Genomic DNA, 56,753 nt, shown 5'->3' on the forward strand with positions numbered 1-56,753 from the left:
CTCGAACAGATCGCCGCCGCCGCGGCCACCGGCCTTCCAACAGCACAAAGCTAAACAAAATCAAGAAACTGTCTCAGTTGACTTGACAGGTTCCGCGCCGGTGTCGACCTGCAGATCGTCGCCCGCAACGCCGACGTGAAAGGCTTCCAGGTGCTACCCCGACGGTGGGTGGTGGAACGAACCTTCGCCTGGTTGGGACGGTGCAGACGGTTGGCCCGCGACTACGAACGCAAACCCGCGCACGCCGAAGCGATGATCAAAGTCGCCATGATCCGGCTCATGGCCGCCCGCCTCGCCGGCGAGGACATCGAACCGCAAGGCCCCATCGAGACCGAAGCAGCCCGACGCCTCGACGACGAACTCAACCACAAGTAGTCACCGGGTAACCCAACACTTTCTGAGGCCACCGGCCACTGGCCAGGCGTCGACGCCAGCGTGCGGCCGTTCCCGTCCACGGTTACGGCGGAATGACGAACGACCTGCGGCAGCGCCCATCCGCGTCCGGCCGGTGACAGCCCGGTGACAAGCCTGGGGATCGGGGAGCAGGTTGGGAGCAACCGGCTGTTCTGAACGGCTCCGAACGGCATCCAACCGCACTGAACAGCACACCCCGCACCCACCCTGAGCTGCGGGGTGTGCGTCCAACCCTGGCGGGCTCTGCCCGCCGCCACCCGCGCCGCCGTCGTCGACCAGGCCGAACGCCTCGCCGCCCACCGGGCGGTCACCCTCGCCGGCGTCGAGTTCACCGACTGACGGCCGGCTTCGCCGCCCTCCGGCACCTGACCGGCCCGGGGACGGCGAGACTGTCACCGGGACCCGGCAGTGGCCACCGCGGCTCGGCCCGTCCCGGACCGGGTCCGGCAGGAGAGGAAACATGACCTTCAGCGACGACGTCCGCGCGGCCTTTCGGCGCGGGGAGACCGACGCCGTGGTGCGGATGAGCGAGGCCGAGATCGAACGGGCGCGGGCGGCCGGCGATCCGGCCGGCGAGGTGGAGGCCCGCTACAGCCTGGCCCGGGTGGCCATCCGCTCGGGTGACCTGGCTCTGGGGGAGGTCCGCGCCCGAGAGGCCCTCGACGTCGCGGTGCGCGCCGGTGACCGTGGCCTCGAGGAGCGGCCACGGCACGTGTTGGCCGCCGTGGCGCGGATGTCCGGTCAGCTGCTCCGCGCCCGGGACCTCTACCGGGAGAGCATCGCGCTCAATGAGGCGCTGGACCAACCCGCGACGGTCAACTCGGAGACGCACAACCTCGCCTTCTGCGAGCTGCGGCTGGGTAACGTCGAGGAGGCCCGGCGACTGTTCGCGGAGAGCCGCGAGCGGGTGTTCCGCAACGACTGGGCCGACTTCGTCCCGTACGTCTGCCTGGCGGGCGCGGCGCTCGGCGTGGCTGAGGGCGACCATGCGCGGGCGGCGCGGATGATCGGCGTGGCGGACGCCGCGTTCGCGGCGCTCGGCCAGGTGCCGGACCCCGACGACGCGGCCGACCTCGCTACGGCCCGCGTCGCCGCCACCGCGGCGCTGGGCGCGGCGACCTTCGACGTGGAGTACGCGGCGGGCCGGCGCCTCGACCCTCGGACCGCCTTCGCCGATCGACGGTGACCCGCGGGACGTCGCTCCCCACGCGGGCGGGCGCGGCCCGTCCCCGCCGCACCCGCCCGGCACCGCGGTGAGCGTCACCCGACGTCGATCACGACCTTGCCGGTTGCGGTGCCGCTCTCGACGAGGGTGTGGGCGTCGGCGACGGTGGCCAGGGTGAACCGTCGGTCGTCCAGGATCGGCGTCAGGCCTGCGGCGTCGGCCAGGGCGCTCGCCGCGCGCAGGATCTCCCCGTGGTGCTCGCGGCCCCGACCGCTGAGCATCGGCAGCAGCGTGAAGACGCCGGAGTAGGTGGCGCCGCGGAACGACAGGGGAGCGAGGCTGTGGGTGCCCCAGCCGAGGGCGCTGACGACGTGTCCGGTGTAGGTGCGCACGGCGGCGAACGAGGCGTCGAGGGTGGCGCCGCCGACGGTGTCGAAGACGATGTCGAAGCCCTCGCCGCCGGTGTGCCGGGCGACGTAGTCCTCGACCGACGTGGTGGTGTAGTCGATCGGGGTCGCGCCGAGCCGCCTGATGGTGTCCGTGCTCCGGGCGGACCCGGTGGCGAAGACCTCGGCGCCCCGGGCGCGGGCGATCTGGACGGCGGCCTGCCCGACGCCGCCGGCGCCCCCGTGGACCAGGACGCGGTGGTCGGCGCTCACCCCTGCCCGGTCCACGAGCGCTTCCCAGGAGGTGATGACGGCCAGCGGCAACGCCGCCGCCGCGCGCATGCTGAGCGACGTCGGTTTGCGGGCGAGCAGGCGGGCGTCCACGGCCGCGTAGTCGGCGAGCGATCCCTGGAGGTCGCCGACTCCGCCGGTCAGGCCGTACACCTCGTCGCCGGGTGCGAAGTCACTGACGTCGGGCCCCACCGCCGCCACGACGCCGGCTAGGTCCATGCCGAGTACGGCCGGTGGGTGGGTCCGGGCGTGGGCCGCCTTACCGGCCCGGATCTTGGTGTCGAGTGGGTTGACGCCGCTGGCTGCGACCCGGACCAGTACCTGGCCGGGCCCGGCCACCGGTTCTTCGATCTCGGTCAGCGTCAGCGGTCCGCCGAATTCGTTGAGCACTACCGCGCGCATCGTGTCGTCGCCTCGTCTTTCGATGCCTGGAGGTGGTGGAGTTGATGATGTGGGAGAGGGGTTACCGGTCAGGCCGTGTGCTGGGCCACGAGGGCCCGGGCGGCGGCCTTCGCCTCGTCCACCACGGCCCGGTTCTGCAGCAGCCGGCCCGAGGCCAGTGCGCCGTCGATCAGGAGCCCGACCTGGCGGGCCAGCGCGGCCGGGTCGCCCGCGCCGGCCTCCGTGGCCAGCGTGGTGAGCCATCCGTTGCGGCGGTCGGTGTGCCGCACCGTGATGGCGCGGGCCTCCGAGTCCAGCGGCGCCTCGACGGCCGCGCTGACGAAGGGGCAGCCGAAGAAGCCGTGCCGGTCGAACGCGTCCAGCAGCGCGTCGAAGAGCCCGACGATCTGGTCGCCGGGCCGGTCACCGGCGCGTGCCGCAGCGTTCTGCAGTTGGGCCATCCAGGAGTCGTCGGTACGCCGCAGGTAGGCGGCGATCAGTTCGTCCTTGGTGCGGAAGTGGACGTACAGCGTCGACTTGGCCACCCCGGACTCGGCGATGACCTGGTCGATGCCGACACCGCGCAGGCCGTGGGTGTAGAACAGCTCCGCCGCCGTGCGGAGGATCCGCTCCTCTGCGGTGGTCCTGCGTGTCTTCGTGGCCATGGCGCCTCCCTTAATCGAACAGACTAGTCCGTTCGATTAAGGGTGCGCACGTGATTGCCGTCACGGAGAGTGAACACCATCGGGGTCGCTGGCCCGGACGGCGCGAAGGTCGCCAGGACGGCGGTACGCCTCTCTTGCGCTCGCGGTCGACACTGTGAGGCGATCATCCGCACCCCTTGGAGGACGCCATGGACCAGCCGCCCACCCCACCACCCCCGTCAGCGGCGGGTCCCACGCCTGGTCACCCGCTGTTCCCGCCGTACCCGTACTCCCCGCCGATGAACGTGTACGCCATCCTCAGCCTGGTCTTCGGCGTGATGGTGTTCCCGCCGTTGGGCATCTACTTCGGCGGCAAGGCCAAGCAACAGATCGCCCAGACCGGTGAACGGGGCATCGAACTCGCCACCGCCGGCGTCGTCGTCGGCTGGATCTTCACCGTGATGTACGGGCTCTTCTTCCTCCTGTGGTGCGGCGTGGTGGGCGCGATGATTGTCGGCACGGGGCTCTCGGTCTGACGGACGCGGCCGGCGGGATGTCGGCGAGGCCGTCGCTCGACAGAACGCTGACTCAGCGGCCTATCTGTGCTGCTGAGAGTCATCGGCCTCTCGGGGCATCCGCCTCGGCCGGACACCGGCTCCGCGCACAATCGGACGATTTTCGTCCGATTGTTGTATGCTGGGGCGATGGCTGATCTCGACACGGTGCCCGCTGCCCGGGCGGACGCGCGGCGCAACCGACGCCAGCTGATCGTCGCGACGCGGAACGCCATCGCCGCGCGCGGTCTCGAGGTGTCGGCCCTCGACATCGCCAAGGCGGCGGGCGTGGGCGTGGGCACGTTGTATCGGCGCTTCGGCACCAAGGAGGCGCTCTTCGACCACGTCGTGCTCGGCCTCTACGACGAGCTGCTGGAGACCGCGCGGGTCTGTCTGGAACGCGCCGACCCGTGGGACGGCCTGTCGGAGTTCATCATGGACCTGGCCGGGGCGCACCGCGACAGCCGAGGGCTGGCCGAGGTCACCGCGGCGTGCGAGCGGCCACCGACACCCGAGCTCGCCCAGCGGACCACCGCCCTGCAGGAGGCCGTCGCCCGGTTGACCGAGCGGGCACACGCGGCCGGTGTCCTGCGCGAGGACGTCACCTGGCAGGACGTCCTGCTCTTCTCCCGGGCGCCCCTGGACAGCGATCACTGCCTCGGCGTGGACGCCGGTCCGGACGGCTGGCGTCGCCTCGTCACGGTCCTGCTCGACGGGATGCGCGCCCCCGGGCACACCGTTCTCGCCACCTGACGCTGTCGGGCATGGACGGCTTCGGGTGCATCCGGCAGGGCCCCGCGCCGCACCTTCGCCCGGCCGGCTGACCTGAGCGCCGGTCAGCCGGCGCGCACGGGTCGTGAAATCTGCCAGGCCCGAGATGGTCGGGCGGTCACACGGCGGTGAGCAGCGCGTCGAGCGGTCGTGGCAGGGTGTCCCGGGCGACCGCGGCCTCGACGAGCAGCCGCGCGTAGCGCAGGTTGCGGCGCGAGCTGCTGCGGAGGAAGCGCCACAGCTGTGCCTCGGGCGCCCGGTCACGCCAGGCCGGCTGGCTCTGGAACGACCGGTACAGCCGCAGGTCGCCGTGTGCGTCCAGGAGCGCCTCGACCCGCACGGTGCCGAGGGCCCGGATCAGCTCGTCCTCCAGGTCGTCGACGCAGACTTCGAACCCGAAGCGCGCCATCTCGGCGCGGGTGCGCGGGGCGCCGAGACCGGACCGCTCGAGGCCGCGGCGGAAGACCTCCTCCTCGCGTACGTCGCAGAGGCCGACGAGTCGTGGCCGGGGGGTCAGGGGCGTCAACCTGGTGAGGAAGCGTCCGATCGCGTGTGCCCCGCCGATCGGCAGGATCACGACCCGCTCGGCCACCAGGTCGCGGCCGCGGCACCGGGCGGCCGTCTCCAGCGCGATCTGGTCGCTGATGCCCTCGACCAGCAGCACGGCCGCGGCGGAGTCGACCCGAGCCAGGGCGTGCGCCGTGGCCCGGACCGAGGCGGCGTTGCCGCCGCGAAGACCGTCGACCGCCTCGGTGGCGAAGGGGTCGGCTGGTGGGGTGGTCGGCATGGCCGTCATCCTCGGCGATCCGCCGCCGGACCACCAGGGATTAACGGAGGTCAGTTCCGGTCGGCGAGGGCGTCGACCAGGCGGCGGGTGGAGCCGGCCAGGTTCCAGCGCTGGGCCAGCTCCAGCAGGGCGTCCGGGTCGGCGGGGGCGGTGGGCAGCGTGGTCGCCAGCTCCGGCAGGGGCACGTCGAGCGCGACTCGGACCACCTTGGGCGCCACCGCCAGGTAGTCCCGGGCGGCGGCGAGCTTCGCCCGCAGACCCGGGGCGAACCCGGAGCCCGGGTCGTCGAGGGCGGCGAGGATGCCGTCGAGGTCGCCGTAGCGGGTGATCAGCCGCGCCGCGGTCTTCTCGCCGACCCCCGGCACGCCCGGCAGCCCGTCGCTGGGGTCGCCACGGAGCGCGGCGAAGTCGGCGTAGCACGCGGCGGGCACACCGTAACGGGCCTGGACCGCGGCGTCGTCGCAGTCCTCCAGCTTGGCGACGCCGCGCCCGACGTAGAGCAGCCGGACCGGCCGGGCGTCGTCGACCAGTTGGAACAGGTCGCGGTCGCCGGAGACCACCTCGACCGGTGCCGGCTGGGTGACCGAGAGGGTGCCGAGCACGTCGTCGGCCTCGTAGCCGGCGGCCCCGACGGTGGTGATGCCGATCGCGGCGAGCACGTCGAGGATGACCGGCACCTGCGGGGTGAGGGTGTCGGGCACGACCTCGCCGCCCTCCGGTGCCAGCCGGTGCGCCTTGTAGGACGGCAGCAGCGCCACCCGCCAGTCGGGCCGCCAGTCGTGGTCCATCGCGCAGACCATCCGGTCGGGCCGGCGGGTGCGGATCAGCGTCGCGAGCATGTCGAGGAACCCGCGGACCGCGTTGACCGGGGTGCCGTCCTCGGCCCGGGCGGCGGACTCGGGAACCCCGAAGTAGGCCCGGAAGTAGAGGCTCGGTGAGTCGATCAGCAGGATCGGAGGTCGGTGTGCCACGCCGGACAGCCTGGCACAGCCCACCGACGAAGGACAGCACGCCCCGCGCGCCGGCCACCCCCCTTCCCGACCTCGGCCTCGGCCTCGGCGGGTGCCCCGCTCGGTGGTGACCGCCGCCTGCCGACGTGTCGGTCCCCGCCGGGCCGCTACGGCGCCGACGGGGACCGGGGGGTACGCGCGGGATCAGGCGGGCAGCGTCCAGCGCTGGTTGGCGCCGGCGAAGCAGTCCCAGATCTGCAGCCGCGTGCCGTCGGCCGAGCTGTTGTCGGTCGCGTCGAGGCACTTGTTCGACGCGGGGTTGCGCAGCGTGCCGTTGGACTGGGCCTGCCAGACCTGGGCGCCGCTGCCGTTGCAGTCCCACAGCTGGATCTTGGTGCCGTTGGCGGTGCCGGCGCTGGTCACGTCCATGCACTTGCCCAGGGCCCGCAGGGTGCTGTCGCTGGACACGGTCCAGCGCTGGGCGGCGGTGCCGTTGCACGTGTACAGCTGGATGGCGGTGCCGTTGGCGGTGCCGGCCGCGGCGACGTCGACGCACTTGCCGCCGATGCCGGTGATCTGGCCGGTCCGCCCGGTCGGCGGTGGGGTGCCGCCGCCCATGACGGTGTCGTAGATCGCGCTGACCAGCGAGGTGGAGTCGTTGCGGTCCTGGGACAGCTCCCAGTTCATCATGCCGCCGGCGTTGGCCAGCGCCCACTGCGTCTTGCGTTTGACGGTCGGGACGCCGTTGTAGCACTGTTGCACGCCGCCGACGGTGTAGCAGTCCCGGTTGGCGTTGGCCGGGTCCATGCCGACGAGCTGGGTGTAGGTGTAGTAGCCGGGCCGGCTGTAGAACGGCACGCCGAGCACCGCCTTGCCGGCCGGCAGGCCGCGGGCCTTCCAGCCGTTCACACTGTTGATCGACCAGTCGTAGTTGGCGTGTGGGCTGCCGCCGTCGTACGCCATGATGTTGAGCCAGTCGACGTAGCCGAAGACCGAGGTGGGCACGCCCTGGACGTAGTAGCCCTCGGCGACCACGGCGGCGGTGAGCAACTTGCCCTGGGGGCGCAGCGCGTTGCTGAGCTGCTGCATCAGCAGGGCGTAGTTGTTGGCCGAGGTGCCCGGGTCCGGGTACTCCCAGTCCATGTCGACGCCGTCGAGGCCGTACTGGTTGACGAAGCTGACCACGCTGTTGACGAACGTGGTGCGGCTGCCGGAGTTGGCGGCGAGGGCCTCGAAGGCGGAGTCGTCGCCGTCGTTCCAGCCACCGATGGCGATCGAGACCTTCACGTTGTTGGCGTGGCCGAGGGACACCAGCGAGGAGAGCTTGCTGGGGTTCTCCACCGCGCGCAGGGTGCCGTTGCTGTTGGGCAGGACGAACGCGTAGTTGATGTGGGTCAGCTTGTTGTACTGCACCGAGTTGACGCTGCCCGCCCAGGACGGCATGTAGCCGACGCTCTTGAAGTTGTTGGGCAGCACGACGGCCTCGGCGGCGGTCGGGGTGAGTGCGAGGCTGGCCGCGGCCGTGGTCAGCGCGAGCAGACCGGCGGCCAGGGCCGAACGGCGGCGGGGACGTGGTGAGGACATCGAGGGCCTTCCCGTGGGCGGTTGCGGCGCGTACCGCCTGGTCCGGCGGCTGCGTGGGTCGACCGCCGGGCCGGGCGTACGGGTGGAGTACAGGGCTGTTTCCTCGAGGTGGCCAAATCTTAAAGAGTGTTAACTGACGTCGTCAACGATGACTCTCGATGAATCGGAGAGCGTTTCCCGACGCGCCGACGCGCTAGGTCACGGCCCAAACGACCGTTAAGCTGACGGCGTGGACCTCGAGGCGCTCTACCCGCCGGATCGGCTGCTCGACGCCCGCCGCGCCACCGCCGCGGCCGGCCTCGACGCGCTGCTGCTCACCCCCGGCTCCGACCTGCGCTACCTGACCGGCTACGACGCGCGCGTGGGGGAACGGCTGACCTGCCTGGTGCTGCCCGCCGAGGGGGAGCCGACCCTGATCGTACCGACGCTGGAGCGGCCCGCCGCGGAGGCGTCGCCCGCGCCGGCCACCGGCGTCCAGATCGTCGACCACGCCGACGGCACCGACCCGTACCCGCTGGTGCGCAAGGCCCTCGGCGGGCCGGTCGGCGCGGTCGGGCTCGCCGACCGGATGTGGGCCGAGCAGGTGCTCGCGCTGCGCCACGCGCTTCCCGGCGCCGACCAGCGGTTGGCCGGCGAGGTGCTGCGCGAGCTGCGGATCCGCAAGTCCCCGGCGGAGGTCGCGGCGCTCGCCGAGGCCGGCGCGGCGATCGACGCCGTGCACCGCCGGATGGGGCAGTGGCTGCGGCCGGGTCGGACGGAGGCCGAGGTGGCCGCCGACATCGCCGCCGCGATCCGGTCGGCCGGGCACGTGACCGTCGACTTCGTCATCGTCGCCGCCGGGCCCAACGGCGCGAGCCCGCACCACGGCACGTCGGACCGGCTGATCGGCGTCGGTGAGCCGGTGGTGGTGGACATCGGCGGCACCATGCCGTCGGGCTACCGCTCCGACTGCACCCGCACCTACGTGGCGGGCGGCCCGGCGCCGGCCGAGTTCGTCGACTACTACACGGTGCTGCGCGACGCGCAGGCCGCGTCCGTCGCGGCGGTGCGTCCGGGGGTGCGCGCGGAGGCGGTCGACGCGGCCGCCCGCACACCGATCGCCGAGGCCGGCTTCGGTGCCGCATTCCTGCACCGCACCGGGCACGGGATCGGCCTGGACGGCCACGAGGAGCCGTACGTGGTGGCGGGCAACGACCGGGCGCTGGAGCCGGGGATGGCGTTCTCCGTCGAACCGGGCATCTATCTGGCGGGCCGGCACGGCGCCCGCATCGAGGACATCGTCGTCTGCACGACGGACGGCGTGGTACGGCTCAACACCACCCCCACGGAGCTCATCGCACTATGACTGTCGACCGCATCCTTCCCACCGACGAGGCCCACGACCTGCTGGACCTCGCCACCGAGATCGCCGACCGGGAGCTGGCGCCGAAGGCCGCCGAGTTCGAGGAGCGCGCCGAGTTCCCCCGCGAGGTGCTGCGCACGCTGGGTCGGGCCGGGCTGCTCGGCCTGCCCTACCCGGAGGAGCACGGCGGGGCGGCCCAACCGTACGAGGTCTACCTGCAGGTGCTGGAGATCCTGGCCAGCCGGTGGCTCGCGGTCGCCGAGGCGGTCAGCGTCCACACGCTCTCCTGCTACCCGGTGGCCACGTTCGGCTCGGACGCGCAACGCAAGCTGCTGCCCGACATGATCGGCGGGGAGCAGCTCGGCGCGTACTGCCTCACCGAGCCGCAGGGCGGTTCCGACGCGGCGGCGCTGACCACGAAGGCGGTCCGTGACGGCGACGCGTACGTCGTCACCGGCACCAAGGCGTGGATCACCCACGCGCGGGTGGCGGACTTCTACAACGTCTTCTGCCGCACCGGCGGGCCCGGGCCGAAGGGCATCTCCTGCCTGCTCGCCGACCGGGCCACGCCGGGCATCACCCCGCAGCCGGCGGAGCGCACCATGGGTCTGCACGCGTCGCCGGTCGCGCAGATCGCGTTCGACGGGGCTCGGGTGCCGGCCGACCGGCTGGTCGGCGGCGAGGGGATGGGCTTCCACATCGCGCTGTCCGCCCTGGACTCGGGGCGGCTGGGCATCGCGGCGTGCGCGGTGGGGCTGGCGCAGGCGGCGCTGGACTACGCGGTCGGCTACGCCCGCGACCGCCGGCAGTTCGGTCAGGCGATCATCGACTTCCAGGGGCTGGGCTTCCTGCTCGCCGACGCGGCCACGCAGATCGCCGCGGCGCGGGCGCTGACCCTGGCGGCGGCGCGGCTGCGCGACGCCGGCCGGCCCTACTCGACCGAGGCCGCCAAGGCGAAGCTGTTCGCCACCGACGTGGCGATGCGGGTGACCACGGACGCCGTGCAGGTGCTCGGCGGCGCGGGCTACGTGGCCGACCACCCGGTCGAGCGGTACATGCGGGAGGCCAAGGTGCTCCAGATCGTCGAGGGCACCAACCAGATCCAGCGGATGGTCATCTCCCGCGCGCTGGCGAGGGGCTGACCTGCGGGCTCCACCGAGCGTCGCCGGGCCGGTGCGGTGCGTCGCGGCGGCCGCGCCGCCCCGGCCGTCGGGGCGGCGCGTCGTCGCCGTGGCGCGTTTTTCCCGGTAGGTTGCACGCCGTGGAGGAGACCGACCGTGCCATCGTCGCCGCGCTGACCGCTGACGGCCGACTGTCGTACACGGATCTGGCGGAGAAGGTGGGGCTGTCGGTGTCCGCCGTGCACCAGCGGGTGCGGCGGCTGGAGCAGCGCGGGGTCATCAAGGGGTACGCGGCGCGGGTCTCCTTCGAGGCGTTGGACCTGCCGCTGACCGCGTTCGTGGCGATCCGGCCCTTCGACCCGTCCCAGCCGGACGACGCGCCGGAGCGCCTGGCGCACCTGCCCGAGATCGACTCCTGCTACTCGGTGGCAGGGGAGGACTTCTACCTGCTGTTGGTGCGGGTGGCCGGCCCGGCCGACCTGGAGCGCGTGTTGCAGGAGATCCGGACGGCAGCGAACGTCACCACCCGCACGACGGTGGTGCTGTCGACCCCGTACGAGGGCCGGCCGCCGAAGGTCAGTGCCGAGGGGTCGGCTCGGGGGCGGTCCCGGGGGCCGGAGGAGCGGGCTGGTTCCACCGCAGGATGACCTGCCGCCCGTGCTCGTGACCGAGCACGCTGACGGTCGCGGTGTCCAGGCGCAGCCGGCCGCCGGCGGAGGGTGGCAGGCCGATCCACCGGGCGCCGAGCACGCGCAGGCTGTGGGCGTGCCCGACGAGACCGACGGTGCCGCGGTCGAGCAGGGGAGCGACGCGGGTGAGGACCCGGTCCATCCGTTCCCCGACCTGGCCGGGTGACTCGCCGCCGGGGCAGCCGTCGGTCCAGATGTTCCAGTGCGGGTCGTCCTCGTGGATGTCCACGGTGGTGCGCCCCTCGTAGTCGCCGTAGCTCCACTCGGCGAGGTCGTCGTCGACGCCGTCCACGGTGAGGCCGGCGAGTTGGGCCGTGCGCAGCGCCCGGGCGCGGGGGCTGGCCAGCACGGTGACGAACCGGCGGCCGGCGAGGAAGGCGGCGAGGGTCCGGGCCTGCCGTTCGCCGTCGGGGGTGAGCTCCAGGTCGGTGTACGAGGTGTGGCGGTGGCTGGCGCTCCAGGTGGTCTCGCCGTGTCGGATCAGCAGGAGCTCTCCCATGGGCCCAGTTAACCATCGGTGCGGGGCCATGCACCCGGCACCGGCCTGCATGGCTCCACTCGACTGATCCTATCTTCCTAGGACGCCCTAGCGGGCGTGCAGCCCCGCACACCAGACCAACCAGACGCCGGGGGCACGGTTTGGCGTTCGGGGGACCGGGCAAGCGACCTGGACACTCGCCAACGACGGAGGAGGCGGCATGAGCTTCGCCGACAAGACGAGGAACAAGATGCAGGAGATGACCGGTGCCGCGAAGGAGCGGATCGGCGACATGACCGACAACGAGCGGATGCGGGCCGAGGGCGCCAGCCAGCAGGGCACGGCGAAGGCCAGGCAGGCCGGCGAGAGCGCCAAGGACGCGGGTCGCAACGCCCGCGACGCGTTCCGCGGCTGACGTACGCGGACGGGGCGGCGGTTCGGGGTGACCCGGACCGCCGCCGTGCGTCCTGCCTGACGCCGGGTGACGGACGGCGGTGGTCTACCTCCGTGAGCTCGCCGTCATCCGGTACGCCCCGCGTCCAGTCGGAGTGCCTGCCTGCTGAGACCGCCGTCGCGCAGCCGTATGACGGTCAGGATCGCGATCAGGGCGGCGAGCAGCAGCGCGGCGTTGAGGAGAGCGCCGATGGGGGCACTGGCGAGAACCACCGCTGCGGTGACCAGGTGACCGCGGACCCGGCCGGTACGGAGAACGTGACGGGCGTCGGCGACCGCGAGCAGGAAGAGGGCCACGCCGCCGCAGAGTGCGAGGGCTCTCGGCCAGCCGGTGGGTTCTCCGGGTTGTGCCACGACGGCGTGGAGGCCGGTGGCGGTGGCGATGACGCCGAGCAGCAGCAGGAAGTGGTCGAGGATGTAGACGCGGCTGGCGCGTCGAGTGCGGGTGCCACGGTCGGCGCGGCGGAGGCTCGCTTCGGCGGCGGGGGCGTCGGCGAAGTACGTCCACCAGAGCGTGGCGGGCAGGGCGAGGGCCATCACGAGGGCAGCGGCGGTGCCGGGCCCGAGCTGCGCGAGCGGCGTGCCCATGCCGATGGTGACGACGACCTCGCCGAGGGCGATGATGACGAGCAGGCCGTGGCGTTCGACGAAGTGGGCCGGGGCGAGGTGGAAGCTGGCGGCCGCGCTGAGCCAGGAGTGGCCGGGGAGCAGGTAGGGCAGGACGGTCTGGGTGAAGACGGCGGCGCCCCAGAGGGCGGGGACCGCAGGGCCGTCGAGAGGGCCGGCGGTGAGGATGAGCAGGGCGGCGCCGAGGTTGTAGGGCGCGAGCCGGCGGACGCCGGCGTGGGCGCTGCCGCGGCGGAACAGGGTGAGGTGGACGGCGACCACGAGGAGGTAGCCGACGCCGAAGAGCAGGCCGCCGCCGCTGAGGGCGTCGGGGATGGTGGTGGCGGTGAGCAGGTAGCCGGCCATGCCCGTGAAGAGCAGGAGTTTTCGGGTGGTGCCGCGGGGGCGGACGTGGTTGGTCAGCCAGACGTAGCCGGTGTAGAGGTACCACAGCAGGCCGAAGATCAGGATGGTGTGGCCGAGGTTGGTGGCGTCCAGGTCGTCGTCGAGGAGTCTGACCAGTTGGGTGACGGTGAGGACGAAGACCACGTCGAAGAAGACCTCGACCGGGGTGGCGCGCTCGGGGGTGTCCGGGTCGCGGTCGGGCCGTGCGGGTCCCATGAGGGTGGACGTTAGTGGTCCGGGGTGGGTGCCGGCCGGGGAACGCGTCACCCCCGCCGGTGGCGACCGGCGGGGGTGACGCGGGCGTGGTGCGGGTGGTCAGTCGTCGCGGTGCGCGGTCCACCAGGCCTGACCGGCCTGGGGCAGGGTGTCGATCGGGTCGTAGTAGGCGTAGCGCTTGTTGAGCGCCTCCAGGTCGGCGGACTCGATGGAGGTGCGGTAGTTCTTCGTCCAGTACGAGATGCCGCGCTCGCGGTCGTACTCGGTGAGCATGTGCACCCAGCGCTTGCCGACGAAGGGCACGTCGCAGACGATGCGCGGGGTGGCGTAGCCGGGCAGGTAGCCCATGATGTCGTGCTGGAGCTGCTGGGCGTGCCAGACGGGGACGCGCCAGTGCTCGGCGTTGGGGATCATGTCGCACATGTAGAAGTAGTAGGGCAGGATGCCCGCCTCGCCCTGCAGCGCGAAGCAGAGGTCGAGCAGGTCGCGGGTGGTGGCGTTGACGCCGCGCATGAGGACGCCCTGGTTGCGGACGTCGCGGACGCCGACGTCGAGGGCGGTCTGGGCGGCTCTGGCGACCAGCGGGGTGAGCGACTGGGCGTGGTTGACGTGGGTGTGGATGGCCAGGTTGACGCCGCGGCGGGCGGCGGTGCGGGCGACGCGTTCCAGGCCTTCGACGACGTCGGGCTGCAGCCAGTGCTGGGGGAGGCCCATGAGGGCCTTGGTGGCGAGCCGGATGTCGCGGATGGTCTCGATCTCGAGGAGTCGCATCAGGTACGACTCGAGGTTGCGCCACGGCACGTTGGCGACGTCTCCGCCGGAGACGACGACGTCGCGGACGCCGGGGTGGGCCCGCAGGTAGGTGATGTGGGCGTCGTAGCGGTCGACGGGCTTGAGGGTGAGCTTGAGCTTGTCGACGGCGGGGGTGGAGTTGCCGACGAGGTCCATGCGGGTGCAGTGGCCGCAGTACTGCGGGCAGGTGGAGAGCAGCTCGGCGAGGACCTTGGTGGGGTAGCGGTGGGTGAGGCCCTCGGCGACCCACATGTCGTGTTCGTGCAGGGAGTCGCGGCTGGCGTACGGGTGTGAGGGCCAGTCGGTGCGCCGGTCGGAGGCGACGGGGATCATGTAGCGGCGGACCGGGTCGGCGAGGAACGCCTCGGTGGTCATCGGCGCGAACGGGACCATGGTGTTGAGCATCTGCGGTGGCACCAGCATGGACATGGTGGCCAGGCTCTTCTGGTCGGCTTCGAGGTCGGCGTAGAAGGTGTCGTCGACTCCGTCGCCGAGGACGGCGCGCAGTTGCTTGATGTTCTTGACGCAGTTGACGCGTTGCCACTGGGCGGATTCCCACTGGTCGCGGGTGACGTGGCGCCAGCCGGGGAAGCGGGTCCAGTCGGGTTCGACGAGGGGCGCGCGGCGGTATTCGTAGGGCTGGCCGGTGGCCGGGGTGGCGGCGGGGGAGGTCCGCTCCTGGGGGATGGTCTCCACCGAGTGGGTCTGGGTCACGGGCCCTCCTCGCGGGTGATGATCAGTGGCCCCGAAGGCTACTGGAAAATATCCGGTGAAGAAATTAGTCTGCCGGAAGTTTTCCCGCTATGCGAGCCCTAGCCGGGGGTTCGGGCGGCCGGACAGGGGAGGTTGGCGTGACGTCACCGGTTGGTCTGCACCGCGTCCTGGAGCCGGCGGGGGTGCTGCCGCAGGGGGCGTGGCGTCTCGACGCGAGCCCGGAGATCGCCGCGAACGAGGTGCGGATCCGGGTGGAGCGGTTGAACCTGGACGCGGCGAGTTTCCGGCAGTTGTGGGAGAAGCACGGCGGGGACGGGGACGCGGTGCGCGCCGAGGTGCGGCAGATCGTGGCGACCCGGGGCAAGATGCAGAATCCGGTGACCGGGTCGGGCGGGATGCTGATCGGCACGGTGGAGGAGGTCGGCCGTCGGTCGCCGCTTCAGCTGAGGCCGGGGGACCGGGTGGCGACGCTGGTGTCGTTGACGTTGACGCCGCTGGCGATCACGGACGGGTTGTCGCGGTGGGACGGGCGCAGCGAGCAGGTGCCCTGCGACGGGCACGCGATCCTGTTCGCGCGGTCGATCGCCGCGGTGCTGCCCGACGACGAGGATCCGCAGCTGTCCCTGGCCGTGCTGGACGTGTGTGGGGCGCCGGCGCTGACCGGGCGGGTGGTGTCGCGGTACGTGGCGGATCGGGCCCGTGAGGCAGACCCGCGGCCGGTGACGGTGGCGGTGATCGGTGGGGCGGGCAAGAGCGGGTCGCTGTCGCTGGCGGCGGCGCGGCGGGCGGGTGCCGCGCGTACGGTCGGGGTGGTTCCGGTGGCGGCGGAGCGGGACGCGCTGGCGGCGGCCGGGTTGGCCGACGCGGTGGCGTTGGCCGACGCCCGGGACCCGGTGGCGTTGTCGACGGCGGTGACGACGGCGCTGGGGGTGCCGGCGGACGTGACGGTGGTCTGCGTGGACGTGCCGGGGTGCGAGCACGGTGCGGTTCTGGCGACCGCGGACGGTGGCACGGTGATCTTTTTCTCGATGGCGACGAGTTTCTCGGCGGCGGCGTTGGGCGCGGAGGGTCTGGCGGCGGACGTGACGATGCTGGTGGGCAACGGGTACGTGCCGGGGCACGCGGAGCTGGCGTTGGGGTTGCTGCGCGCCGAGCCGGGGGTGCGTCGACTCTTCGCGTCGCGGTTGACGGCAGACTGAGGACATGACGAATCCCTCGACGTTGTACCGCGGCGGAGTGCTGCACTGCCCCGCCGATCCGAGCGCGAGCGCGTTGCTGGTGTCCGATGGGCGGATCGCCTGGTTGGGGGCGGCTGAGGACGCGCCGGCCGCCGACCGGGTGGTGGATCTGGACGGGGCGTTGGTGACGCCGGTGTTCGTGGACGCGCACGTGCACGCGACGGACACCGGGTTGGCGTTGTCGGGGCTGGATCTGGCGGGTGTGCGGTCGGCGGGGGAGCTGCTGGACGCGGTGGCCGGGTTCGCGGCGGGTCTGCCGGCGGACGCGGTGGTGCTGGGGCACGGCTGGGACGAGTCGACCTGGGCGGTGCCGGAGTTGCCGGATGCGGCGGCGGTGGGTCGGGCGGCCGGTGGCCGGCGGGTGTACCTGTCGCAGGCGTCGATCCATTCGGCGTTGGTGTCGGCGGCGATGCTGGCGGCGGCGCCGGAGGTGGTGGCCGCGGCGGGGTACGACGCGTCGGGGTGGCTGCGTCGGGACGCGCACCATGTGGTGCGGGCGGCGGCGTTCGCGTCGGTGACGCGGGCGCAGCGGGTGGCGGCGCAGCGGGCGGCGTTGGCGCACGCGGCGTCGTTGGGGATCGGGGCGGTGCACGAGTGCGGTGGGCCGGAGATCTCCGACGAGGAGGACTTCACGGGGCTGTTGGGCATCTCGGGTGCGGGGTTGCCGGAGGTGTACGGCTACTGGGGTGAGCTGGGTGGCGCGGCCCGGGCGCGGGAGTTGGGCGCGGTGGGTGCCGGTGGGGACCTGTTCGCCGACGGGGCGTTGGGGTCGCGGACGGCGCACGTGTCGGCGGCGTACCTGGACGGGGAGCCGGGGGCGTGTGGGCACGGGTACGTGAGCGCGGAGCAGGTGCGGGATCACCTGTTGGACTGTGCGGCGCACGGGCTGCAGGGCGGGTTCCACGCGATCGGTGACGCGGCGATCGGCACGGTGTTGGAGGGTTTCGCGGCGGCGGCTCGGACGCTGGGGGTGGAGCGGGTGCGGGCGGCCCGGCACCGGGTGGAGCACGCGGAGATCATGAGTAAGCGGTTGATCGCCGGGTTCGTGGAGTACGGGATCGTGGCGAGCATGCAGCCGGCGTTCGACCGGTTGTGGGGTGGCGCGGGCCGGATGTACGAGTCGCGGTTGGGGTTGGACCGGTCGTTGGCGTCGAATCCGATGGGCGCGATGCACGGGGTGGGTGTGGCGTTGGCGTTCGGGTCGGATTCGCCGGTGACCCCGCTGGACCCGTGGGGGTCGGTGCGGGCGGCGGCGGCGCACCACAACCCGTCGCAGCGGATGAGTGTGCGGGCGGCGTTCGCGGCGCACACGCGCGGCGGGTGGCGGGCGGTGCACCTGGACAACGAGGGGGTTCTCGCGTTGGGCGCGCCGGCGACGTTCGCGGTGTGGGACACGCCGGCGGGGGTGGATCGGGGTCTGCCGGTGCTGTTGGCGGAGGACCCGGAGCTGCGGGGGCCGGAGGACCCGACGCCGTTGCCGGTGTGTCGGCGCACGGTGCTGCGTGGGGACGTGATCTATGAGGAAGGGTCTTCGTGAGCGGGAAGCTTGACCTGGATCCGGTGTTGGTGGCGCGGGCGCGGGAGTTGGCGCGTCGGGCGGGTCAGCCGGTGGTGGATCTGGCGCGCAGCCACACGACGGTGTCGGTGGAGCGGGCGGTGCTGCGGTTGGCCGGGGTGACCGGTGCCGACCCGGACGGTATTCCGTGGGTGAACCGGTTGGTCGACGCGGTGGTCGCCGATGTCGGGTTGGGGCACGGGGTGGCGTTGCCGGTGTTCGACGCGCTCGCCCGGGAGGACCTGACCGATGTGACGTTGCTGGCGCAGAAGGCGGCGGCGGGGTCGGTGCGGTTCGGGGTGCCGACCGGTCGGGCGGCCACGGCGGCGCGGCGGGCGGCGCGGAGGGTGGTCGCCGGTGGGGTTCGGGCGATCGACCGGCGGCGGGCCGAGCGGGAGCGGCTGGTCAAGCGGTACGGGGATCCGGCGCAGCGGCCGTGGATCTACCTGATCGTGGCGACGGGGGACATCTACGAGGACATTCCGCAGGCGCAGGCGGCGGCGCGGGCCGGCGCGGACGTGATCGCGGTGATCCGGTCGACGGGGCAGTCGTTGCTGGACTACGTGCCGGAGGGCGCGACGCGGGAGGGTTTCGCCGGCACGTACGCGACGCAGGAGAACTTCCGGTTGATGCGGGCGGCGTTGGACGTGTCGTCGAAGGAGTTGGGCCGGTACGTGCGGCTGACGAACTACGCGTCGGGGTTGTGCATGCCGGAGATGGCGACGCTGGCGGGTCTGGAACGGCTCGACATGATGCTCAACGACTCGATGTACGGGATTCTGTTCCGCGACATCAACCCGATCCGGACGTTCGTGGATCAGCGGTTCTCGCGGCAGGTGCACGCGCGGGCGGGGATCATCATCAACACCGGGGAGGACAACTACCTCACCACCGCGGACGCGGTGGAGGAGGCGCACACGGTGACGGTGTCGCAGCTGCTGAACGAGTTCTTCGCGCACGAGGCGGGGTTGGCGGACTGGCAGTTGGGGTTGGGGCACGCGTTCGAGATCAACCCGGATGTGCCGGAGTCGTTCCGGTTGGAGTTGGCGCACGCGTTGTTGGCGCGGGAGTTGTTCCCGGACGCGCCGTTGAAGTGGATGCCGCCGACGAAGCACATGACGGGGGACGTGTTCCGGGGCAATCTGCTGGACGGGTTCTTCAACCTGGCGGGCACGCTGACCGGGCAGGGGATCCTGCTGGTGGGGATGATGACCGAGGCGGTGGTGACGCCGTGGTTGTCGGACCGGGACATCGCGTTGCAGAACGTCCGGTACGTGTTGGGCGCGGCGGGTGGGTTGCACGAGGATTTCGTGCCGGCGCCGGGCGGGTTCATCCAGCAGCGGGCCAACCGGGTGCTCGGTGAGGCGGTGGAGTTGCTGGAGCGCATCGGTGAGCAGTCGCTGCTGGCGGCGATCGCCGAGGGCACGTTCGGGATCATGAAGCGGCCCGCGGACCGGGGGAAGGGTCTGGACGGGGTGGCCCGGCACGAGGACGGCTACTTCAATCCGGCCACGGAGCTTCTGGAGCGGGCGGCATGACGGAGAAGAAGGTCGTCCGGCCGTACGGGGACACCACCGGTGACGGCATGGTGCAGGTGTCGTTCACGTTGCCGGTGCCGCATGACAAGCGGGCCGAGGGCGCGGCGATCCAGTTGGCCGGGAAGATGGGCATCGACCCGGCGATGCTGGTGCACGCGAAGCAGATGGGTGATGGTTACACGTTCTTCGTGGTGTACGGGCGGGTGAACCATCTGGTGGACCTGTCGGCGGTGCAGGTGGTGGAGCGTGACTTCCCGCTGTTGTCGGCGAAGGAGGTCAACGCGGTGGTGAAGCAGCGGCTGCGGCGGAAGCTGTCGGTGGTGGGGGCGTGCATCGGCACGGACGCGCACACGGTGGGCATCGACGCGATCCTCAACGTGAAGGGCATCGCCGGTGAGAAGGGCCTGGAGTACTACCGGGAGTTGAAGGTCGCCAACCTGGGCGCGCAGGTGAGTGTGCCGGAGTTGGTGGAGGCGGCCCGGGTGGAGAAGGCGGACGCGGTGCTGGTGTCGCAGGTGGTGACGCAGCGGGACGCGCATCTGCACAACACGCGGGAGATGTCGGCGGCGTTCCGGGAGGCGATGCCGGCGGGTCGGCGTCCGCTGCTGATCGTGGGTGGGCCGCGGTTCGACGAGACGATGGCCGAGGAGTTGGGCGTGGATCGGATCTTCGGGCGGGGCACCACGCCGGGTGAGGTGGCCAGTTATCTGGTGCACGCCCTGGTGACGAACAGGAGGGTGGCGGCGTGAGCGACGCGAGGCTCGGGTTGACGGTGACGCATCGGCGGTATGTGCCGTACTCGCACGCGCACTACGCGGGCAACCTGGTCGACGGGGCCTACGCGATGGGGTTGTTCGGTGATGTGGCCACGGAGGTGTGCATCCGCACCGACGGCGACGAGGGGTTGTTCGCCGGCTATTCGGATGTGCGGTTCACCGCGCCGATCCGGGCGGGGGACGTGGTGGAGGTGACCGCGCGGGTGACCCGGGTGGGCACGCGCAGCCGGACGTTGGAGTTGAGCTGCGTGGTGGTGTGTCGGGGCCGCCCGGACCGGTCGGAGTCGGCGGCGGAGGTCCTGGATCCGCCGATCGTGGCGGTCACCGGGACCGGCACGGTGGTCGTGCCCGCGGTGGCGTGAGCGTCGCGGTCTGCGCCGACGTCGGGTCGACGTACACGAAGGTGGCGGTGGTCGACCTGGCCGACGGTGCGCTGCTGGCGGCGGCGGCCGCGCCGACGACGGTGGGCACGGACGTGCTGCACGGTCTGGACGCGGCGGTCACGGCGGCCACCGCGGGTCTGGGCGGCGGGGACGCGCCCTGGTACGTGTGCTCGTCGGCGGGCGGTGGGTTGCGGCTGGCCGTCGTCGGCTACGAGGAGTTGGTGACGGCGCAGGCGGGCCGGCGGGTGGGCCTGTCGGCGGGCGCGAACGTGGTGCATGTGGCCGCGGGGCGGCTCGGGGCGGCCGACGTGGCGGCGTTGCGGGCGGCCCGCCCGGACGTGGTTCTGCTGGTCGGTGGCACCGATGGTGGCGACGCGGAGGTGTTGACGCACAACGCGACGCGGCTGGCCCGTGCCCGCTGGCGGGTGCCGGTGGTGTTGGCCGGCAACGTCGACGTGCGTGCGGAGTTGGCGGGGGTGCTGGCCGCGGCGGGGGTGCCGGTGACGGTGGCCGACAACGTGTTGCCCCGCATCGGGGTGCTGGCGCCGGCGTCGGCGCGGGCGGCGATCCGGGAGGTGTTCCTGCGGCACGTCATCGGCGGGAAGCGGTTGTCGCGGGGTGGCCGGTTCGCGAAGCTGGTGCGGGCGGCCACCCCGGACGCGGTGCTGACCGGGGTGGAGGTCCTCGCCGATCGGGTCGGTGGTGACCTGGTGGTGGTGGACGTCGGTGGGGCGACCACCGACGTGTATTCGGTGCTCACTCCGGATGAGCGGGCCGGTGGGCCGGGTCGGGAGGTCGCGGGCTCCCTGTGGCGGGCCCGCACGGTCGAGGGTGACCTGGGGATGCGGTGGAGCGCGCCGGGGGTGGTGCGGGCCGCCGCGGAGGAGCGGTTGCTGGCGGCGGGGGAGCAGGAGGACCTGGCGCGGGCGGCGGCGGTGCGGGCCGCGCAGCCGGGGTTCCTGCCGGCCGGGGAGGCGCAGCGGGCGGTGGACCGGCGCATCGCCGAGCTGGCGGCGACGGTGGCGGTGCGCCGGCACGCCCGGGGTGGGGCCACCGGTGAGCGGGGTGGCCGGGATCTGCGGGATGTGCGGTTGGTGGTGGGTTCCGGTGGGGTGCTGCGGCACGCGCCGGCCGGGCAGGCGCAGCGCGTGCTCACGGCGGTGCTGTCCGACCACGCCGGTGGGTGGGCGTTGCCGAGGGCGGCGCGGGCGGTGGTCGACGTCGAGTATGTGCTGGCGGCCGGGGGTCTGCTGGCGGCCGAGCATCCGGGGGCGGCCGCGGATCTGCTGACCCGTCACCTGGTGGGTGGGGCGCTGCCGGAGGCCGACCCGATCGGGTGAATGGTCGATGAACGGTCACCGGCGGGCCGGTGACGGCCCTGCGGGTGGGAATCGCCGACGCGACACGCCGGTGTGGTGTGGGCGACTCGTCGGGGGTGGGTTGACAGGGCCGGGGGTGCAGCACGTACCGTCTTTGAGTCCTACTACGGGAAGCGGCTGTTGTTCGCTTCGTCCCTTCGTCCGCTGGCCGAGCGACATGGTGCAGTTCGTCGCGGCGGCCAGGTCCAGCGGGCGGGGGTCGGCGGGGCGGCGCGAACCGGCCGCGGTTACCGGTGTACGGGCAGGGTGAGGTGCACGGCCAGTAGACAACGGCCAGGCGGGGGCAGCCAGTCCACGTCCGGTCGGTCCGAAGGTCGGCGTGCCGCATTCTCGCCCCACCGGCCGGGGAGGGCCTGGGAGCATCGGGGCGCGGCGTGAGCCGCGCCCCGATTTTCGTTTCCGCCCCCCGGTCAGCCGGCGCTGGGACGGGCCCGCACGTGCAGGCGTTCGCCCTGCGGGCCGAAGAGGGTGAGCACCTCGGTGGTGTCCGGGCCCGGGTTGAGCAGCCGGTGCGGCACCCGGGTGTCGAATTCGGCGACCTCGCCCGGGGTGAGGGTGAGGTCGTGCTCGCCGAGCAGCAGGCGCAGCCGGCCGGAGAGCACGTACAGCCATTCGTAGCCCTCGTGGACCTGCTGTTCGTGGTCGCCGGTGGGGGTGCCCGGCGGCATGATCTGTTTGAACGCCTGCAGGCCGCCGGGGCGGCGGGTCAACGGCAGGATCGTCACGCCGTGGCGGACGATGGGGCGGGGGCGCACCCGCGGGTCGCCGGTGGCGGGCGCGCCGACCAGTTCGTCCAGGGGCACCTGGTGGGCGCGGGCCAGCGGCAGCAGCAGCTCCAGGGTGGGGCGGCGGTTACCGGACTCCAGCCGGGACAGGGTGCTGACCGAGATGCCGGTGGCCTCGGCGAGCTGCGCCAGGGTGGTGCCGCGCTGGGTGCGCAGGGCCCGCAGGCGGGGCCCGACGGCCGCCAGCACCGCCGCCTCCTCGTTTGCCATACCAGCAACATTACTTGTCGTGCCGGGTCGGTCGGGTGCAGCGTGGTCGGCGACGGACACGACGAGGGGATACGGGTGGAACACACATACGACGTGGTGGTCATCGGCGGTGGCGCGGCCGGGCTCGCCGGGGCGCTGACCCTGGCCCGGGCGCGGCGTTCGGTGCTGGTGGTCGACGCCGGGCAGCCGCGCAACGCCCCGGCCGGGCACGTGCACAACTACCTGGGCCGGGAGGGCACCCCGCCCGGTGAGCTGCTGGCCGCGGGGCGGGCGGAGGTCACCGGCTACGGCGGGCACGTGGCATCCGGCCGGGTGGTCGCCGCCGTCCGCGACGGCGACGGGTTCGACGTCACCCTCGACGGTGGGCGTACGGTGCGGGCGCGGCGGCTGCTGGTGGCCACCGGGCTGGTCGATGAGCTGCCCGACGTGCCCGGGGTCGCCGCGCGGTGGGGCCGGGACGTGCTGCACTGCCCGTACTGCCACGGCTTCGAGGCCCGCGACCGGCGCGTCGGGGTGCTGGCCACCGGCCCGTTCGCGGTGCACCAGGCGCAGCTGTGGCGGCAGTGGACCCCCCACGTGGTGCTGCTGCGCCACGACGGGCCCGACCTGAGCGGCGACGACGCCGAGCAGCTCGCCGCGCGGGAGATCCCCGTGGTCGACGGTCCCGTCGCCGAGCTGGTCGTCGCCGACGACACCCTCACCGGTGTGCGGCTGGCCACCGGTGAGGTCGTCGACCTGGACGCGGTGGTGGTGGCCCCCCGGTTCACCGCCCGCACGGACGTGCTCGCCGGACTCGGCCTGGAACCGGTGACGGTGGAGGTCGGTGGACACGTGTTCGGCAGCCAGTTCGCCGCCGACCCCACCGGCGCCACCGCCGTACCGGGCGTGTGGGTGGCCGGCAACGTCGGTGACGCCCGCGCCCAGGTGCTCACCGCCGCCGCGTCCGGCCTGACCGCGGGTGCGGCCGTCAACGCGGACCTGGTGGCGGAGGAGACCCGCGCGGCCGTGGCCGAGCACCGGCGGCGGAAGGCCACCATGTTCACGCGGGACGCGTGGGAGGAACGCTACCGGTCCCGTGCGAGCGTGTGGAGCGGGCGACCCAACCCGCAGCTGGTCGCCGAGGCCACCCCGCTGCCGCCGGGCCGGGCCATGGACGTGGGGTGCGGTGAGGGCGCCGACGCGGTGTGGCTGGCCGAGCGGGGCTGGCGGGTGACCGCCGTGGACATCGCCACCGCCGCCCTGGAACGGGCCGCCGGGCACGCCGCCGCGGCCGGCCGGCAGGTCGCCGCGCGCATCGACTGGACGCACGCCGACCTGCGGGAGTCCCCACCCACCGAGGGCGGCTACGACCTGGTGAGCGCCCAGTTCATGCACCTGCCCGGCGACGAGCGGCGGGCCCTGTTCGCCCGGCTCGCCGACGCGGTGGCCCCCGGCGGCACCCTGCTGATCGTCGGGCACCACCCGCGGGACCTGCGCACCACCGCCCGCCGGATGCACTTCCCGGAGATGATGTACACCGCCGAGGAGGTCGCGGCGCAGCTCGACCTCGCCGGCTGGCAGGTGACGACCGTCGAGGCGCGGCCCCGGGCGGTCACCGACCCGGACGGACGGGACGTGACCGTCCACGACGCGGTGCTCGTCGCCCGCCGCCGACCCTGACCGGCCGTGGGCGGGCCGGGCCCGCGGCCGGGTAGCCTTCACCCCCGTGATCGTGGTGAAGCGCCTGTGACGACCGTCGACCGGGACGAGACGCGGGCCGAGCCGGCCCCGCCGCGCGCGGGGACCGCGCCCGGCCCGCTGCCGCTGCGCGCGGCCGTGCCCGCGGCCGTGCTGGCCGGTGTGGCGCTGCTGCTGGCGTTCCCCCCGTACGGGCTGTGGCCGCTCGCGCCGGTCGGTGTGGCGTTGCTCGCCGCGGCGGCGCACCGGCGGCGGCTGCGCGCCGGCGCCGGCGTGGGCTTCCTCACCGGGGTGGCGTTCTTCGCCCCGCTGCTGGCGTGGACGAACCTGCACACCGGCTACCTGCCGTGGGTGCTGCTGTCGCTGCTGCAGGCCGGCTATCTGGCGCTGCTCGGCGTCGCCACCGCCTGGGTGTCGCCGCTGGTCGACCGGGCGCGGTGGGTGTGGGCGCCGCTGACCGGGCTGCTGTGGGTGGCCCAGGAGGCGCTGCGCGACCGTACGCCCTTCGGTGGCTTCCCGTGGGGTCGGCTGGCGTTCAGCCAGGGCGACTCGCCGCTGCTGCGGCTGGCGGCGGTCGGCGGCGCGCCGCTGGTCACCTTCGCGGTCGCGCTGGCCGGTGGGCTGCTGCTCGCCGCCGGGTGGCGGCGGTGGCACGCCCCGGCGTGGCGGCCGGTGGCCGGGTTGACCGGCGCGGCGGTGCTGCTGTGTGTGGTGGGGCTGGCGGTGCCGATGGGAACCGGCGGCGTCGGCGCGGCGCCGGTGACGGTGGCGATCGTGCAGGGCAACGTGCCGCGCCTCGGCCTGGACTTCAACGCCCAGCGGCAGGCGGTGCTCAACAACCACGTCGACGCCACCCTGGAGTTGGCCGACCGGGTCGCCGCCGGCGCGCAGGCCCGCCCCGACCTGGTGGTGTGGCCGGAGAACTCCAGCGACATCGACCCGCTGCGCAACGCCTCGGCCGGTGAGCGGATCTCCGAGGCCGCCGACGCGATCGGTGCGCCGATCCTCGTCGGCGCGGTGCTGCTGGGTCCCGGCGACGGTCAGGTGCGCAACGCGGGCATCCTGTGGCGGCCGGGGACCGGCCCGGACCTGTCCCAGCTGTACACCAAGCGGCACCCGGTGCCGTTCGCCGAGTACGTGCCGCTGCGTGACCTGGCCCGCATGGTGAGCAAGCAGGTCGACCGGGTGCGGGCGGACTTCGTGCCCGGCAGCACCCCGGGTGTGGTACGCGCCGGCCCGGTCGTGCTCGGCGACGTGATCTGCTTCGAGGTCGCGTACGACGAGGTGGTCCGGGACACGGTCACCGGCGGCGCGCAGCTGCTGGTGGTGCAGACCAACAACGCCACCTTCGACGTGGCCGAGGCCCGCCAGCAGTTGGCCATGGTGCGGCTGCGCGCGGTCGAGCACGGCCGGCCCGCGTTGATGGCCTCGACGGTCGGTGTTTCCGGGTTCGTTGCCCCGGACGGGCGGGTAAGCGACGCCACCGGGTTCAACACCCGCGAGGTGGTGGTGCGGCAGCTGCGTCCGGCCGACGGGCGCACCCTGGCCACCCGCCTCGGGTACTGGCCCGAGGTGGCGCTGACCGGCCTGGCCGTGGCCGCCCTCGCCGGTGCGGCGGTTCTGCGCCGCCGGAGGCAGAGCGGACCCGCGTAGGACCAGCCGGCGCGCCGGTGGGAGCGGAGGGGGACCTCGTGGTCGAGGCGACCGACACGACACGGCGTACGGGAGGGGTCGCCGGCGTCGGCCGGGTGCTGGTGGTGATCCCCACCTACAACGAGGCGGACAACGTCAGCGACATCGTGTCGCGGGTACGCCGGGCGGCGCCCGAGGTGGAGATCCTCGTCGCCGACGACAACAGCCCCGACGGCACCGGTGTGATCGCGGACGCGTTGGCCGGCACGGACCCGCGGGTGCACGTGCTGCACCGGGAGGGCAAGCAGGGGCTGGGCGCGGCGTACCTGGCGGGGTTCGGGTGGGCGCGGGAGCGCGGCTACGACGCCGTGGTGGAGATGGACGCCGACGGGTCGCACGCGCCGGAGGACCTGCCGGCCCTGCTCGACGCCGCCCGGCAGGCCGACGTGGTGATCGGGTCCCGGTGGACCAGCGGCGCGCGGGTGGTGAACTGGCCGCTGCGGCGGCTGGCCCTGTCCCGCTGCGGGAACCTGTACGCGCGGCTGGCCCTGGGCATGCCCGTCTCCGACGCCACCGGCGGCTACCGGGTCTACCGCAGCAGCGCGCTGGACGCGATCGACCTGGCGTCGGTGTGCTCGCAGGGCTACTCGTTCCAGGTGGAGCTGTCCCGGCTGGCCCACCGGGCCGGCATGCGGATCGTCGAGGTGCCGATCACGTTCGCCGAGCGGGAGCGCGGCGACAGCAAGATGAGCCCGCTGATCGTCGCGGAGGCGCTGTGGCGGATCACGACGTGGGCGGTGCAGGACCGGCGGCGGGCGATCCGTCGGGGCCGGCGCGGCGCCCCGGACGGTCAGGACCGGTGACCCGGAGCGTCGCCGTGTCATGCTGGACAAGGCGACACGAACGACCGGTGAGGTGATATGCGCCGAGGATTGAGGTTCGCGCCACTGGCCATGCTCGTGGCGGTGGTGCTGGAGCTGGCGGTGTTCGTCCTGGTGGGGCGGGCCGTCGGGTTCGGTGTGGCGGTGCTGCTGGTGTTCGCGGCGTCGCTGCTGGGGTTGGTGCTGCTGCGGCGGGAGGGGACCCGCGCGTGGCGTGGTTTCCGGGCCGCCGCCCAGTCGGGTCAGCCACCGGGTCGGCAGGTGACCGACGGTCTCGTCGGCCTGTCGGGTGCGCTGCTGTTGGCGGTGCCGGGTCTGGTCAGCGGTGTCGTGGGTCTGCTGCTGCTGGTGCCGCCGGTGCGCCTGCTGGCCCGCCGTGGCGCGCAGCGGGCCGCGGAGCGCCGCGTGTCGTCGATGGTCGCCGGTGACCTGTTCGGGCCCCGCCGGGTGCGGGTGCGCCGGGGTGCGCCGCAACCGACGCCGCGTCCGGAGCCGGAGCAGCCGGTGGTGGTCGACGGTGGTCGGGCGATCGAGGGTGAGATCGTGGACCGCTGAGAGCACCGAGCCGGCCCGAGTTTGTGATCAACTCGGTTTCGGGTGACGTCGCGATCTCCGTGATCTCGAAGTGGATATGACGACGGCGCCCCCGGGGGATTCCCGGGGGCGCCGTCGTCGTTGGTGAGGTTCAGGCCCGGCCGCGGCGGGTGCGGACCTCCTGCAGCCGCTCTTCGAGGATGTCCTCCAGCTCGGCGATGGAGCGACGCTCCAGCAGCATGTCCCAGTGGGTGCGCGGCGGCTTGGCCTTCTTCTGCTCCGGCTCGCTGCCGTCGACCAGCCGGGCGACGCTGCCGTCGAACTTGCATTCCCAGGTCGTCGGGACCTCGGCGTCGACGGCGAACGGCACCTCGAACTGGTGGCCCTTGGCGCACAGGTACTCGCGGGTCTGACGTGGCGCGAGCTCCGTGTTGCGGTCGGATTCGTAGCTGACCGCGCCCAGGCGGCTTCCGCGCAGCATGCGCTCGCCCATGATCGACTTCCCCTCGTTCGTGGTGCTGGTCTTCTGGTGTAACGGCCCCCACCCGCCGGGGCATTCCCGCCCGTGGGCGTGTGGCACCCACGGCCGGGCCTGGACAAGGGTAGCCGCCCACCACGGTAGCGCGGCGACGTCGCCCCGCCCCGGATGGGAACAGTGGAGTGTTTCGGTTGCCACCGGGGATGTTAACCGCCCCGACGAGGCGGAGGTTGCGATGGCCGCCGCCACGGTCTCGCCCGGGTGCCAGCCGGTCAGGCCGGCGGGGTCGGCGGCAGCGGCAACGGCAGCCCCGGCAGTGGAGGCGACGCCCGGACCGGGTTCACCGACCACCTGGTGCACGCCGGCGGGAAGGTCGCCCGGCCGGCGGAGCTCAAGCGCAACCTGACGTACGTGATCATCGCGGAGGCCACCAACATGGGCCTGTCGGAACCGGGTGACGCGCTTCCGGGAAGTCCTTGTCAAAGTTCGTCGAGAGGCACGCGTCGTCCTTCAGCGGCCGATCGGACGATCGCGTCGAGGAGCCGGTGGCGTTTGACGGCGTGGGTGAAGTCTGGGGCGGTCGCGGTGTGGTCGGTGAGGTCGTTCCGGATCGCCGCGTAGGTGTGCGCGAGGTTGTGGACGGGTGTTCCGGCCAGGTGGGGGTAGTCGTCGTGGCCGTCGGGCATGGACAGTTGCCGCAGCGGGGCGCGACCTCGTGCGCCGCGCACCGTCACAGGCCCGAGGTGTGGATATCCGCTGGCGGAGGTGATTTCGAGGGTTCCTTCGGTGCCGTCGACGATGAGGGAAAACCCAGGTCCGGACATCGTTGCGCCGCGGTGATGGGCGGAGAGGATCGCTCCGCCGGGCAGTGTGCCGGAGACGGCGATCTGGTCTTCGGCGGTCATCGGGACCGTTCGTCCGGTGCGGCCGAGCGGAACGATCGGGCGCCGGGTCGCCGTCGAAGCGACCACGTCCTGCAACTCGCCGACGACCATCGACACGACGTCGATGGCATTTCCGAAGGCGATGGTGAGCATCGTGGCGCCGAGCGTGCGATCGAGGGTGTATCGCATCCGCTCGGAGACCGGGCTGCCCCACTCGATCGATGACGCCAGCACCGTCGCGGACAGCACGTCCCCGACGTACCCGTCGGCGACGAGGCGGGCCAGCCAGCGAAGAGCGGGCGACGAACGCCCGTGAAGCCCGATGAAGGTACGCGTGTCGCGGGCGGCGCCTTCCATCTCCTCGGCCTCGGCCAGGTCGACGGCGAAGGGCCATTCGCTGAGCACCGGCACTCCCGCCCGTAGCGCGGGCAACACCAGCTCGCGGTGCCGGGGCACCTTGACCGCGACGACCACGAGGTCGACGTTCTCGTCCTTCACGAGTTGCTCGACCGAGGCGTAGCCCGGCACCCCGAACGCGGCGGCAGCGGCGGCGGCCGACGCGCGGGAACTCGCCACCAGGGCGGTGAGTTCCATGCCGTCGACTGCCGACAACGCGGGTAGGTGGGCCCCGGCCGCCCACCCGCCCGACGCGCTCAGCCCCACGATCCCGACGCCGAGCGGGCGCCTCCCGAGTGATCGCTCGGTCAAGCTCCCACGTTTTCCCATCACGGGTCTTCGCCTTTCGCATGCGTGTGCCCTGCGCCAGTAGAGAGCCCTACGAGCATTTGTGATCTGATCGGTACAGAAATTTGGCGCGGCTTGATGAACGCTCACGAGCGCAGCCGTCAAGCGAGTCGCGGGGTGGTCACGTCGGCCAGGCGAGCAGTGCCGTGTCGACGATCTCGTCGAGCGTGTCGGGCCCGAGGCCATTCGCGGCCTGGACGGCGATGCCGAACCCCGTCGTCATGACATATCGGGCTAGGCGTCCCGGGTCGGCGTCACGCGACAGGTCGCCCTCCTCGACGGCGCGCCGGAAGCGCGCCTCGAGCTGGTCACCCGCATCGATGCGCCAGCCGACCAGCACATCGTGGGCCGGCCGGCCCTGCTCACTCAGCGCCAGCGCACCCTGAACGGACAGGCATCCCGTGGGGCGGCCGGGCGACGTCGTCGTCCGGACGGCTCCCCGGAGGAACGCCTCGGCTACCGCCCGCGCGGTGGGCTCCCGCAGGGCGCGCGTCACGTAGGAGGCCGGCCCTTCGGCGTAGCGCTGCACAGCCTTGCGGAACAGCTGCTCCTTGTTGCCGAAGGCGGCGTACATGCTCGACTTGGTGATCCCCATCGCGCCGGTCAGGTCCGTGAGGCTGGTGCCGTCGTAACCCCGAGCCCAGAACACCTGCATGGCGCGCTCCAGCGCCTCGTCGATGTCGAACTCCCGGGGGCGGCCGAACGCGGTGCTCTGGGATCCACTCATGACGGCATCCACCTCGATTCGTGTCGGCAGGGTCGGCGAGCCGCCATGGCCAACCGTTTCTCTCCTCGCAGCCGACTTTACTCCTAGTCGGTCCAGATGTGCTAGCGTTCTGGACCGAACGGAACAGAAAGCGCTCGACCTCACCACAGGAAGAGGATCACCACGATGAGAATCACCTCGCTCGGCGGGCTGGAAACCTCCCGCATCGGTCTGGGTGCCATGGGTATGTCGGCCTTCTACACCGGCGCCGGCCAGCGCGACGACCAGTCGATCCGCACCATCCAGCGGGCCCTGGACCTCGGCGTCAATCACATCGACACCGCCGAGGCGTACGGCCCCTACATCAACGAGGAACTGGTCGGCCGCGCCATCAAGGGCCGCCGGGACGAGGTGGTGCTGGCGACCAAGTTCGGCCTCGTCTCGCACACCGGCCGCCCTGGCGCGGACAGCACCCCGGCCAACGTCCGGCTCGCGGTGGAGGGATCACTGCGCCGCCTCGGCACCGATCACCTGGACCTCTACTACCAGCATCGGGGCGACCCGGACACGCCGATCGAGGAGACTGTCGGGGCGCTGACGGAGCTGGTGACCGAGGGCAAGATCTGCCACATCGGACTGTCGGAGGCCGGGCCCGCGACGATCCGGCGGGCGCATGCGGTTCATCCGATCGCCGCGGTGCAGTCCGAGTACTCGCTGTGGGTCCGCGACCCCGAGGCGGAGGTGCTGCCGGTCCTGCGCGAACTGGGCGTGGGCCTCGTCCCGTACTCCCCGCTGGGCCGCGGGTTCCTCACCGGCGGCATCCGCACGCTGGACGCCCTCGACGCTGACGACTGGCGCCGTACCAACCCACGCTTCGCCGGCGGCAACCTCGAACGCAACATGCGCATCGTCGACGACGTCCGCGCCGTCGCCGCCGAGGCGGGGGTTACACCCGCGCAGATCGCGCTCGCCTGGCTGCTCGCCCAGGGCGACGACATCGCCCCCATCCCCGGCACCACGCGCATCGACCGGCTGGAGGAGAACGCCGCCGCCGACCGCATCAGCCTCACCGACGGCCAGATCGCCCGACTGGACAACCTGACGCCCGCCGCCGGCGACCGCTACGACGAAACCAACATGGCCGCCCTCGGCCACTGAACCGATTCCCACCCGGAGTCGACTCCGCGAGGCGGCGCGCCGGGCGCGTCGTGGCGACTTCACTGCGCGATCTGAGCAGTACCCATCGCCGCTAAGCAGGCGGACCGTCCGTCTTACCGGGCACCACACTCAGGCTGGCTGCGCCTCCTGGCCGGTAAGGATGCCACGCCCGGCTGTTACCAGCCGGGCGTGGGCCCGGTCGCACAAGGCACCCCGATCAGCCACTGGAGGTGCCTTCGCCCTGCCCGAGGTGTCAACCCGTAGCCACGCATCACCCTGCGCGATGGAATCACGGCTTCGGCGGAGAACAACGACGATCGCTCTCCTGAAGCCGCACCGCCTTGGAAGGCAGCACATGACAATCCGCCAGGAGGCATCGGAAGATGCCTCGACCGCCAGCAGCCCGGCGTCCTGGGCCGGCGTCGGCTCTCTCAGCCTCGGAATCTTCGCGTTCATCATTGCCGAGTTCCTGCCCGCAAGCCTGCTCCCGCAGATCTCCGAAGGACTGAACGTGTCCACCGGCGCGGCCGGGCAGGCCGTCAGCGCCACCGCCTTCGCCGCCGCAGCCTCGGCCCTCTTCCTCTCGGTGGTGCTCCCGCGCGCCGACCGGCGATGGGTGATGATGGGCCTCACTCTGCTCGCAGTGGCATCGAGCCTGCTCGTGGCGACGGCTCCCAGCCTGACAACCCTCATGCTTGCTCGTCTGCTGCTCGGCGGGGCACTCGGCGGCTTCTGGGCCATGGCGACCGCGGTCGCCGCGCAACTAGTACACGAGCATCACCTCGGCCGCGCGCTCACAGTCATCAGCTCCGGAGTTGCCCTTGGCACGGTCGCCGCCGTTCCTCTCGGCACCTGGCTCGGCGAGATCTGGGGCTGGCGCGGCGCCTTCATCCTGGGGGCCGGCATCGCCGGAATCGCACTCGTCGCCCAGGCCATGACACTGCCGCACGTGACGCCCCCGGCCGCAGGCGGCCTCCGGGCACTCGGGGGAGTCCTGCGTTCCGGCCTGATTCTCGCAGGACTGCTCGGCATCGTTCTTATCTTCAGCGGGCACTTCAGCGGCTTCACGTTCATCCGCCCCGTCGTCGACGCCATCGCCGGACTGGACCCCGGATCGTTCGCCGGGTTGCTGATCATCTTCGGCATCACCAACTTCCTCGGCACCCTCCTGGCCGGGCCGCTCGCAGACCGGTCACTGCGCACCGGACTGTTCCTCTTCCCCGCCACGCTCGCTGCCGGAATGTGGGTCCTCTACACCATCGGCGGACACCGCCCCGCGCTCGTGCTCGCGATCGCGTTGTGGGGCTTCGGATTCGGCGGTGTCCCTACGACTGTGCTCACCTGGGGAGCACACACCGAACCGACCCGGATCGAGCAGGTCAGCGGCGTCATCGTGTCGGTGTGCAATCTCGCCATCGCCACCGGGGCTGCCGTCGGCGGGGTCATCGTGGACCGGCAGTCGACCACCACCCCCTTGATCGCCGGGGCGACCGCAGTCATCGCCGGCGGCCTCCTGCTCGCCTCGCTGCGCCGATCGAGCAACTAAGCCAGTCCAGGCACATCCCGCTTGGACGACCGCGCGGTAAACCCCGTGCGCCCCCGAGCCGTCCGCTGCACACGATTCCGGTGTGCGGTCGGATCGATAGTGATCGACACAAGGCTGATCACGCACTAGGAGAGAATCATGAGAAAGGGAATGGCCGTCCTTATCGGGACTGTCATCGCCGCCATCACCGGTTTCGCCGTTCTCACCGGGACCGGCCTGGTCTCAGCGAACGCCGGCGTCAACCCGCGGCCGGACTCGGCCGCCGCGCAAGGCGCCACCACCGGGCTGCCCTACCGGCTGCCGGACGGCTTCCAGTCGAAGTACGCGCAGGTGAGCGACTTCCGGATGCATTACCTCCGCGGCGGCAGCGGCTCACCGGTGGTGCTGCTGCACGGCTTCCCGCAGACCTCCGCCGAGTGGGAGCCGCAGCTCAAGGCACTCGCCAAGGACCACACCGTGATCGCGGTCGACCTGCGCGGGACCGGTAGCTCCTCCGTTTCGCAGACGGGCTACGACACGGCACAACTGGCCGACGACGTGCACCAGCTGCTCACCCAGCTCAACCTCCACAAGGGCGTCCAGATCGTCGCGCACGACATCGGCGCCTGGATCGCCTACCCGTACGCCGCCATGTGGCCGGCCGAGGTCAGCCGGATGGTGGTGATGGAGGGGCCGATCCCCGACCGTTCCCTCTACACGTTCCCGGCCTTCCCCGCGGAGGGGGAACTGTCGACGTGGCACCTCGGGTTCTTCCAGGAGAACTGGGCCCAGGACCTGGTCCGTGGACACGAGCGCGACCTGGTCAAAGACTTCATCGAGCAGTACCTGGCGGTGGACGGGGCCTTCGACGAGCGCGACTACGAATATTACGCCCGATACCTGCGCGAGCCTGGCCGGTTCAAGGCGTGGATGGACATGTACCAATCCCTTCACACGGACATCGCCCAGAACGAGAAGTTCCGCAAGGCGGGGCTGCTTCAGATGCCCATCCTGGCCGTCGGCGGCGAAGAGGCCCTCAGCAGCGCCGTGGGAACGCAGTGGAAGGACTACGCCGCCAACGTCGAGACTCAGGTGATGGCGGAAACCGGCCACTGGCTCACCGAGGAGCGACCGCAGGAGCTCACCACGATGCTCCTCAAGTTCCTACGCTGACGATCGGAAACACTGACAGTAACCCTTGACCACCAGGGCGTGCGCGGATTCTGGAACCGCACGCCCTGGTGCTGTCGCAGCTCTTGGGCGAGGGCACCTGTGCCTTTCTGTGATGTCGTGATCCCGCTGCCGACCGCCCGGCGCCCGGTGGCGCTCGTGGTCGCGGTCGACGCGTTCCTCGACCGGTTCCGTGACGACCCCGGTACCCGCGCCACCCACACCGAGACCCTACGGCGGCGTGAGACCGCCGGGGACCAACTGCCGGTCGCGGCGCTCACCCCGGAGATCGAGACCTGCGCCCGCGCCGAGGAGATCCCCCACCCCAGCATCATCGCCGGGCCGTAACCGGCCGGGAACCCCCGCCGCTCGGCGGTTCCGGCCCGTGGACCGGCCCGGCCGGTGGCCGGGACCGGCTCAGGCGTCGCCCCAGCCGGTGAGGTGCTCGTCGCGGCCGGCCACCGCGTCGAGGACCCGGCGGGCCCACACCCCCGCCATCGGCAGGTAGTCGAACTCGTAGCCGGCGCCCGTCGCGTCGATCAGGTCGGCGAACTTCACCAGCTCCGCCAGCGCCGCGACCGGCTTCGCGACCCGCCACGCCTCCCGCAACTCCGCCGGGGCCGCGACCTGCCGCCACCCGTCGAGGTACGCGTCGACGTGCCGGCGCGCCTGCGCCTCGGACACCGCGTGCAGCCACCCGCCGAGATCCAGCAGCGGGTGCGACACCCGGGCGAAACTCCAGTCGAACAGCAGCGGCCCGTCCGGGCGGTCCGCCACGTTGCCCGGGTGCAGGTCGCCGTGCACCAGGGTCAACGGCAGGTCGAACTCGTCCAGCTCGGCGCAGCGGTCCTGCAACCACATCGCCACCCCGGTCAGGTTCGCCCCGCCGCGGGCACCCCACAGCTCGGCGCGGCGGGTCACCGCCGGCGCCCGGGCGGCCAGGTCGTCCAGGGTGAGCCGGGGGACACCCGCCGCGCGCAGCGGATCCGTCCGGTCGACCGTGGCGGTCTGCATCCGGGCCAACATCCGCAGCGCGGCCCCGCCGTCGCGGGCGGGGGGTTGGGCGCCGAAGTCGGCGCTGAGCCACCAGCCGCGCCGGGGCGAGTCGGCCAGCACCTCGGGCACCGCCCGCGGCCACGACCGGGCCAGCTCGGCGATCACCCGGGGCTCGTCGGCGAGGACCGGCAGGGACGCCTTGAGGAACACCGCGCCGTCCGTGGTGGGTGCCCGCAGCACCGTCGACGTGGTCCAGTGCCGGATCTGCGCCACCGGCCCGGTGCGCCCCGCGCCCCGCTCCGCGAGGGTCTCGTCCAGCCAGGCGCACGCCGCGGCGAACCAGCCCGGCCGGTACCAGTCCGGGCCGCCGGCCGGCTCCGGCCGGTGCCGCCACGCCCGCACCGGGCCGGCGCCGAACGCGGCGACGTCGTGCCAGGCGTACCCGCCCGCCGGGTGCCCGTCGACCGGCTCGGCCGTGAACAGGGTGCTGTCCAGCGGGGCGAGCAGCGCCACCCGCAGACCGGTCTCGGTGGCCACCGCGGCGGGCAGCTGGCTGCTCGGCGGCGGCCACGGCTCGGTCAACCGCAGCCGGGGCAGGGCCACCGCGCCGTCACCGCGGCGGCCCAGCACCCGCCCACCGTCAACGATGATCACGTCGATGTCCAGCGGGCCGCCGGCCGCCGCCGCGCCGGGCGCGTCGACGGCGGTCACGCCGCCCGCCCCGCCGAGGCGCGGGGCCGCGACGGCACCACCGACTCCGACCCGTCGGGCGCCCGACGGTGCCGCAGCGACTCCACACCCACCAGGTCGTCGGCGATCGCGTCCGGCGCCTCGGTGTCGAACCGGGCGACCGCCCGGATCCGCGAGGCCACCGCCACCAGCACCGCGATGATCAGGCCGCAGAGCAGGAAGACGAACGCGATGCCGCGTCCCTCCCCGACCCCGACCAGCCGGCCGGCGGTGCCGGCGAGCCGCCCGCCGGGCATCAACATCGGCTCGAACAGGGCGGTCGCGGACGGCGCGATCACCGCGAAGCCCAGCGGCAACGTCGACCACGAGATCATCTGGTTCAGGGCGGCGGCCCGGCCGTGGTAACGCTGAGGGATCTTCACCTGGACGATGGCCCGGTAGATGCCGGTGGTCAGGGTCAACCCGGCGGTGAGCCCGAAGGCGCCCACGGCGATCAGCAGCGGGTCGGGGCGTACCGAGATCAGCACGCACGCCACCCCCATGGCCAGGACCGACAGCAGCACCCCGCGCATCGGCCGGCGCGCGGGGCCGCCCCACAGGGCGACCGCCAGACCGGCCACCGTCGCCCCGATGCCGGAGACGAACGACACCTGCGCGGCGTCGGCCAGCCCACCGAACGACAGCACCAACGGGCTCATCAGGATCAGCGGTGGTGCCAGGAAGATGTTCAGCACCAGGAAGAACAGCAGCATCGCCCGGAAGTGGCGGTGGCCCCACGAGTAGCGGAAACCGTTGGCGATCTCCGCCGCCAGGGACTCCCGGCGGTGCCAACCCATCCGGGCCGGCCAGCGGATCAACACGGTGACCACGACCGCGACCCCGTAGCTGACGATGTCGATGACCAGGATGCCGTCCAGGCCGATGGTGGCCAGCAGACCGGCGGCGAACAGCGGCACGAACAGCGTCCCCGCGCCGTTGACCATCTCGACGACGCCGATCGCGTGCCGCAGGTAGCGCTTGGGCACCAGCTGCGGCACCGAAGCCACGTACGCGAGACGTTGGAAGGCCGTGGCGAGCGACAGGGCGACCATGAGGCCGTAGATGTGCCCGATCTGCAGGGTGTCGGTCCACAGCAGCACACCGAGCGCGATCTGGGTGACCCACGCGGCGACGTCGCCGGCGATCAGCACCGTCTTGCGGTGTGACCGGTCGACGACCGCGCCGGCCAGCGGGGCGACCAGCAGGCCGGGCACCAGCGCCAACGTGACGAACAGCGCCAACTGCATCACCGACCCGGTGGTCAGGTAGATCCAGATGGGGATCGCCCACTGGGTGAACGCCGAACCGATCAGCGACACCAGCTGCCCGGCGGCCACGCCGAGGAACCGGGGCATGCTCGGCTCGGCGGGCCGCCGACGCGGCCCCGCCGCGCCGGCGGCGGGGCGGTCCCCGCCCACGGGCGGCTCTTCGCCGCCGCCGTCGCCCACGGGTGGTTCGGCGTCGCCGCGCCGGTGCACGCCGTGCAGCCACCAGTCGCTGTCCGGCCCGCGCACGGCCCGGGTCAGCGTCGCCGTGTCGCCGTCAGCCAGGGCCACGTGCGTACGCGTGACGATCTCGGCGACCTCGGTGGCCCGGTAGCGGTTGAAGTAGTGCCCGCCCTCGTCGAGGACGACCAGCGCGCACGTGTCGGAGAGGAAGTCCCACTCCCGGAACCGTTCCTCGTAGTAGTCGGTCGCCGGGTCCTGCTCACCGATGACGGAGATGACCGGGGCGTCGATCCGGTCGACCCGCCCGTCGAGCAGGCCGCTGTAGTAGTCCTCCGCGCTGCGCGTGTCGTGGCGCATGTTCCGGATGACCCGGTTCACCTCGTCGAGGCCCAGCTCCTCGATGTCGACGCCGCGCCCCACCAGCCGGGTGATGAACGTGCGGTTGCTGCGGAAGCGCTCCAGCTCGGCCAGCCGGGACAGCCGCGACAGCAGGCCTCGGGGCCGGGCGAACGGGAAGATGCCACCGACGTACACCGCCTCGACCGGCCGCCCGGCCACCTGGAGCCGGCGGGCCACCTCGACCACGACGGCGCTGCCGATGCCGCAGTGGCCGTAGAGCACCAGCGGCCCGGTGACGTCGCGCAGGATCTCGGTGACCGCCGCGTCGACCAGATCGCCGAAGGGCAGGGTGTCCTCCGCGCCGCCGGCCTCCTGGTTGTGGATCGCCGCCGAGAAGAGCCGGTGCCCGGGAGGCATCGCGTCCGCCAGCGCCTGGTACACGGCGGCGCTGCCGCCGCCGTAGGGCACGCAGACCAGGGAGCGCACGTGCTCGTCGTCGCGGACCGGGCGGGTCAACTCGTGCAGCAGCCGGGCCGGCTGGTCGTCCGGCGTCGGGTCGTCGAGCAGCCGGGCCAGTTCCCGGACCGTACGGCAGCGGAACAGGTCCATCAGGGACAGCGTGGCGGTGGATCCGGCCTCCGTCAGGGCCCGCCGGATCCGAGTGACGGCCTGCGCGGCCAGCAGCGACTGCCCGCCGACGAGGAAGAAGTCGTCGTCGACGCTGAGCTGCTCGACCGGCAGCAGCTGCGTCCACACCTGCGCGATGAGCTGCTCGCTCGCGGTCGCAGGCGCGACGAACTCCTGCTCCACCTGCTGCTGGGCCAGGTCCGGGTCGGGTAGCGCGCGGTGGTCCAGCTTGCCGTTCGGGGTCAGCGGCAGGGCGTCGAGCACCACGAACGCGGCCGGCACCATGTAGTCGGCGAGGCTGCGGGCGACGTGCTCGCGCAACTGGGCGGGGGTGGGCCGGCGGGTGCCGTCGGCCGCCGCCACGTACGCGACCAGCCGCCGGTCGCCGGTGCCGTCGGGCTGCGCGAGCACCGCGCAGGTCCGCACCTCGGGGTGGCGTTGCAGGGCGGCCTCGATCTCGCCCAGCTCGATGCGGTAGCCGCGGATCTTCACCTGCCGGTCGACGCGGCCCAGGTACTCCAGCGTGCCGTCGGCCCGCCAGCGCACCCGGTCGCCGGTGCGGTACATGCGGGCGCCCGGCTCGCCGCTGAACGGCTCCGGCAGGAACCGCTGCGCCGTCAGCCCGGCCCGGTTCAGGTAGCCGCGGGCCAGCCCCTCCCCGGCGACGAACAGCTCACCGGGCACCCCCACCGGGACCGGGTTGAGGTGCCGGTCCAGCACGTACGCGCGGAGGTCGTCGAGGGGCCGACCGATCGGCGAGTCCGCGCCGCGGCGCACGTCGGCGCGGCGGATCCGCTGGGCGGTGACGTGCACCGTCGTCTCGGTGATGCCGTACATGTTGACCAGGGCGGGGCTCTGATCGCCGTAGCGGCTCAGCCAGTGCCGCAGCTCGCGGACGTAAAGGGCATCGCCGCCGAAGACGATGACGCGGACCGACAGGTCGGCGAAGGAGCGGTCGGTCTCGGTGAGCGTGGCGCGCAGCCCCCGGAACGCCGCCGGGGTCTGGTTGAGCACGGTCACCCGCTGCTCGGCCAGCACGTCCAGCAGCCGCTCCTGGTCGCGTACCGCCTCCGGTGGCACGATCACCAGCCGGCCGCCGTACGCCAGCGCGCCCCACATCTCCCAGACGGAGAAGTCGAAGGCGTACGAGTGCAGCAGCGCCCACACGTCTTCGGGGCCGAAGTCGAAGTGCGCCTCGGAGGCGGTGAGCAGCCGCACCACCTGCCGGTGCTCGACCAGCACTCCCTTGGGTTGGCCGGTGGAGCCGGAGGTGTAGATGACGTAGGCCAGGTCGCCGGGGCGGGCGGCCCGCGGCGAGTCGTCCGTGACGGGTTCCGGGTCGTCCTGCGGCGCGTCGAGGTGCACCACCCGACCGTCGTACGTGGGCAGTTCGGCGTCCGACGCCTCGTCGGTGACCAGCACTGGCGCGCCGGTGTCGGAGAGGATGAACTCCAGCCGCTCGCGCGGGTACGCCAGGTTCAGCGGCACGTACGCGCCGCCCGCCTTGAGCACGCCGAGGATCGCGGTCACGGTGCCGAGGCCGGGCCGCAGGTGCAGCGCGACCAGCGTGTCGGGGCCGACGCCGAGGCGGCGCAGCCGGGCCGCGAGGCGCTCGGCCCGGGCGTCCAGCTCGGCGTAGGTGAGCTGTTCGTCGCGGTGCACGAGGGCCACCGCGTCGGGGCGGCGGGCGGCCTGCTCCGCGAAGAGCGCGGGCAGGGTGTGCTCGACCGGGAACCGGCCGGCGCGGGCGCCCCAGCCGTCGAGCACCTGGGCGCGTTCGGCGTCGGTGAGCAGCTCCACCGTGCGCAGCGGCGCGTCGGGGCGGTCGGTCACGGTGCGCAGCAGCGCCACGAACCGCTCACCGAGCCGGGCGACGGTGTCGGCGTCGAACAGGGCGGTGTCGTAGCTGAACTCGCACCACAGCTCGCCGTCGCCGGTCTGCACGACCAGCAGCTCCAGGTCGAACCGGGTGGCCCCCAGGTCCGGGACCTCCCAGTGCACGGCCGGGCCGTCGCCGCCGGCGCTGTGGTCGCGCATCTGGTAGTTCTGCAACGCGAAGGTCACCTGGAACAGCGGCGACCGGCTGACGTCGCGGGCCACGTCGAGCTCCGCCACCAGGTGCTCGAACTGCACCTCCTGGTGGGTGAGGGCGTCCAGCACCTCCTGCCGGGTGCGGGTGAGCAGGTCGTGGAACGACTCGTCCGGGTCGAGCCGGGCGCGCAGCGGCAGCATGTTGACGAACATGCCGACCAGGCCCTCCAATTCGGGCCGGTGCCGCCCGGCCACCGGCGAGCCGACGGCGAAGTCGTGCTGGTCGGCGTGGCCGGCGAGGAACACCTCGTACGCGGCGAGCAGGGTCATGTAGAGGGTGGCGTCGTGGCGGCGGGCCAGCGCGGTGACCGCGTCGGTGAGCGTGGCGTCCACCGCGAACCGGTGGGTCGCGCCGTCGAAGCGTTGCGTCGGCGGCCGGGCTCGGTCGCCGGGCAGCTCCAGCGCGGGCACGTCGGTGAGCTGCCCGGTCCAGTAGGTGAGCCCACGGTCGGCGTCGGGCCGGTGCCGCTGCCAGTGCGCGTAGTCGCCGTAGCCGACGGGCAGCGGCGCCCAGGTGGGGGCGTGTCCGTCCCGGCGGGCCCGGTAGGCGATGAGCAGGTCACCGACGAGGACGTCGATGGACCAGCCGTCGCTGACGATGTGGTGGGTGACCAGGGACAGCAGCCACCGCCGGTCGCCGTGGTCGACCAGCAGGGCCCGCCACAGCGGCCCGTCGGCGAGGTCGAACGGCTCGGCGGCGTGCTCGCCGGCCAGCTCCACAGCCTGCCGGCGGGCCTCGTCGGGGTCGTCGGCGGTGACCGTGCCCCGGGCCAGCGGCACCGGCCCCGGCTCGTCGACCCGCACGGTCGGCGCGCCGTCGTCGCTGGCCGGGAAGCGCATGCGCAGGCTGTCCTGCCGGGCGGCCACGTCGGCGAGCGCGTCGCGCAGCGCGTCGGCGTCCACGTCACCGTCGAGCCACACGGCCACCGGCACGTGGTAGGCGGCGACGCCCGGCGCGAACTGGTCCATGAACCAGAGCCGCTCCTGGGCGTACGACAGGGTCGGCGGGGCGTCCGCGGGCGCCCGGTCGAGGCGGCCGGCGCCGCCGGTGGTGGGTTGGCGCAGCAGCCGCTGCAGCAGGGCCTGCTTGGTGGCGGAGAGAGGTGCCTCCCGGGCCGCCGACTCCGGGGTTGTGGACATGGAACGGCCTACCTTTCCAGTGTGGCGAGGAGCGCGGCGGCCTCGTCCTCGGAGAGCTCGTCGAGGTGGGCGACCAGCAGCCGTTCCACCTCGACGGCCAGCTCGGCGACCGTCGGGTTGGCGAACAGCAGGCGGATCGGGATGTCCAGGTCCAGCAGGCCGCCGATCCGGGCGACGGCCCGGCTGGCCAGCAGGGAGTGCCCGCCGTGGTCGAAGAAGTTGTCGTGCACACCGATGGCGTCGACGCCCAGCACCTCGGCCCACGCCGTCGCGACCAGGTGTTCCGCGCCGGTGCGCGGGGCCGTGAACGACTCGGCGGCGTCGCCGGTGTCGGCCGGCTCGGGCAGCGCCTTGACGTCGAGTTTGCCGCTGGGCATCAACGGCAGGGCGTCGAGGTGCACGAAGGCCGTCGGCACCAGGGGCGACGGAAGCGTGTCCCGCAGCGCCGTGCGCAGGGCCGCCGGGTCGGCGTCGCCGGTGAGGTAGCCGATGAGCCGCTGCCCGCCGCTGCCGTCGGGGCGTACGGCGACGGCGGCCTGCCGCACCCCGGGCTGGGCGCGCAGCGCGGTCTCGATCTCACCGAGCTCCACCCGGACGCCGTTGACCTTCACCTGCCGGTCGAGCCGTTCGAGGAACTCCAGGGTCCCGTCGGATCGCCACCGGCAGCGGTCGCCGGTGCGGTACAGCCGCCCGCCCGGTGCGCCGAACGGGTCGGGCACGAACGCGGCCGCCGTCTCGACGGGACGGTTCAGGTAGCCGCGACCGACCGGCACGCCGCCGATGTGCAGGTGGCCGGGCACGCCGACGGGGAGGGGCTCACCCCGCTCGTCGAGGACGTACAGCTGGGCGCCCTCCATCGGCACGCCGATCGGCACCGGGCCGGGCCGGGCGTCGCCGGGCGACACGGTGTGGGCGGACACCGCGATGGTCGTCTCGGTGGGGCCGTAGGTGTTGTGCAGCGGCACCGCCCGGGCCGTGGCGAGGTCGGCGGCCAGGTCGCCGTCGAGCTGCTCGCCGATGCAGACCACCTGTCGCAGCGTGGCGGTGGCGGCCGCGAAGCCGGGCTGCGTGACCAGGTGTCGCAGCACCGTCGGGACGCTGGAGAGCAGGGTGACCTGTTCGGTCCGGATCGTGTCGAGCACCGCGGCCGGGTCGAGTGCTCCGGCCGGTGGGGCGATCACCAGGGTGGCGCCGGCGACCAGCGCCGGGTAGACCTCCTGGCCGAACACGTCGAAGCTCGGTGAGGCGATGACGAGCAGCCGGTCGGCCGGGGTGATGCCGTGTCGGTGGGCGAACCAGGTGGCGTGGGTGGCGAGCGAGCGGTGCTCGATCATCGCGCCCTTGGGTCGGCCGGTGGAGCCCGAGGTGTGCAGCACGTACGCCAGGGCGGTGGGGTGGACGGTGACCGGCGGGTGGTCGGCGGGGGCCGGGTCGTCGTCGGGGTCGTCGACCCGCACCAGGCGGTACGCCCCGGCGGGCAGGGTCTCCGCGATCGCGGCGGTGGAGACGACCACCTCGGTGGCGGTGTCGGCCATCAGGTCGGCCAGCCGCCGCGCCGGGAACGCGGGTTCCAGCGGCAGGTAGGCCGCGCCGGCCCGGAGCACCGCCAGCATGGCGACCACCACGTCGGTGCCGCGCGGCAACGCCAGGCCGACCAGCCGCTCCGGTCCGGCGCCGAGGGCTCGCAGTCGGGCGGCGAGTCGGCGAGATTGCTCGTCGAGCTGCCGGTAGGTCAGGGACCGGCCGGCGTCGCGGATCGCGACCGCGTCGGGGGTGGCGGCGGCGCGGGCGAGGATCAGGTCGACCACGCCGGTGCCGGGGTCGGGGGCGGGCGGGCCGGCCGCCCAGCCGGCGACGAGCAGGTCCCGTTCGTCGGCGGGCAGCAGCGGCAGCGCCGACACGGGCCGGTGCGCGGCGGCGAGCCCGGCGTGCAGCAGGGTCAGGTAGCGGGCGACGATCCGCTCGGCGGTGGCGGCGTCGAACAGGTCGCTGCGGTACTCCAGGCGGCCCTCGGTGGCGCTGATCTCCAGCAGCAGCTCCTCACGGGCCGATCCGTTGCTGGTGCTCAGCCCCACGTCGCCGAGGTAGTTGAAGCCGAGCTGGTAGAGCGGCTGCACGCCGGGCAGGCGGGGCGGGTTGAGCGCTTCGACGAGGCGGGGCAGCGGCAGCTCCTGGTGTTCCCAGGCGGACAGCATCGTCTCCCGTACCCGGCCGATCAGCTCGCTGAAGCTCGGGTCGCCGCTGACGTCGATCCGCAGGACCAGCGTGTTGACGAACATTCCGATCATCGGCGCCAGTTCGGGCCGGTCGCGTCCGGCCACCGGCATGCCGACGAGGACCGTCGGGTCCCCGCTGAGCCGGTGCAGCAGGGCCGCGTAGCCGGCGAGCAGCACCATCGCGGTGCTGGCCCCCTGTCGGGCGCCCACGTCGGCGAGGGTCTCGCCCAGCGGGGCGGGTACCGCGAAGGTGACCTCCGCCCCGGGGAAGGCCGTCGACGCGGGCCGTGGCCGGTCGGGCAGCAGCCCGTGCACCGGGGGCACGTCGGCGAGCCGTTCCTGCCAGTACGCGAGGTCGGCCGCGGCGGCGGCGCTGCCGGCCTGATCCCGTTGCCACACCGCCCAGTCGGCGTACTGGATGTCGAGGGCGGGCAGCCGGGCCGGGCGGCCGTCCAGCCGAGCCTGGCACAGCTCCTCGATCTCCCGGATGAGGATCGGCGTCGAGCTGCCGTCGAAGATCGTGTGGTGGGCGGTGAACAGCAGCGCCGGACGATCCGGTCGGCGGTGGACGAGCCGGGCCCGCCACAGCGGCGCCTGTTCCAGCGGGAACGCGGTGGCCAGGTCGGCGGCGGTGAGCTCGGCCAGCCGCGCGGCGCGCTCCGTCGCGGCCAGGTCGGACAGGTCCGTCTCGTCGAGGTGGATCGGCAGGTCGGAGAGGACCACCTGGGTGAGGCCGCCCTCGCCCGGGCGCAGCGCGGTGCGCAGCGGCTCGTGCCGCCGGGTCAGCTCGGTCAGCGCGGCGCGCAGCACCTCGGCGTCGGTGCCGGCCGGCAGCAGGACCGGTGTCCGGAGGTTGTAGGCCGAGGCTTGCGCCCCGATCCGGCTGGCCAGCCAGATCCATTCCTGGGCGAAAGAGGCAGCGAAGACATACTCGGTCGGCCTGGCCGGCACGTGCGTCCCCCCATGAACGTGTCGAAGCCGTATCGGTCTGTGCCGATGCTAGGGGAGGGAACCGGGGGACCCCTCCCGAGAATCGCCATCAGTAAATACCTGAATGGACGGTTGATGAACGGAGGGTGACAAGGCATGACGCGCGAGTGCGCGGGGCTCAGGTCGCCGGGAGATCGACACCGCTTGCGGGGCCGGGCGTGGTGCCCGTGCCCAGCCGGGCCAGGGCGGCGGCCAGGTCGCCGACCTGGCCGGCGAGCTGGGCGACCCGCTGCTGGGCCAGGTCGCGGTCGGCTTCCGCGGCGCGCAGCCGTACGGTCAGCTCGGTGAGCCGCTCCTCGACGGCGGCCGTGGCCGCCCGGGCGGTGGACAGTTCACCGGCGAGCGCGTCGTGCCGGGCGAGGGCGCCGGCCAGTTCGGCCTGCAGCCGCCCGGTCTCGGCGAGCGCTTCCTCGCGGGCGGCCGTCGCCTGCCGCGCGGTCTCCTCGGCCCGGTCGCGGGACCGGTCGGCCTGTTCCCGGGCGCGCACCGCGTCGGCGGCGCCGGCGCGGGCGCGGGCGGTGTCGGTGCGGGCCTGCTCGATCTGTCGCCGCACGTCCTCGACCTCGGCGCGCCACCGCTGCGCGCGGTCGGCGGCGTCGGTGGCCGCGCGGGTGGCCCGGTCGGCGTCGGCCCGGGCGGTGTCCCGCTCGGCGGCGAGGTCGGCGACCCGACGCCGCTCGGCGTCGCGTTCGCCGCGCACGGTGTCCAGTTCCCGCCGCGCGACGTCGCGGTCCCGTTCGGCCTGGGTGCGCAGCGCGTCGGCGGCGCTGGCCGCCCGGTGCGCCTCGTCCCGGGCCGCCTCGGCCCGCTGGGCACGCTCGGCGTCGTCGGATGCCTGGCGCTGCGCGCGGTCGGCCGCCTCCCGGGCCTCGTCCCGCTCGGCGAGCGCGGCTCGCGCCTGCTCCCGGGCCTGGGCGGCGGCCGCGGCGGCGTCCTCCGCGGCGCGGCGCGCCTCGTCGCGCTCGGTCTGCGCGGCGGCCACGGCGGTGGCCGCCTCGGCCCGCGCCTCGGCGAGCTGCCGCTCGACCCCGACCGGGGAGAGTTCGGCGTGCAGGGCCTCGGCGAGAGTCTCCACGATCTGGTCGAGCCGGTCCACCGCCTCCCAGGTGCGGGCCACCTGTCCGGGCAGCCCCGGGGCGTTGCGGTGCCGCATTCGGCTGTTGCGGGAGGCGCGCTGGCAGGCGCCGTCGTTGTCGCGGCAGTAGCGGAACGGACGGCCCGCGCCGACGCGCTGCGGCACCGGTCGTCCACAGTGGCCGCAGGGGCGGGTCTCGGCGGGGGTGGGCTGGGCGTCCATCGAAGCGGAAGTCTAGTGGCGCGCGGCCGGGGCGCCCCGTCGCGGGCCGCGCCGGGCAGGCGCCGTACGGCTCGGTCAGCTCGCCGCGCGGGCCGCCGCGTCGAGGGTGTAGCGGCGTTGCAGCAGCAGCGCGGCGAGCATCAGCGCGGCCGGCAGCAGACCGAAGCCGTAGCGGACGGCGGTCAGCGCCGAGCCGGGCTGCACGACCGTCTCGCCGGCCGCGGAGGCGACGAACCCGCCGACGGCCAGGCAGAGCGCGTACAGGTAGGGGCCGAGCGCGGCGCCGGTCGCCTCGGTGGCGGTCCAGACGCCGGTGTAGGTGCCGGCGCCGGCGGCGCCGGCGGCACGGATCACGTCGGGGACCATCGAGAAGGGCAGCAGCTGCATGCCGGCGAACGCGACGCCGAGCACCGCCACCGCGCCGACCAGCACCGGCAGCCCGGCCGGGCGGCCCAGGGCGAGCACCAGCGAGCCGACCGCGAAGGCGCCCTGCGCCACCAGCAGCGCCCGCTGCTTGCCGAGCCGCCGGGCCACCACCAGCCAGGCCGGGGTGACCAGCAGCGCGGGCGCGACGAACGCGCCGACCAGCACGGTCGTCAGGCCGGTGCGGCCCAGCTCGTACTCGGCGTAGTAGGGCACCGCGGCGAGGACCAGGTGGGTGGTGGTGGACATGGCCAGGTAGGCGGCGACGAGCCAGCGGAACTGCCGGTCGCGCAGCGCCGCGACCAGGGCCCGCCATCCGCCGTGCGTCGGCGTCGGGGTGGCCGCGGCCCGGCGTAGTCGGGCGATGCCGGCGACGCCGACCAGCAGGACGACGAGCATCCCCGCGGCGAGCAGGAGACCCATCCGCTGGTAGCCGGTCCGGGTCGCGGCGTCGCCGCCGGCGAGCAGGGGAGCGAGCAGCCCGGACAGGAGGATGCCCAGGGTGAGGACGACCATCCGGAACGCCATCAGCCGGGTGCGTTCGTGGTAGCCGATCCGCAGGTCGGCGGGGGTGGCGAGGTAGGGGACCTGGTAGGCGGCGAAGAGCAGGTTGCCGGCGACGAAGACGACCGCCACCCAGGCGGCGGCGGGCGCGCCGGTCAGCGCGCCGGGCACGGCGAACAGCGCCGCGAAGGCGACCGGCAGGGCGCAGCCGAGCAGCAGCAGCCGCTGCCGGTTGCCGCGGCGGGCCTGCTCGACGTCGCTGCGGTGCCCGACCCACGGGTGCAGCAGTACGTCGGCGATCTTCGGCAGCAGCAGGGCCAGGCCGGCCAGCCACGGCGCGACGGCCAGCATGTCGGTGAGGAAGTAGAGCAGCAGCAGGCCGGGCACGGTCACCCAGACGCCCATGCCGAGCGAGCCGGTGGCGAAGCCGACGAGGGGACCGCGGGGCAGCGTCGTGTCCGTGCTGGTCGGCTGGTGGTCGAGCCCGGTCACGGCGGCCTCCTGTCCGGGCGCGCCCGCCCGCCAATCCAACGGTTGATGGATTCTAGGAGCAGAATGGCCGCCATGACCATGCCCCGACGCCGGCCGGGACGACCCCGCCGCGACGAGACGCGACCGACCCGCGAGGTGGTGCTCACCGAGGCCACCGCGCTCTTCGCCCGACGCGGCTTCGACGCCGTCGGGCTGCGGGAGATCGCGGCGGCCGCCGGCGTCGACGTGGCCACGGTCTCGCATCACCTGGGTACGAAGGCGCAACTCTACGACGCCTGCTTCGCCTGGGTCTTCGCCGCCGAGCGGGAGGTGCTGGAGGCCGCGGCCGAGCGCGCGCGGTCCGCCCTCGCGACCGGGCCGACGGCCGCCCGGCGGGCCCTGCACGACCTCGTCGACGTCTTCGTCGACTTCCTCGAGCAACGCCCGGAGACCACCGCGCTGTGGCTGCGCCGGTGGCTGGAGCCCGACCGGCACGCCGACCTCGACGCCCGCTACGCGACCCCGCTCTACGGCCTGGTGACGGACCTGCTCGGCGCGGCAGCCTCGACCGGCGCGCTGGTCGAGCCGACCCCGCGCGTCACCGCCCGGAGCCTGGTCTGGGCGGTGCACGGGCACGTGGTGGCCCTGCTGGCCGCCGGCACGGCCCGGGAGCGGGAACGCGCGGAGTTCCGCCGCTTCGTGCACCACCTGCTGGACCGCCTGTACGGACCGGTCGACTCTTGACGGAACCGACCGGCGGCGGCAATATCCATCGAACGTTGGATTAATGACCGGGGGGCGGGATGGATGAGCGGCCGACGGTGGCGGTGGTCGGCGCCGGCGCGGCCGGACTCGCGACCCTGAAGGCGCTCGCCGACGCCGGTGTGCCCGCGGTCTGCTTCGAGGCCACCGACCAGGTCGGCGGCCTCTGGGTGTACGGCTCTCCCGGCTCACCCGCGTACCGGACCCTGCACCTGAACACCAGCCGGGGGCGCACCCAGTTCGCCGACCACCCGATGCCCGCCGACTGGCCGGACTACCCCGACCACACCCGGGTCGCCGGCTACCTCGCCGACTACGCGGACCGCTTCGGGCTGCGCGAGGCCGTGCGACTCCGGCACACCGTCGAGCGGGTCACCCACCGACCCGACGGCACCTGGACGGTGCGCGCCGACGGTCCGCAGGGGACGGTCGAGGTGAGCGTCGACGCCGTCGTCGTCGCCAACGGCCACAACCGGGTACCGAAGCCACCCACCCCAGCCCACCCCGGCACCTGCACGGCCGAGCAGCTGCACAGCCACGACTACCGTGGCCCGGAGCAGCTCGCCGGCCGCCGGGTCCTCGTCGTCGGCGGCGGCAACTCCGCGATGGACATCGCCGTCGACGCGTCGTACGCCGCCGACCGGACCCTGCTCTCCCTGCGCCGCGGCGTCTGGGTGGTGCCGAAATACCTGCTCGGCCGCCCGTCGGACACCCTCAACGGGGCGCTGGCCCGACGGCTGCCGTGGCGGCTGCGGCAACGGATCAGCCAGACGATGCTGCGCACCACGGTCGGCGCGCCCACCCGCTACGGCCTGCCCGCGCCGACCCACGGCTTCCTTCAGGACCATCCGACGCTCTCCGACGCGCTGCTGTCCCGGCTGACCCACGGCGACATCGAGGCCCGCCCCGCGATCGCCGGCTTCGACGGGCGACGGGTGTCGTTCACCGACGGCCGCGCCGACGAGGTCGACCTCGTCGTCTGGTGCACCGGCTACCGGGTGGAGATCCCGTTCCTCGACCCGGCGCTGCTCGGCGACGGCCCGGAGGCCCTGCCGCTGTATCGGCACGTGTTCCACCCCGACGCCCCCGGCCTGATGTTCGTCGGCCTCATGCAGTCCACCGGAGCGGCGTTCCCCCTGGTCGAGGCGCAGGCCCGGCTCGTCGCCGGCCACCTCGCCGGCCGCTACGCGCTGCCCGACCCGGCGGTGCAGCGGGCCGCCTGCCGGGCCGAACTGCGGGCGGCGACCGCCCGCTGGGGCCAGCGCCGCCCGGCGATGCGGGTCGACTTCGACGCGTACCTGGCGCAGCTCGGCCGGGAACTGACCGCCGGCGCCCGCCGCGCCCGCACCGGGCACCGGTCGTGAACCGCCTCGCCGGCAAGCGTGTCCTGGTCACCGGAGCCAGCGGCACCTTCGGCCGGCACCTGAGCGCGACGCTGACCGCTGCCGGAGCCAGCGTGGTCGGCCTCGACCGACACCCCACCCCGGACGCCGGCGTGCCGGTGCTGCCCTGCGACCTCACCGACCCCGACGCCGTCCCGGCCGCCGTGCGCGCCGCCGTCGAGCGGCTCGGCGGGCTGGACCTGCTCGTCAACAACGCCGGCGTCGGCGGGCCCGCCCCGGCCGAGCTGCCCCCCGACGACGTGGTGCGCCACCAGCTGGAGGTGAACCTCCTCGCGTCCTGGCGGACCACCGCGGCGGCGCTGCCCGACCTGATCACCGCCCGCGGCCGGGTGATCTTCGTGGCCAGCCGGATGGCGCTGCTGCCGCTGCCGCTCGCCGCCGCCTACGGGGTCAGCAAGCGCGCCCTGGTCGCGTACGCCGACGCGCTGCGCCACGAGGTCGGCACCCACGTCGGGGTGAGCGTCGTCTACCCGAGCATGGTGTCGTCGCCGATCCACGACAGCACCGTCGAAGCCGGCCTGTCGTTGCAGGGCGTGTCCCGCCCGGAGCCGGTGCAGGGAGTGGTCCGGGCCATCCAACGCGCCGCCGCCGCCCGCCGGGCCCCACGGGACGTGCCCACCACCACCCGGGGGCGACTGGAGCTGGCGCTCGCCCGGCACGCGCCCGGGCTGGCCGACCGGCTGGTACGCCGTACCGTGGCCGGGCGCATCGCCGCCGGTGACCTGGACGCCGCGCCGCTGGCCGCCGGGATGGTCCGCCGGGCCCGCGACCGGGCCCGCTGACCACCGTCGCGGGCCCGCGCGGGCGCGTGGTGGCGGCCACCCCCGCGCCCGGCCGGGGAATGCCCCGCGCACGGGTGGACGCTGTGCGTGGCGGTGGGTGCCGGCCGGCGGCGCGTTACCGTGTGACCCGGGGAGGTGTCGGACATGAGCAACATGTGGGAAGCGGCGGTCGAAGCGCAGATCCGCTCCGCCCAGGAGCGCGGCGAGTTCGACAACCTGCCCGGCGCCGGCAAGCCCATCCCCGGCCGCAACCTGCCCTACGACGAGGGCTGGTGGATCAGGAGTTTCATGGAGCGGGAGAAACTCCCCGCCCACCTGCTGCTCCCCACCCCGCTGCAGCTGCGCCGCCGCATCGAACAGGTGCCCGACGAGGTCCGTGACCTGCCCACCGAGCAGGCCGTACGCGCCTTCTGCGCGGTCCTCAACGCCGAGGTCATGGCGTGGCTGCGCACCCCGACCGGCCCCCGCGTGGTGGTGCGACCGGTCGACGTCGACGCGGTGGTCCGCCGCTGGCGCGAGGAGCGCCGCCCCACCACCGCGATCACCGCGCCCCCGGCGGACCCGCCGGCGCGCGCACCCCGTACCCCCTGGTCCTGGCTGCCCTGGCGCCGCCGGTCCGCCGCCTGACGTCGCGGGCGGGTCACCGCGTCGCGGCCCGAGGCGGCAGACTGACCGCATGTCGATCATCCTCCGCGCGCCGGCACGCGCGTCCGCGCCGGAGCTGCTCCTGCGGCCCTGGCGCGACGGCGACCGGGACGCGCTGCTGGCCGCGTACCAGGACCCGGTGCTGCTGCGCTGGACCCGGTTCCACGTGACCAGCGCGGCGGACGCCGACCGGTGGCTGGCGCAGCGGCGGCAGGGCTGGTCGGACGGCACCTCGTTCAGCTTCGCCGTCCTCGAAGCGGACGCGGAGGCCGGCGAGCGCCTGGTGGCCAACGTCGTGCTGAAACAGGTCACCCCGGGACGCCCGGACGCCGAGGTCGGCTACTGGACGGCCGCACCGGCGCGCGGGCGCGGCGTCGCCGGCCGGGCGTTGGACGCGGTGAGCCGGTGGGCATTCGACCGCTTCGGTGACACCGGCCTGACCCGGTTGGAGCTGCTGCACCAGGTGGACAACCCGGCCTCCTGCCGGGTGGCCGAGAAGACCGGCTTCCGGTTTCAGGAGGTGCTGCCCGCCCGGCCGCCGTTCCCGCGCGACGGGCACCGGCACGTCCGGCGCGCCGACCAGGGCTGACGCCTCGGCCGGCAACACAACCCCGGTACCTCGCCGGACAGGTCACCAGGGCAGACGACCCTCGACGTCGAAGTAACCGCCGGTCGGCCCGTCGGGCCCGATCTGCGCCATCCGGACGATGATCTCGGCGCCCTGCTCGACGGTCTGGGTGCCCGTCCGCATGTTCAGGTCCGTGGCCGTGTAGCCGGGCTCCACGGCGTTGATCCGGATGTCCGGGAACGCCTTCGCGTACTGGACGGTGACCATGTTGAGTGCGGCCTTCGACGCCGGGTACGCCACCCCCGGGTAGGCGTACGACGGGGTGCCCTCGGCGGTGACGCGGGTCAACGAGGCCAGACCACTGCTCACGTTGACCACGACGGGGGCGGCGGAGCGCCGGAGCAGCGGCAGGAACGCGTGGGTGACCCGCACCACGCCGAGGACGTTCGTCTCGAACAGCGGCCGCATCGACTCGGCGGTGACCTCCGCCGCGCCGACCACACCCCCGTCGGGCGTCCGCCCCTCGATCCCGGCGTTGTTGATCAGCACATCCAGCCCGCCGTCGGCCTCGACGGCCTTCGCGGAGGCCCGGACGGATGCGTCGTCGGTCACGTCGAGGAGGAGCAGCCGTGCGCCGAGCCGCTCGGCGGCCCGGCGTCCGCGTTCGGCGTCCCGGCTGCCCAGGTAGACGGTGTGACCGGCGGCGACGAGCCGTCGGGCGGTCTCGAAGCCGAGACCCTTGTTCGCTCCGGTGATGAGTGTTGTCGTCATGTCCTCCACGGTCCCGCGCGCCGGTCGGGTCAGGCAGGCGTCCGGTTTTCCTGGGACTGCCGGTACCAGGCAGAACCCGTCGTCCTCGGCGCACACTGGTGGTCATGGCGACGGCGGAGTTCGGGCAGGCGGTGCGTCGCTGGCGGGACCGGGTCCCACCCGAGGCCGCCGGGCTGCCGGCCGGCGGGCGGCGGCGCGCGACCGGGCTGCGTCGCGAGGAGCTGGCCCTGCTGGCCGGGATCTCCGTCGACTACATCACCCGTCTCGAACAGGGCCGCGCCGCCCACCCGTCGGCGCAGGTCGTCGAGGCGCTGGCCCGGGCCCTGCGGCTGGCGGGCACCGAGCGGGCGCACCTGTTCCGGCTGGCCGGGCTGGTGCCGCCGGGCCCGGACACGGTGCCGGCGTACCTCACCCCGAGCGTGCAGCGGCTGCTGGACCGGCTGGCCGGGACACCCGTCGCCGTGTACGACGCCTCCTGGACGTTGCTGCTGGCCAACCCCCCGTACGCCGCGCTGATGGGCGACCCGTCCGGGTGGCGCGGCAACCAGCGCAACGGGGCGTGGCGGCAGTTCCTCGGCCCGGCCGGTCGGGCCCGGTACACGCCGCAGGACCGGCGCGAACTCGAGGCGGCGCTGGTCGGTGACCTGCGCGCCGCCGCCGCCCGCTACCCGGCCGACCAGCGGCTGCGACGACTGATCGCGGACCTGCGGGCCAACAGCGCCCGCTTCGCCGAGCTGTGGGAGTCCGGAGCGGTCGGCCGGCACGAGAGCGCGCGCAAGACGATCGACCATCCGCGGGTGGGCCCGGTGGTTCTGGACTGTGACGTGCTGACGGTGGCGGGCAGCGACCTGCGGATCATGGTCTTCACCGCCGAGCCCGGCACCGACGACGCCGAACGGCTGGCGCTGCTCACGGTGCTCGGCACCCAGGCGCTCGTCGGCTGACCGCCGGCTCCGCGCGGTGCGGTGGAGCGTTCGCGTCGTTGCCCCCGGCCGGTGCGGGAACTAGTCGTCGACGTGACTGCCGGGCCGGCCATGGGCCACGAGCGAGTCGGGTACCCGGCCGCCGGGTGACCGCGCGGCGGGCCCGTGGTCCGCCCGTGTCGCCGACCAGCGCCCCGTCCGGGCGCTCCTCGACCCGCGTCCGGCGCTGCCGACGGGTCACCTCCCGCACGACGGCGAGACAGACCCGGCGGAGGTACGCCGGCAGGTCGACCAGCTCGCCGACGAACCGGAGCGGCACCTGGCGTACGAGGAGGAGCAGCTGGTCCCGATCCTCGACGGCACCGCCTGAGCGACCGTCGCCTCGGGTGCGACGACTCCCGTCAGCCGGGCAGCCGACCGCCCTCGGGCGCGGCCGGGCGGGCCGGATGGTCCGCCCGGCCGCGGGCACTACTCCCCGGCCAGCACGGTGAAGCTGAATCCGGCGGCGGTCGGACGGCGCAGCGGGACGCCGCACGTGACCCGGTGCAGGACTGCGTTCCTGCTGAGGCGCAGGCCGCGCGCGATGATCCGGTCCGGACGCACCGGCACCGGATCGTCGAAGACGACGTCCACGCGCACCGGCCACGCGCCGTCGGGCCACGCCGACGGGCGGGTCAGCTGCCAGGCGCCCGTCCAGTCGAGGGTGTAGTGGTTGCGCCGGGCGAACAGCGGATCCAGCAGCCGGGACGCCACCAGCTCGGGATCGTTGAGCTGGTAACCGCGTAGCTCCTCCGGATCCAACGAGCTGACCGGTGTCCGCTCGTGCACGGCGAATTTGCTCGTCCGATCGCAGGACACGCAGCGGACCAGCAGCCACACGTCCAGCAGCTTGCCGTTGCCGTTGACCCGGAACCGGCCCGCGCCGGTGGTCGCCGACTCCGCCCGGCAATCGACGCATCGCATCGTCAACAGCGGCAGCCTGGTCCGGCGGACGACCCAGGGCAGCACGACATGAGGTGATGAAGACATGATCTCTAGACCTGATCTCTAGACCTGACACGAGGCCGATCACGCGCGGCCTCGGACGCTGTAGGGCCGGGCGCACCAGGGCAGCCCGGCAGGGCCGACGGGAACGTCGGCTACAGGTGAGTGGAGAAAGGTGTCAGGTGTGGAGAGCAGGCGGGGTCACGCGGGTCGTCCTCTGTCCTCACGACGGCGGGGGTAGGCGCAACCTACGGGAACGCGGATGGCGGGCTCAACCGGTTTCGAGCTGGTCCTGTCGGGGGGGGGGCGCGGGGGGGGGGGGGGGCGGGGCGGGGGGGGGGGCCCCCCCGGCGGGGGGGGGGGGGGGGGGGGCCCGCCCCCCCGGGGGGGGGGGGGGGCCCCCGCGGGGGGGGCCCCCCCCCCGCGCGCGCCGGCCGGGGGGGGCGCCCCCCCGTGTTCGCGCGTCGCGCGCGGCGGCGACCCGGTGGGGGGGCCCCCCACCGGGGGGCCCCCCCGACAGCGTCCGGGGTCAGGTGGGCGTGCCGAACCAGCGGGAGAGGTGGTCGTCCAGATCCCGCTGGTCCTCCCCGATCCAGGCGACGTGGCCGTCCGGGCGGAGCAGAACAGCCGGAACGTCCAGCGCCGCACCGGGGTCCGCGAGGTGGTCGACCCGGTCCGACCAGTCGCCGACGGTCAGGCGTTCGGTGCGGTCCAGCAGCAGGCCGTGGCCGCCATGCAGCAGCCCGTAGAGGCGGCCCGGCGTCACGTCGAGGTCGGGCAGGCGGCGGCCGAGCAGGTCGGGGCCCGGGCCGAAGTCGTAGCGGACGCCGATGCCGGTGATCTTCTCGAGCAGGCGGTGGTTCACCTCGTCGATGTCCATGAGTTCGGTGAGCAGCCTGCGTACGGCCCGCGGGCCCGGCCCGTCGGAGAGAAGTTCCGTCTGGGCGCGGGTGTTGTCCAACACGTCCTCCGCGACCGGCCGACGTTCGGCCTGGTAGGTGTCCAGCAGGGTCGCCGGCGCCCAGCGGCGAACCTGTGCGGCCAGTTTCCAGCCGAGGTTGAACGCGTCCTGGACGCCCAGGTTGAGGCCCTGCCCGCCGATGGGCGGATGGATGTGCGCGGCGTCGCCGGCCAGCAGCAACCGCCCCACCCGGTACCGGTCGGCCAGCCGGGTGGCGTCCCCGAAGCGGGACAACCAGCGCGGGGAGTGCACGCCGAAATCGGTGCCGGCGACGGCACGCAACTGTCGTCGGAAGTCCTCGATGGTGGGCGATTCGGCACGGTCGCTGACGCCCGCGGCGGGAACCACGACGCGGTAGACCCCCGCGCCCGCGGGTCCGAGCATCAGCCGCTTGTCGGTCTCGCGGATCTCGGCCGCCCTGGCGGCGATCTCCTCCGGCGGCACGTCCGCTTCCATCTCACCCATCAGCGTCTCGTTGCGCGAGGGCTCGCCCGGGAAGCCGACGCCGAGCAGTTTGCGCACCGTGCTGCGCGCGCCGTCGCAGCCGACGAGATAGCGCGAACGCAGCTGCTCCCCGTCGGCCAGGTGGACGGTCACACCCTCGTCGTCCTGCGCGACGTCGATCACCGCACACCCGTGGCGGACCTGGGCGCCCAGGTCGATCGCGTGTTCCTCGAGCAGGTGGACGATGACCGGCTGCGGGATGCCCAGCAGGTACGCGTGCGCGGAGTCCAGGTTCGCGGGCGCGGGCTTGTCGATGGCGGCGAAGTAGGCGCCGGCGGGACGCTGCCGTCCGCGTTCGCGGATGCGCTCCAGCAGCCCGCGCATCGCCATCAGTTCGAGGCTGCGGATGTGCAGACCGACGATGCGGACGAACGACGCCGGCTCGGTGTCCTTCTCCAGCACGAGGACGCGTACGTCGTGCAGCCGCAGCTCGGCGGCGAGCGTCGCACCGGTCGGACCGCAGCCAACGACGATCACGTCGTAGTCGAGAGCGCGGTCGGGGCCGGCGGTCGGGGAGGGGAGTGCGGGGACTTCGCGCGCGACCGTCTCGTCCGACGACGGCTCGGCGGTGCCATGGGCAGAGTGCACAGGTGTTGCCTTCCGGGAGAGCCTCACGGGGAGGCGCTCCCGGCGACACCTACGTCAGTCGCCCGGCCGTGACGGGACGGGGAGCACCCACATCGATACAGCGTTCATGGGTCTCACCTCCTCGGGCGGTGTCACGGGCACCTGGACGTTACAAGCCTGAGCAGCCCTCGTCCACTGCTTCCCCGGCCATGCCGCCGCCGAAGTCTCCACAGTCATCGCTCGCGCGGGCGTGCCTCATTATCAGATTGTCATTAACGGTAATCCGATAATTGGTTCGGACATCCCTGGACATATCGTCGCTGCATCATAATGACAGTTAAGGTGCGTAATGAGTTAGAGTGGTGTGGGCGCGCTCAGGACCGGGGGTGCCGGTAAGAAACGTGTCACCAGATCCAAACGGCGCTGATCCTGGATGGGTCAGCTGGTGGTGCCGGCGGAAAGCTGTCTGCGGGCTCGGCCGGCGGCACGCAACTCGCGCAGGTCGGGGATGTGGTTGTAGAGGGTGCCGGGGCTGACGCCGAGCAGCCGGGCGATGGCGGTGACGCTGGCGTCGGGGTTGGGCAGCATATCTCGGGCGGCGCGGATGATCTCGGGT

General features: G+C 73.4%; 48 protein-coding genes and 2 pseudogenes (1 of these 50 running past the window's edge). 29 read left to right on the top strand and 21 right to left on the bottom strand.

Annotation, left to right across the window (positions count from 1 at the left end; all coding sequences use genetic code 11):
- Window positions 1-108: 108 nt before the first annotated feature.
- Together ACIBTV_RS14500 and ACIBTV_RS14505 are read left to right on the top strand one after the other, a co-directional pair.
- Window positions 109-375 (top strand): annotated as a pseudogene (locus ACIBTV_RS14500) (transposase); the annotation flags it as partial.
- A gap of 499 nt (window positions 376-874) precedes the next feature.
- The gene (locus tag ACIBTV_RS14505; protein ID WP_396704918.1) at window positions 875-1,600 is read left to right on the top strand and encodes a tetratricopeptide repeat protein; all 726 of its coding nucleotides are present in this window, start codon (window positions 875-877) and stop codon (window positions 1,598-1,600) included.
- 74 nt (window positions 1,601-1,674) lie between these two features.
- Here ACIBTV_RS14505 and ACIBTV_RS14510 read toward each other — a convergent pair whose 3' ends face one another.
- Window positions 1,675-2,658 (bottom strand): zinc-dependent alcohol dehydrogenase family protein, encoded by a 984-nt coding sequence (locus ACIBTV_RS14510; protein ID WP_396704920.1) that lies wholly within the window; start codon window positions 2,656-2,658, stop codon window positions 1,675-1,677.
- Between the two features lie 68 nt (window positions 2,659-2,726).
- Window positions 2,727-3,302 carry a TetR/AcrR family transcriptional regulator gene (locus ACIBTV_RS14515; protein ID WP_396704921.1) on the bottom strand — a complete coding sequence of 192 codons (576 nt, stop codon included), beginning with the start codon at window positions 3,300-3,302 and terminating at the stop codon, window positions 2,727-2,729.
- Between the two features lie 188 nt (window positions 3,303-3,490).
- On the opposite strand from ACIBTV_RS14515, the gene ACIBTV_RS14520 reads away from it, so the two are divergent.
- Window positions 3,491-3,817, top strand: a complete 327-nt coding sequence (locus ACIBTV_RS14520) for a DUF4190 domain-containing protein (RefSeq protein ID WP_396704923.1) — start codon at window positions 3,491-3,493, stop codon at window positions 3,815-3,817.
- Window positions 3,818-3,985: 168 nt separating this feature from the next.
- Window positions 3,986-4,588, top strand: a complete 603-nt coding sequence (locus tag ACIBTV_RS14525; protein ID WP_396704925.1) for a TetR/AcrR family transcriptional regulator — start codon at window positions 3,986-3,988, stop codon at window positions 4,586-4,588.
- A gap of 136 nt (window positions 4,589-4,724) precedes the next feature.
- Here ACIBTV_RS14525 and ACIBTV_RS14530 read toward each other — a convergent pair whose 3' ends face one another.
- From ACIBTV_RS14530 to ACIBTV_RS14540, 3 genes are all read right to left on the bottom strand, one after another.
- Window positions 4,725-5,393, bottom strand: a complete 669-nt coding sequence (locus ACIBTV_RS14530; RefSeq protein WP_396704927.1) for a TOPRIM nucleotidyl transferase/hydrolase domain-containing protein — start codon at window positions 5,391-5,393, stop codon at window positions 4,725-4,727.
- Window positions 5,394-5,443: 50 nt separating this feature from the next.
- On the bottom strand, window positions 5,444-6,364 hold the full coding sequence (locus ACIBTV_RS14535) for a 5'-3' exonuclease H3TH domain-containing protein (RefSeq protein WP_396704929.1): 921 nt from the start codon (window positions 6,362-6,364) through the stop codon (window positions 5,444-5,446).
- Between the two features lie 183 nt (window positions 6,365-6,547).
- Window positions 6,548-7,927, bottom strand: a complete 1,380-nt coding sequence (locus tag ACIBTV_RS14540) for a glycosyl hydrolase family 18 protein (RefSeq protein ID WP_396704931.1) — start codon at window positions 7,925-7,927, stop codon at window positions 6,548-6,550.
- A gap of 229 nt (window positions 7,928-8,156) precedes the next feature.
- On the opposite strand from ACIBTV_RS14540, the gene ACIBTV_RS14545 reads away from it, so the two are divergent.
- The 3 genes from ACIBTV_RS14545 (at window position 8,157) to ACIBTV_RS14555 (ending at window position 11,037) form a co-directional block, all read left to right on the top strand.
- Entirely contained in the window at window positions 8,157-9,272 is a 1,116-nt protein-coding gene (locus ACIBTV_RS14545) for a M24 family metallopeptidase (RefSeq protein ID WP_396704932.1), read from the top strand.
- Complete coding sequence (locus ACIBTV_RS14550; protein ID WP_396704934.1) at window positions 9,269-10,411, top strand: acyl-CoA dehydrogenase family protein; 1,143 nt, start codon at window positions 9,269-9,271, stop codon at window positions 10,409-10,411. Before ACIBTV_RS14545 ends, ACIBTV_RS14550 begins: the two co-directional genes overlap by 4 nt.
- A gap of 119 nt (window positions 10,412-10,530) precedes the next feature.
- Window positions 10,531-11,037, top strand: coding sequence for an Lrp/AsnC family transcriptional regulator (locus ACIBTV_RS14555; RefSeq protein WP_396704935.1), 507 nt, complete (start codon window positions 10,531-10,533; stop codon window positions 11,035-11,037).
- On the opposite strand, the gene ACIBTV_RS14560 is transcribed toward ACIBTV_RS14555, so the two are convergent.
- Window positions 10,967-11,578 (bottom strand): histidine phosphatase family protein, encoded by a 612-nt coding sequence (locus tag ACIBTV_RS14560; RefSeq protein WP_396704937.1) that lies wholly within the window; start codon window positions 11,576-11,578, stop codon window positions 10,967-10,969. The genes ACIBTV_RS14555 and ACIBTV_RS14560 overlap by 71 nt on opposite strands.
- Window positions 11,579-11,777: 199 nt before the next feature.
- Between ACIBTV_RS14560 and ACIBTV_RS14565 the strand changes: the two genes are divergently transcribed.
- Window positions 11,778-11,972: a CsbD family protein gene (locus ACIBTV_RS14565; RefSeq protein WP_396704939.1), complete on the top strand. Its 195-nt coding sequence runs from the start codon at window positions 11,778-11,780 to the stop codon at window positions 11,970-11,972.
- Between the two features lie 104 nt (window positions 11,973-12,076).
- Here ACIBTV_RS14565 and ACIBTV_RS14570 read toward each other — a convergent pair whose 3' ends face one another.
- On the bottom strand, window positions 12,077-13,237 hold the full coding sequence (locus ACIBTV_RS14570; protein ID WP_396704941.1) for a low temperature requirement protein A: 1,161 nt from the start codon (window positions 13,235-13,237) through the stop codon (window positions 12,077-12,079).
- Between the two features lie 99 nt (window positions 13,238-13,336).
- Window positions 13,337-14,743 carry a KamA family radical SAM protein gene (locus ACIBTV_RS14575; protein WP_396704943.1) on the bottom strand — a complete coding sequence of 469 codons (1,407 nt, stop codon included), beginning with the start codon at window positions 14,741-14,743 and terminating at the stop codon, window positions 13,337-13,339.
- A gap of 89 nt (window positions 14,744-14,832) precedes the next feature.
- Here ACIBTV_RS14575 and ACIBTV_RS14580 point away from each other — a divergent pair, with 89 nt between their 5' ends.
- From ACIBTV_RS14580 to ACIBTV_RS14605, 6 genes are read left to right on the top strand one after another with little or no spacing between them, the layout of a single operon-like run.
- Window positions 14,833-15,942 (top strand): zinc-binding alcohol dehydrogenase, encoded by a 1,110-nt coding sequence (locus ACIBTV_RS14580; RefSeq protein WP_396704944.1) that lies wholly within the window; start codon window positions 14,833-14,835, stop codon window positions 15,940-15,942.
- A 4-nt stretch (window positions 15,943-15,946) separates the two neighbouring features.
- Window positions 15,947-17,518, top strand: a complete 1,572-nt coding sequence (locus ACIBTV_RS14585; RefSeq protein ID WP_396704946.1) for an amidohydrolase — start codon at window positions 15,947-15,949, stop codon at window positions 17,516-17,518.
- A complete protein-coding gene (locus ACIBTV_RS14590) occupies window positions 17,515-19,074 on the top strand; it encodes a lysine 5,6-aminomutase subunit alpha (protein ID WP_396704948.1) in 1,560 nt (519 codons plus the stop codon). The genes ACIBTV_RS14585 and ACIBTV_RS14590 overlap by 4 nt, the downstream gene beginning before the upstream one ends.
- Window positions 19,071-19,823, top strand: a complete 753-nt coding sequence (locus ACIBTV_RS14595; protein ID WP_396704950.1) for an OAM dimerization domain-containing protein — start codon at window positions 19,071-19,073, stop codon at window positions 19,821-19,823. Before ACIBTV_RS14590 ends, ACIBTV_RS14595 begins: the two co-directional genes overlap by 4 nt.
- Entirely contained in the window at window positions 19,820-20,212 is a 393-nt protein-coding gene (locus ACIBTV_RS14600) for a hotdog domain-containing protein (RefSeq protein ID WP_396704952.1), read from the top strand. Before ACIBTV_RS14595 ends, ACIBTV_RS14600 begins: the two co-directional genes overlap by 4 nt.
- Window positions 20,209-21,573: a glutamate mutase L gene (locus ACIBTV_RS14605; protein WP_396704953.1), complete on the top strand. Its 1,365-nt coding sequence runs from the start codon at window positions 20,209-20,211 to the stop codon at window positions 21,571-21,573. Before ACIBTV_RS14600 ends, ACIBTV_RS14605 begins: the two co-directional genes overlap by 4 nt.
- 449 nt (window positions 21,574-22,022) lie before the next feature.
- Here the strand turns inward: ACIBTV_RS14605 and ACIBTV_RS14610 are convergent, their stop codons facing one another.
- On the bottom strand, window positions 22,023-22,607 hold the full coding sequence (locus ACIBTV_RS14610) for a helix-turn-helix domain-containing protein (RefSeq protein ID WP_396704955.1): 585 nt from the start codon (window positions 22,605-22,607) through the stop codon (window positions 22,023-22,025).
- A gap of 75 nt (window positions 22,608-22,682) precedes the next feature.
- Here ACIBTV_RS14610 and ACIBTV_RS14615 point away from each other — a divergent pair, with 75 nt between their 5' ends.
- The 4 genes from ACIBTV_RS14615 (at window position 22,683) to ACIBTV_RS14630 (ending at window position 27,352) form a co-directional block, all read left to right on the top strand.
- On the top strand, window positions 22,683-24,266 hold the full coding sequence (locus tag ACIBTV_RS14615; protein ID WP_396704957.1) for an FAD-dependent oxidoreductase: 1,584 nt from the start codon (window positions 22,683-22,685) through the stop codon (window positions 24,264-24,266).
- Between the two features lie 66 nt (window positions 24,267-24,332).
- Window positions 24,333-25,937, top strand: coding sequence for an apolipoprotein N-acyltransferase (gene lnt / locus ACIBTV_RS14620; RefSeq protein ID WP_396704959.1), 1,605 nt, complete (start codon window positions 24,333-24,335; stop codon window positions 25,935-25,937).
- A gap of 38 nt (window positions 25,938-25,975) precedes the next feature.
- The gene (locus tag ACIBTV_RS14625; RefSeq protein WP_396704961.1) at window positions 25,976-26,779 is read left to right on the top strand and encodes a polyprenol monophosphomannose synthase; all 804 of its coding nucleotides are present in this window, start codon (window positions 25,976-25,978) and stop codon (window positions 26,777-26,779) included.
- A gap of 57 nt (window positions 26,780-26,836) precedes the next feature.
- Window positions 26,837-27,352: an FxsA family protein gene (locus tag ACIBTV_RS14630; RefSeq protein WP_396704962.1), complete on the top strand. Its 516-nt coding sequence runs from the start codon at window positions 26,837-26,839 to the stop codon at window positions 27,350-27,352.
- 130 nt (window positions 27,353-27,482) lie between these two features.
- Here the strand turns inward: ACIBTV_RS14630 and ACIBTV_RS14635 are convergent, their stop codons facing one another.
- Entirely contained in the window at window positions 27,483-27,824 is a 342-nt protein-coding gene (locus tag ACIBTV_RS14635; RefSeq protein WP_030327608.1) for an RNA polymerase-binding protein RbpA, read from the bottom strand.
- Between the two features lie 309 nt (window positions 27,825-28,133).
- On the opposite strand from ACIBTV_RS14635, the pseudogene ACIBTV_RS14640 reads away from it, so the two are divergent.
- Window positions 28,134-28,256, top strand: a pseudogene (locus ACIBTV_RS14640) (Tn3 family transposase); the annotation flags it as partial.
- Window positions 28,257-28,288: 32 nt separating this feature from the next.
- Here the strand turns inward: ACIBTV_RS14640 and ACIBTV_RS14645 are convergent.
- A complete protein-coding gene (locus tag ACIBTV_RS14645) occupies window positions 28,289-29,527 on the bottom strand; it encodes a Gfo/Idh/MocA family protein (RefSeq protein ID WP_396704966.1) in 1,239 nt (412 codons plus the stop codon).
- Window positions 29,528-29,558: 31 nt separating this feature from the next.
- On the bottom strand, window positions 29,559-30,164 hold the full coding sequence (locus ACIBTV_RS14650) for a TetR/AcrR family transcriptional regulator (protein ID WP_396704968.1): 606 nt from the start codon (window positions 30,162-30,164) through the stop codon (window positions 29,559-29,561).
- Window positions 30,165-30,329: 165 nt separating this feature from the next.
- On the opposite strand from ACIBTV_RS14650, the gene ACIBTV_RS14655 reads away from it, so the two are divergent.
- The 4 genes from ACIBTV_RS14655 (at window position 30,330) to ACIBTV_RS14670 (ending at window position 34,344) form a co-directional block, all read left to right on the top strand.
- The gene (locus tag ACIBTV_RS14655; protein ID WP_396704970.1) at window positions 30,330-31,301 is read left to right on the top strand and encodes an aldo/keto reductase; all 972 of its coding nucleotides are present in this window, start codon (window positions 30,330-30,332) and stop codon (window positions 31,299-31,301) included.
- A gap of 355 nt (window positions 31,302-31,656) precedes the next feature.
- Window positions 31,657-32,847, top strand: coding sequence for an MFS transporter (locus ACIBTV_RS14660; RefSeq protein ID WP_396704972.1), 1,191 nt, complete (start codon window positions 31,657-31,659; stop codon window positions 32,845-32,847).
- A gap of 138 nt (window positions 32,848-32,985) precedes the next feature.
- Entirely contained in the window at window positions 32,986-33,999 is a 1,014-nt protein-coding gene (locus ACIBTV_RS14665; protein WP_396704974.1) for an alpha/beta fold hydrolase, read from the top strand.
- A 117-nt stretch (window positions 34,000-34,116) separates the two neighbouring features.
- Window positions 34,117-34,344 carry a hypothetical protein gene (locus tag ACIBTV_RS14670; protein WP_396704976.1) on the top strand — a complete coding sequence of 76 codons (228 nt, stop codon included), beginning with the start codon at window positions 34,117-34,119 and terminating at the stop codon, window positions 34,342-34,344.
- A 69-nt stretch (window positions 34,345-34,413) separates the two neighbouring features.
- Here the strand turns inward: ACIBTV_RS14670 and ACIBTV_RS14675 are convergent, their stop codons facing one another.
- The 5 genes from ACIBTV_RS14675 to ACIBTV_RS14695 form a co-directional block, all read right to left on the bottom strand.
- Window positions 34,414-35,703 carry a phosphotransferase gene (locus ACIBTV_RS14675; RefSeq protein ID WP_396704978.1) on the bottom strand — a complete coding sequence of 430 codons (1,290 nt, stop codon included), beginning with the start codon at window positions 35,701-35,703 and terminating at the stop codon, window positions 34,414-34,416.
- Complete coding sequence (locus tag ACIBTV_RS14680; protein ID WP_396704980.1) at window positions 35,700-41,366, bottom strand: amino acid adenylation domain-containing protein; 5,667 nt, start codon at window positions 41,364-41,366, stop codon at window positions 35,700-35,702. Before ACIBTV_RS14680 ends, ACIBTV_RS14675 begins: the two co-directional genes overlap by 4 nt.
- Before the next feature lie 8 nt (window positions 41,367-41,374).
- Window positions 41,375-44,533: an amino acid adenylation domain-containing protein gene (locus tag ACIBTV_RS14685; protein WP_396704982.1), complete on the bottom strand. Its 3,159-nt coding sequence runs from the start codon at window positions 44,531-44,533 to the stop codon at window positions 41,375-41,377.
- Between the two features lie 157 nt (window positions 44,534-44,690).
- Window positions 44,691-45,869, bottom strand: a complete 1,179-nt coding sequence (locus ACIBTV_RS14690) for a hypothetical protein (protein ID WP_396704983.1) — start codon at window positions 45,867-45,869, stop codon at window positions 44,691-44,693.
- Between the two features lie 75 nt (window positions 45,870-45,944).
- Entirely contained in the window at window positions 45,945-47,288 is a 1,344-nt protein-coding gene (locus ACIBTV_RS14695; RefSeq protein ID WP_396704985.1) for an MFS transporter, read from the bottom strand.
- Between the two features lie 72 nt (window positions 47,289-47,360).
- Here ACIBTV_RS14695 and ACIBTV_RS14700 point away from each other — a divergent pair, with 72 nt between their 5' ends.
- The 5 genes from ACIBTV_RS14700 (at window position 47,361) to ACIBTV_RS14720 (ending at window position 51,448) form a co-directional block, all read left to right on the top strand.
- Window positions 47,361-48,011: a TetR/AcrR family transcriptional regulator gene (locus ACIBTV_RS14700; RefSeq protein ID WP_396704987.1), complete on the top strand. Its 651-nt coding sequence runs from the start codon at window positions 47,361-47,363 to the stop codon at window positions 48,009-48,011.
- A 59-nt stretch (window positions 48,012-48,070) separates the two neighbouring features.
- Complete coding sequence (locus ACIBTV_RS14705) at window positions 48,071-49,393, top strand: flavin-containing monooxygenase (protein WP_396704989.1); 1,323 nt, start codon at window positions 48,071-48,073, stop codon at window positions 49,391-49,393.
- Window positions 49,390-50,214: an SDR family NAD(P)-dependent oxidoreductase gene (locus tag ACIBTV_RS14710; RefSeq protein WP_396704991.1), complete on the top strand. Its 825-nt coding sequence runs from the start codon at window positions 49,390-49,392 to the stop codon at window positions 50,212-50,214. Before ACIBTV_RS14705 ends, ACIBTV_RS14710 begins: the two co-directional genes overlap by 4 nt.
- A gap of 144 nt (window positions 50,215-50,358) precedes the next feature.
- Complete coding sequence (locus ACIBTV_RS14715; protein ID WP_396704993.1) at window positions 50,359-50,841, top strand: DUF1992 domain-containing protein; 483 nt, start codon at window positions 50,359-50,361, stop codon at window positions 50,839-50,841.
- 49 nt (window positions 50,842-50,890) lie between these two features.
- The gene (locus ACIBTV_RS14720) at window positions 50,891-51,448 is read left to right on the top strand and encodes a GNAT family N-acetyltransferase (protein ID WP_396704995.1); all 558 of its coding nucleotides are present in this window, start codon (window positions 50,891-50,893) and stop codon (window positions 51,446-51,448) included.
- 42 nt (window positions 51,449-51,490) lie between these two features.
- Here the strand turns inward: ACIBTV_RS14720 and ACIBTV_RS14725 are convergent, their stop codons facing one another.
- Window positions 51,491-52,198 carry an SDR family NAD(P)-dependent oxidoreductase gene (locus tag ACIBTV_RS14725; protein WP_396704997.1) on the bottom strand — a complete coding sequence of 236 codons (708 nt, stop codon included), beginning with the start codon at window positions 52,196-52,198 and terminating at the stop codon, window positions 51,491-51,493.
- A 104-nt stretch (window positions 52,199-52,302) separates the two neighbouring features.
- On the opposite strand from ACIBTV_RS14725, the gene ACIBTV_RS14730 reads away from it, so the two are divergent.
- Entirely contained in the window at window positions 52,303-53,142 is an 840-nt protein-coding gene (locus tag ACIBTV_RS14730) for a helix-turn-helix transcriptional regulator (RefSeq protein WP_396704999.1), read from the top strand.
- Between the two features lie 447 nt (window positions 53,143-53,589).
- Here ACIBTV_RS14730 and ACIBTV_RS14735 read toward each other — a convergent pair whose 3' ends face one another.
- From ACIBTV_RS14735 to ACIBTV_RS14745, 3 genes are all read right to left on the bottom strand, one after another.
- On the bottom strand, window positions 53,590-54,084 hold the full coding sequence (locus ACIBTV_RS14735; RefSeq protein ID WP_396705001.1) for a DUF1062 domain-containing protein: 495 nt from the start codon (window positions 54,082-54,084) through the stop codon (window positions 53,590-53,592).
- A gap of 550 nt (window positions 54,085-54,634) precedes the next feature.
- Window positions 54,635-56,047 (bottom strand): FAD-dependent monooxygenase, encoded by a 1,413-nt coding sequence (locus ACIBTV_RS14740; protein ID WP_396705353.1) that lies wholly within the window; start codon window positions 56,045-56,047, stop codon window positions 54,635-54,637.
- Window positions 56,048-56,575: 528 nt separating this feature from the next.
- A protein-coding gene (locus ACIBTV_RS14745) for a recombinase family protein (protein WP_396705003.1) crosses the window boundary here: on the bottom strand, window positions 56,576-56,753 show its end. The gene runs 491 nt beyond the window's last position; 178 of the gene's 669 nt are visible here — the last part of the coding sequence; its start codon lies beyond the right edge, outside the window; its stop codon occupies window positions 56,576-56,578.

It is taken from the genome of Micromonospora sp. NPDC049366 (assembly GCF_044466625.1).
Taxonomy (GTDB): Bacteria; Actinomycetota; Actinomycetes; order Mycobacteriales; family Micromonosporaceae; genus Micromonospora.

Excerpts from the sequence above, each read along its gene's own strand:
- ACIBTV_RS14725 (WP_396704997.1), bottom strand. The coding sequence starts at position 52,198 with ATGACGACAACACTCATCACCGGAGCGAACAAGGGTCTCGGCTTCGAG.
- ACIBTV_RS14570 (WP_396704941.1), bottom strand. The coding sequence starts at position 13,237 with ATGGGACCCGCACGGCCCGACCGCGACCCGGACACCCCCGAGCGCGCC.
- ACIBTV_RS14585 (WP_396704946.1), top strand. The coding sequence starts at position 15,947 with ATGACGAATCCCTCGACGTTGTACCGCGGCGGAGTGCTGCACTGCCCC.
- ACIBTV_RS14520 (WP_396704923.1), top strand. The coding sequence starts at position 3,491 with ATGGACCAGCCGCCCACCCCACCACCCCCGTCAGCGGCGGGTCCCACG.
- ACIBTV_RS14635 (WP_030327608.1), bottom strand. The coding sequence starts at position 27,824 with ATGGGCGAGCGCATGCTGCGCGGAAGCCGCCTGGGCGCGGTCAGCTAC.
- ACIBTV_RS14650 (WP_396704968.1), bottom strand. The coding sequence starts at position 30,164 with ATGAGTGGATCCCAGAGCACCGCGTTCGGCCGCCCCCGGGAGTTCGAC.
- ACIBTV_RS14505 (WP_396704918.1), top strand. The coding sequence starts at position 875 with ATGACCTTCAGCGACGACGTCCGCGCGGCCTTTCGGCGCGGGGAGACC.
- ACIBTV_RS14720 (WP_396704995.1), top strand. The coding sequence starts at position 50,891 with ATGTCGATCATCCTCCGCGCGCCGGCACGCGCGTCCGCGCCGGAGCTG.
- ACIBTV_RS14630 (WP_396704962.1), top strand. The coding sequence starts at position 26,837 with ATGCGCCGAGGATTGAGGTTCGCGCCACTGGCCATGCTCGTGGCGGTG.
- ACIBTV_RS14565 (WP_396704939.1), top strand. The coding sequence starts at position 11,778 with ATGAGCTTCGCCGACAAGACGAGGAACAAGATGCAGGAGATGACCGGT.
- ACIBTV_RS14610 (WP_396704955.1), bottom strand. The coding sequence starts at position 22,607 with ATGGCAAACGAGGAGGCGGCGGTGCTGGCGGCCGTCGGGCCCCGCCTG.
- ACIBTV_RS14730 (WP_396704999.1), top strand. The coding sequence starts at position 52,303 with ATGGCGACGGCGGAGTTCGGGCAGGCGGTGCGTCGCTGGCGGGACCGG.
- ACIBTV_RS14530 (WP_396704927.1), bottom strand. The coding sequence starts at position 5,393 with ATGCCGACCACCCCACCAGCCGACCCCTTCGCCACCGAGGCGGTCGAC.
- ACIBTV_RS14705 (WP_396704989.1), top strand. The coding sequence starts at position 48,071 with ATGGATGAGCGGCCGACGGTGGCGGTGGTCGGCGCCGGCGCGGCCGGA.
- ACIBTV_RS14700 (WP_396704987.1), top strand. The coding sequence starts at position 47,361 with ATGACCATGCCCCGACGCCGGCCGGGACGACCCCGCCGCGACGAGACG.
- ACIBTV_RS14560 (WP_396704937.1), bottom strand. The coding sequence starts at position 11,578 with ATGGGAGAGCTCCTGCTGATCCGACACGGCGAGACCACCTGGAGCGCC.
- ACIBTV_RS14540 (WP_396704931.1), bottom strand. The coding sequence starts at position 7,927 with ATGTCCTCACCACGTCCCCGCCGCCGTTCGGCCCTGGCCGCCGGTCTG.
- ACIBTV_RS14580 (WP_396704944.1), top strand. The coding sequence starts at position 14,833 with ATGCGAGCCCTAGCCGGGGGTTCGGGCGGCCGGACAGGGGAGGTTGGC.
- ACIBTV_RS14655 (WP_396704970.1), top strand. The coding sequence starts at position 30,330 with ATGAGAATCACCTCGCTCGGCGGGCTGGAAACCTCCCGCATCGGTCTG.
- ACIBTV_RS14515 (WP_396704921.1), bottom strand. The coding sequence starts at position 3,302 with ATGGCCACGAAGACACGCAGGACCACCGCAGAGGAGCGGATCCTCCGC.
- ACIBTV_RS14525 (WP_396704925.1), top strand. The coding sequence starts at position 3,986 with ATGGCTGATCTCGACACGGTGCCCGCTGCCCGGGCGGACGCGCGGCGC.
- ACIBTV_RS14550 (WP_396704934.1), top strand. The coding sequence starts at position 9,269 with ATGACTGTCGACCGCATCCTTCCCACCGACGAGGCCCACGACCTGCTG.
- ACIBTV_RS14665 (WP_396704974.1), top strand. The coding sequence starts at position 32,986 with ATGAGAAAGGGAATGGCCGTCCTTATCGGGACTGTCATCGCCGCCATC.
- ACIBTV_RS14510 (WP_396704920.1), bottom strand. The coding sequence starts at position 2,658 with ATGCGCGCGGTAGTGCTCAACGAATTCGGCGGACCGCTGACGCTGACC.
- ACIBTV_RS14715 (WP_396704993.1), top strand. The coding sequence starts at position 50,359 with ATGAGCAACATGTGGGAAGCGGCGGTCGAAGCGCAGATCCGCTCCGCC.
- ACIBTV_RS14595 (WP_396704950.1), top strand. The coding sequence starts at position 19,071 with ATGACGGAGAAGAAGGTCGTCCGGCCGTACGGGGACACCACCGGTGAC.
- ACIBTV_RS14680 (WP_396704980.1), bottom strand. The coding sequence starts at position 41,366 with ATGTCCACAACCCCGGAGTCGGCGGCCCGGGAGGCACCTCTCTCCGCC.
- ACIBTV_RS14735 (WP_396705001.1), bottom strand. The coding sequence starts at position 54,084 with ATGCGATGCGTCGATTGCCGGGCGGAGTCGGCGACCACCGGCGCGGGC.
- ACIBTV_RS14690 (WP_396704983.1), bottom strand. The coding sequence starts at position 45,869 with ATGGACGCCCAGCCCACCCCCGCCGAGACCCGCCCCTGCGGCCACTGT.
- ACIBTV_RS14660 (WP_396704972.1), top strand. The coding sequence starts at position 31,657 with ATGACAATCCGCCAGGAGGCATCGGAAGATGCCTCGACCGCCAGCAGC.